The organism is Arthrobacter sp. 05L417, from assembly GCF_056397865.1.
In genome coordinates this window covers 1-47,680 of sequence record NZ_JBFTOG010000042.1, presented here as the reverse complement: position 1 = coordinate 47,680, position 47,680 = coordinate 1, and the positions used below count along the sequence as shown (strand labels likewise).

Sequence of the window (47,680 nt, the reverse complement as noted above, 5' to 3'; positions counted from 1 at the left end):
TCCACGGTCTCCGCGGAAGCCGGCGCGGCCGGGCCCTCGCAGTCCGGCCCGGAAGCGATCCCGACGCACTGGGTCTCCATGATCAAGCACACCCTGGCCCACCTCGGCCCGGCCGTCTCGGCCGACCGGATGCTCCAGGACTACGTCAACACCCTCTACCGCCCGGCAGCTGTCGCCGGCCGGCAAGCGGGAACGGCCTCCTTCAAGGAAGCGAAGGAGCTCGCGGCCTGGACCACCAAGGTCCGCAACGCCTGGCCGCAACTGATCGTGGAACACGTCGACTCCGTCGGCGTCTCCGAGGAGCCCCAGATCGGGGACACCCTCCAGGTCAACGCCTACATCGCCCTCCATGAACTCACGCCCGAGGACGTGTCGGTTGAAGTGGCGTATGGCAGGGCCCAGGACGGAGACGAGCTGGACGATGTCGCTCTGGTCGAGCTGACCGAAACAGAGGACCTCGGCAACGGGCGCCACCTGTTCACGGGGTCCATCCTGATCAACCGCTCCGGATCCTTCGGCTACACCGTCCGGGTCTTCCCGAAGCACCCCTCCCTGGCCTCGAAGGCCGAACTGGGTCTGATCGCCAACGCCTGACAGTGCGCGCCCCCGCTGCCGGATCGGGCAGCGGGGGCGCGTTCCACCCCGAGCTTCATCGCAACGCGCGGTGAGCAGATCCAAAGCCAACATCAAACACAAGGGAGTGACGATGGCTTCGAAGAAAGTCTTGGCGATTGTGCTGGCCGGCGGTGAGGGAAAACGACTCATGCCGCTTACCGGAGATCGGGCCAAACCAGCGGTCCCGTTCGCAGGGAGTTACCGGCTGATCGACTTCGCCCTGTCCAATCTAACCAATTCGGGCTATTGGCAGATTGTGGTCCTGACCCAGTACAAGTCCCACAGCCTGGACCGGCACATTTCAGAAACGTGGCGGATGTCCGCACAATTGGGCAACTATGTAGCGTCGGTGCCAGCTCAACAGCGCGTCAGCAAAAGCTGGTTCCTCGGCAGCGCCAATGCGATCTACCAGTCGCTCAACCTCATCGAGGACGCCCGTCCTGACATCGTCGTAGTAGTTGGTGCTGACCACGTCTACCGGATGGATTTCGAGCACATGGTGCGCAGCCATATCAGCTCCGGTGCAAAGGCCACTGTAGCGGGCGTGCGGCAACCTCTGGCCATGGCCGACCAGTTCGGCGTGATCGAGGTCGAGCAGGCCGCTAGTTCCGGTAATGCGAGCGACGGCACGGCCAAGAGGATCGCAGCATTTGTGGAAAAGCCGGCTTCGACGCGTGGACTTCCTGAAGACCCTTCCCAGTTCCTGGCATCGATGGGGAACTACGTTTTCGACGCCGATGCCTTGGTGGCGGCACTTGAGCACGACGCTACGCGGCAAGACACGAAGCACGACATGGGCGGTGACATCATCCCCTATTTCGTCTCCCGCGGCGAAGCGTTCGCCTATGACTTTTCAAGCAACGATGTCCCCGGGTCCACAGACCGTGACCGCAACTATTGGCGTGATGTCGGCACTATCGACTCATACTTCGAGGCACACCTCGACTTGATCTCGCCGGAACCGGTGTTCAATCTCTACAACTCCGATTGGCCCATCTACACACGGCAAAGCGCATCACCTCCGGCCAAGATGGTTCGCGGGGAAGGCGGTACCGTCGGCACGGCCCAGGACTCAATTGTTTCCAACGGCGTCATCGTATCGGGCGGTCTCGTGGAAAATTCGGTGCTTTCCAACGATGCGTTCATTTCCAGTGGTGCTCGCGTTATCGACTCGGTGCTGCTGGACAACGTCACCATCGGCGAAGGGGCGGTGGTCAAGCGGGCCATCCTGGACAAGAACATCAGGGTTCCAGCCGGCGCAACCATCGGCCTGGATCCGGACCTGGACCGACGGCGCGGCTACAACGTCACGGATTCCGGCATCACGGTCCTGAGCAAAGGTCAACACGTACCGCTCCCGGATGAACACGACCGGGAACTGGCTCGTGCGGTACTCCTGACTACCTGAAATCGCGGGAGTTGGACTTCACGGTCAGGACCAAGGGTTCCAGCTTGTCTGCCACGAGATTGGTGACTCCTTCCGGCGATCGTTCAAGGAAACCCCGGACGATCAGTGCGGATGACTCCCGGGCTACACGGCGATGCCTCTTCCAGAGGCCGACGCTGCAGATGACATTGAGGATGCCGCTCTCGTCCTCCAGATTGACGAAGGTGATCCCTTGCGCAGTCTGGGGGCGTTGGCGGTGGGTCACGACGCCGGCCACCTCAACACGCCTGCCGGACTCGACCTGGGAGAGTCGGTCTACCCGCAACACCCCTCTGGAATCCAGGGCTGCGCGGGCATGGCGCATCGGGTGGTCATCGGTGCTGATGCCCGTGGCCCACATGTCGTAGGCAACATTTTCCAGGGGCGAGAGCTCGGGCAGCAGCGGCGGCTGAACCGCGACGTGGGTCCCGGGCAATTGTCCTTCCCGCTCGAGCGCGGCATCGCCGGCCTGCCACAGTGCTTCGCGGCGGTTCATCCCCAGCGAATCGAGTGCGCCGGCTGAAGCGAGTGCCTCCAGCTGGTCCGCGCTGAGATTCGCGCGGCGGGACAGATCCGCCATGTCCCGGTAGGCGCCATGCTCCTCACGCTCGGCGACGATCCGCTTCGCCACCTCGGTCCCGATGGACGTGACGCCGTCGAGCCCCAACCGCACCGCGCGTGAGCCATCCCGCCGGTGCAGGTGGTCCTCGCGTGCTCGATCCTGCTGGAAGAGGCCGATCTCCGGCTGGTGGAAGTCCAAGCAGGAATCCATGCCGCCTACTTGGCCCGCTTCGGCCCTTGTAGCCTCGTCGAGCGCTTCGAGGGTCGCCTCTGCAAGGGAATGCAGTACATCCGGGCGCAACACCTGGACCCCGTGCCTGCGGGCATCCGCCACGAGGGTTTGCGGGGAGTAGAAGCCCATGGGTTGTGCCCGAAGCAGGGACGCGAGGAATGCGCCGGGATAGTGCAGCTTCAGCCACGAGCTTGCATAGACCAGCACCGCGAAGCTCAAGGAGTGGGATTCCGCGAAACCGAAGTTCGCAAAGGCTTGGATCTTGGCGTAGATGGCATCGGCGTCGTCTTTGCTGATCCCGTTGGCCGCCATCCCCGCATAGAGCTTGGCCTCGAGCGACTCGATCTTCTCCCGGCCCCGTTTGGAGCCCATCGCGCGGCGGAGCAGGTCCGCATCCTCGGCAGTGCACCCGCCCACGGCAACTGCCATCTGCATCAGCTGCTCCTGGAACAAGGGCACACCCAAGGTCCGCTTAAGCACTGGCTCCAGCAATGGATGAAGATACGTGATTTTTTCCGTGCCCGCACGGCGCCGGATGTACGGGTGGACAGCGCCGCCTTGGACGGGACCTGGGCGGATCAGCGCGATTTCGACCACCAGATCGTAGAATTCCCGCGGTTTCAGCCGCGGGAGCGTGCTGATCTGGGCCCGTGATTCCACTTGGAACACCCCGATCGAGTCTGCCCGGCAGAGCATGTCGTAGACAGCCGGTTCTTCCCGCGGAATGGTCTCGATTGTCCAACGCTCCCCGAAATGCTTGTCGATCAAATCAAATGAGTACTGCAGGGCGGCGAGCATTCCGAGGCCGAGGAGGTCGAATTTGACCAGGCCCATCCATTCGCAATCGTCCTTGTCCCATTGCAGGACCGTGCGGTTTTCCATCCGGGCACGCTCGATGGGTACCACCTCGCCGACAGGCCGCTCGGTGAGGACCATGCCGCCGGAGTGGATGCCCAGGTGCCGCGGGAAGCCCAGTATCTGATCAGCAAGGTCCAGGACCGGGGCCGGGATGTTGTTGGCCTTTCCTTCACTGAGATCGCCCCAGTGATCGAGCCGCTTGGACCAGGCGTCCTGCTGGCCCTGGCTGTAGCCGAGAGCTTTGGCTATGTCCCTGACGGCGTTCTTCGGCCTGTAACTGATGACATTCGCTACTTGGGCCGCGTTGAACCGTCCGTACTTGCCGTAGACGTATTGGATGACTTCTTCCCGCCGGTCCGAGTCGAAATCGACGTCGATGTCCGGTTCTTCCTCGCGGAGGCTGGAGAGGAAACGTTCAAACGGAAGGTTGTAGAAAATACTGTCGACGGCGGTGATCCCCAGCGCGTAGCAGACGGCCGAGTTCGCCGCGGAACCCCTGCCTTGGCAGAGGATGCCGCGGGAACGGGCAAACTGGACGATGTCGTGCACAATCAGGAAATAACCGGGGAAGTCCTTCGCCTCGATCACTGCGAGTTCCTGCTCGATCCGGCTACGGACCCGTTCGTCGGCGTCCGGGTATTTGTCCCTGATGCCTTCTTCAACCAGTTGCCGCAGCCAAGTGATAAGGCTGTGCCCTGCAGGAACATCGAGCTTGGGGAGCTTCGGGCGGGCGGCCCGTAACTGGAACGCTAGCTCGTCAGCGATCTGGACAGTCCGTTCGACCGCGCCGGGGTAGCGGGCGAACCGTGCTGCCATCTCAGAACCGCTCCGCAAATGGGCGCCGCTGCTTGCCGGCAGCCAACCGTCCAGTTCCTCCAGGCTGCGGCGTGCCCGGACAGCCGCCATGGCCGTTGCCAGCGGGTATCCCTCCGGGGACGCATAATGTACGGCGTTGCTGGCGATGAAAGGGATGCCTGCGCGCTCGGCAATACGGACCAGGGCGTCGTTGTGGCTGCTGTCGAGGGGATTCCCGTGATCGAAGAGTTCGACCACCACGTTTTCCCGCCCGAATCTCTCGATCAAGGCCTCCACTTCAAAGGCAGCGGCTTGCTCGCCGTCGCTCATGAGGGCCCTCCGGACGGAGCCTTTGCGGCATCCGGTCAGCACCAAGCAGTGGTCCCTCAGGGAATGCGCCAGCTCGTCGAGGTCGTAGATGGGGTGGCCCTTCTCGGCATCGGCCGCCAGATGTGCGGACGTCATCGCCCCTGCCAAGCGGTGGTAGCCCTCTTCCTGGCGTGCGAGGACGAGCAAATGGTCACCTTCGGGGTCGGCTTCCCCTTGCTGGGGTTTGCTGAGTCCGAGCGACAGCTCAGCGCCGAACACGGTCTTCAGCTCGTAGGCTTCGGCGGCCTCGGCCATTCGCACGATCCCGTAGAAGCCGTCGTGGTCGGTCAGTGCGAGGGCATGGAGGCCCAGCCGGACGGCCTCCTCAACAAGTTTTTCGGGTGATGAGGCGCCGTCCAGGAAGCTGTAGTGCGAATGCGCGTGTAGTTCGGCATAAGGCACGACGGCGGCACCCGCCCTGGACACGACCCTTGCGGGATCGAGGGGGACCGGACGGTAAGGTCCGCGTTTCCTTGACCATGCGGGGCTGTCACCGCCGTCTCCCTTGGCCTTGCCGATCTCCGGCACGCGCCGGTCTGAAAGCGTGCGTTCGAACTCCGACCACGGGATTGACGGGTTGTTCCAAGCCATCTTTAACTCCTGCCTAAAAGTTCGGTGTTCGACTCTGGCTATTCAGTCGTAGCGGGCCTCTGCCCACCAGTTCTGCTCGTCCAGGAGAAGGAGCCACGCCTCTCCGTTTCCGTCCACAAGCTGGAAGCGGTCCGCTTCAAGGCGATGGGAGGAGTCCCACCACCGCTGTTTCAGCGGCCAGGGTCCTGCCCACTGAATCACCAACCGTCGTCGTGCAGGGTCTCCGGTGGGACAGAACCACGTTGGCGGGGCAAGCAATCCGCCACGATGGTCCGTGCGGACTTTTTCCTTGTCCGCATCAAGCAACAGGACAGGGATGAGGGAAGCGAACACCGTGGCGGGCTGCGGGTCTGGAATCCTGCCGGGCCAGGGTCTGGAGGCCAAGGCGGCTGCTCCCGCGGGCAAGGCATCTCCCCAAGGAACCAAACGACGACGCTCGGCCAGCAGCCGGCCTCCGGAGATCGCGGGCACTACTACGGCTTCATGCCCCAGCATGCTTTGGATCCGGCTGAGTCCATGATGAATCTGCTCCTCGGCTCCGTCTCCAAAGAGCGCCCGCCCATGATGGGCGATGGAGTCCACCCGGATGGGGACGAACTCGACCCGCGTGACCGGTGACGACAGCCCGCCGCGGGCCATTCCGCCGTCGCTCATTCCACCGTTGACTGCTTTATTGCTGGTGTGGGCAGGGGGCTGTGACTGAAGCTGCCAACGCACCCTGTCCACGAGGTCGCTGGCCGTGAAATGGCGGGGATGGCCCCACGTCCGCTCGGAGCGGCTCCCTGCTTCGTCAGTGATGAGAACCCTCAGCTCCGTGCAGACCAAGCCCTCCGTCTGCACTCCGGCGACGAAAGCATCTGCCGTGGCGCGGAGCTGGAAGGCGAGTTGGTCAACCCGGTCCAGGCCGGGTTCGAATTCCGCCCGTTGATCCAGTTTCCGCGGGGGAGTGCGGGGGATCACTTTGCGGGGATCCTGGCCGCTTGCCAGGGCGTGCGCAATGATTCCGGCAGCCCCGAAACGTGCCCGGACATCTGCAGCGGGAAGATCGGCGAAATTCCCCAAAGTGAGGATGCCAAGGCGTTTGAGCAAGGAAGCAAGCTTCGGCTGGCCTAGTACTTCCACCGGAAATGGAGCCAGGAAATCCCGGGAAGAACCCGGCGGGAGCACAAGAACAGCAGAGAGTTCGCTGGTGCTCCGGGCTGCTTGCTCGGCGGCAAACACGGAATCGGCGATCCCCACCCGGGCCTCCACGGCGAGGCGGTCGGCCGATTCAAGCACTGCACCCGCGGCCGCTTCTTCTCCGCCGTAATACCGGGCAGCACCCTTGGCCCGGATAGCGCATAGGCCGGGGCGAAGCACTTCCACTCCAGGAGTCCGTTCCTCGAGCGACGAGACCGCAGGCTCGAATTCCCTCGCATCCCGCACAGGATCAACGGCACATACCACCAGTTCAGGACAACGGGTCTGTGCTTCCCTCAGCCGCAAGCCCCGGACCACTCCCTCTGCCCGGGCTTCCGCGGAGCAAGCAGCTATGACACCTTGGCCTATGACTGCCGCAGGCACATCAGGCGGGAGGGCATCTGCCAAGCGGGCGGCGACGAGGGGCCAATCCGGGAACCATGTCACCAACGCGCGGACCGGGGTTTCAAGCTGAAACAGCATCATGCTCCCATCCGATGGCGGGACAGATCTACCGGACCGCTGTCCGCAAGATCCACGGAGGCCCTGCGGGAACTTCCCCGCAGTGCGACTTCGAGCTCGAGCTCCTGCTTGGCGAGATGTCCATTACCCTGTCCGAGCCCCGCCCACTCATATCCATTCACTTGCAAGACAGCTTCACTCTGCGGCCATGGTCCCAGGACAAGGAGGACGGCACTCCGCTCCCGGAGCCTGGCTCCCAAGCGGGCAGCCTCGGCGGGTGCGACTTTTTCCGGAGCACGCGCAAGCACCACCGAGAGCACGTCCGCCATGGCGGCGATCACCGGCGTCCAACTGGCCCCGGGATCAGGCACCAGCACCAGCCGATCAAGCGCAACGCCGAAACCCGCTGCCGCCTCGACCCCGAAGTCAGGCAGCCCTGCTACTCCGCACCATGAGCCATTGCGTGACGGGCCGGCCAACAAGGCCATGGCCAGCGACATGGATCCCTGTATGGAGTACGCCGCTCCCGGCCGCAGTCCACCCGGGAGGAGCCTGCTGAGTGAGGGGAGCACGGGGAGCGAGCGTTCGCTTCCGCGCTTGCCCTGCATGAGGTGGATCCGCGCCTGCAAGTCATCGCGCAGCGAGGCCGGCGAAGCGGAAGACAGGCGAGAAGGCATGCTTCAATTTTCGAACATATATTCGAATGAGTCAATCGGAGCTGCTCGCCGGGTTTCCCTTCGCTGGTTCCCTCGACCACGTCACGCTCGACAATGAAACAGCCAGAATCGAGGCGAGGATCAACGCCGACGCCGGGGCGGCAACGGCCCAAGGGGCGCGCTCCACATAGTTGATGCCCTCAGCCAGGATGAGGCCCCACTCGGGCGACGGCTGATGGGGGCCGAGGCCCAGGAACCCCAGGGCAGCCAAGGCGAGCGCGATTCCCGGTATCCGGAGCATCGAATGCCTGAACACCGGGCCAAGGACCACTGGGAGGATATACCGCCAGAGGATGCGCGCCCGTCCTACGCCCAGGACCGGAAGGATCTTCACGTGGGGCTGGGCCCTTGCCTCCTGCGCCAAGGCCGCTGTGTGGGCGGCCAGGGGTGCCCAACTGACCAAGGCGACGGCTATCGCCGCGCCTTCGGCCGAGGGCCCGGTCATCACGGCAACGATCAGGCCGGCCAGGATAGGGGGAGCGGCGTTGGCTACTTCAAGGGGGCCGGTGGCCGCGAGCGGGAAGAGCCCGACGACGATCCCGATCACAAGGCAAGCCAGCACCACGAGCAAGGCCGTTCCCAGCGTGGACACGGCACCATGCCCCACCCGGGCAAGGAGGTCCCGTCCGCTGGCGTCGGCCCCGAAAGGCAGATCGAAGCCCGGGCCGGCAAGCCGTGGATGGTCCGAGGTGAACGGATCGCGAAACAAGCCCACGACGACGATGAGCAGCAAGGCCCCCGCTGCAACGAGCGGAACGGTGACATCCCGCCGTCGTGGTCTTCCCGGCGAGTCCGGAACCGGAACCGTCCCCGAGCGCAGCGCCGCTCCCAAGAGAAGGTATCGGGCAACCGCGCCGAGGGAACCTGCCCCGATCGCCAGCATGAGAAGGGCCAGAACTCCTGCCTGCAGCGCGGGTATGTCCTGGGCGCCCGCCGCGCCCAGGACCGCGCGGCCCAAGCCCGGAATCGCGAACACTTTCTCCACGGCAACCGCCCCGCCGGTAAGGCCAATGAGGACAAGTCCGATCTGGCTCATCACCGAGGGCAGGGCCCGGCGGAGCACCGCCGCGGTGAGCCGGGCGCGGGCTGCTCCGGCCATCGCCCACGTGGCCACCCATTTTTCGGCGAACGCCAGGCTGATGGCGTCGGAAAGAAGCCGCCCGATGAGCCCGCCGGCGGGCAGGCCGAGGGAGAGCGCCGGCAACACCGCGTGGTCCATGCCCTGCCAGCCATAGGGCGGAAACCAGCCCAGCCACACGGCACCGACCACAAGGAGCATCGCCGCCAGGAGGAACTCAGGAAGGGCGGTCATGGCCGCCGCCACGACGCCGGAACCCCGCCCGGGGTTCCCGGCCAGACCGCGGATCACGGAAGGAACGCACAGCGCGGTGGCCACCACGGCCGCAACGGCCACTGCGCAGGCCATCAAGGTGACGGAGACGCCGAGGGTTTCAACGGTGCCAGGGCCAACAGGCGTATTGGTGATCCAGGAATTTCCCATGTCCCCGCGCAAAAGGCCTCCGGCCCAGTCGAGGAAAATGTGTACCGGTCCTCGATCGAGTCCGAGTTCCGCGCGGATCAGGCCGAGCGTTTCATCAGTCGCTTCCCGGTCGGCGTACCGGGCCCGCAGGATGGTGTACTCCGGGCTTTGTCCCGAAAGCCACGGCAATAGCCCGATCAGCACAACTATGGCAAAGAGCGCCACGGCTCGGGAAGCCGCAGTTTTGATGAACGCAGGGCCCCGCATCAGCCGGCGATTCCTGTCTTGCTGGTGATCAGGGCGCGCTCGCGGGGATCACGTTCGACGTCGCGGATCCTGGCCGATTCGCCTTGGATGACGCGCTCGTGCAGCAGCGGCACGGCCGCATCCTTCGAGAGGATCAGTGCTTCGGCGGCGGCAATTGCCGCCCGGCGCTCCGGTCCTGCCGGGATGGCGGCGGCCTTGCTCAGTGCCGCGTCCACCTCCGGATCGCAGAACTGGGAGATGTTGAAGGAGCCTTTGCAGGAGAAGTCGCTGAACATGTAGGCGACGGGGTCGCCGGAGTCGAGGACCGTGGCGCGGGACAGGATGAAAGCATCGAACTTGCCGGCCAGGGCGTCTGCCTCGATGTGCTGGTACTCGCGGACTTCCTGCTCCACGATGAAGCCGGCGGCTTCGAGCTGCTGCTCAAGCTGCACCGCGACCTCCGGCAGCTCGGCCCGGTCAGTGAACGTGCCGAGTTTGATGCGGCGGCCACTGGCGGGTGCCGCTTCCGCACGATTCTTCAGTGTTTCGGTATATGAGGTGTTTTGCCGCTCCTTGGCGGCCCAGGGGAGAGCCGGGCCCAGGAGGCCTTCGGCGACGTCCGCGCGTCCCTCGTAGACCCGGTCAACAATGGTGGCCCGTTCGATCGAGGTGCGTGCCGCTGCCCGGAGAGCGGGATCCGCAAAAGGACCCGCCTTGGTGTTCAGGTAAAGGGTATTGGTGCGGGGCATGGGGACTTCGTGAATCAAGTCTGCCTTGATCTGGGCGACCTGGCCTACGGGAATGGCCTCCACGACGTCGGCGGTTCCGGTCCTCAGGGCGGCCGCGCGCGCCGTCCCGTCGGGAACGTATTGGACGTCGACGCCGTTGCTCGCCGCTTTTTCGCCCCAGTAGTCGGCGAAGCGGTTGAGGGTTGCCGAGCTGGTGCCATCGGCCGACGCAAGGACGTAGGGGCCCGTTCCGGCGTTGATGGGACTCACGACGCCGCCGGGCTTGTAGGCGGACGCGGCGAGGATGGAAAGCTGCGGGCTGGAAAGCCGCTGCGGAACCAGCGGATCGTCCGTTTGGGTGGTTACGACGACGGCGTTCCCGCCGTCCGTGCGGACGCTTAGCTGGACGCCGTCGAGGATCCGCGGCTTGGGCTTGGCATTGGCCGCCGCCGTCAACGATGCCGCCACTTGCTCCGCCGTCAGAAGCGTCCCGTCATGGAATTTCACGCCGGCACGGACTTCGAAGCGCCAGTTCTTGCCGTCAAGTTGCTTCCAGGCTGTTGAAAGCGATGGCTGGGCATCGCCGAGGGCATCAAGGACCACCAGTGTCTCGGCGGTTTTCCAGCGTGAGAGTTTGAAGGCGTCGTCGCTCAGGGGAGTGAGTCCTGAACGGGGTGGTTGCAACATGGCTACCTTGATTCGGGAGTCAGCACTGCTGGCCGGTGACGCGTTGCCTTGGGCGAAACAAGCGCTGAGGGAGGCGGCCATTGCGGAGGAGAGGAGTATCGCGGCAACTGCTTTTGGACGTGGAATCGCCATGGATTGGTGCCTTCTTTCGTGGGTGTGGGCGGATTTAGGCGGGTGGAGTCGTTACGGGCGCGGTGCTGGGAGTCGTGCTGGAAGAAAGCGGCGAATGAGTGCCGCGGCGGTAACGAGCTCTTTGGCTTCCACGGTCTGTGGTTTCGCGTACACAGCCGCGGTGGGTCCTTGTTCCACGATGCGTCCCCCCGAGAGGACCAGGGTTTGAGAGCACAGACGGGCGACGGCGGCCAGGTCGTGCGAGACAAACAGGAGCCCAAGCCCGTCCCGATGGACCAGCTGTTCAATGAGGGCCAAGACCGTGTTCCTGAGGGGAAGATCGAGCCCGCTGACGGGCTCGTCTGCCAGGAGGAAACTCGGCGCGGGAACCAAGGCGCGGGCAATAGCCACGCGTTGCTTTTGCCCGCCCGAGAGTTCCCTGGGCCTGCGCGTAAGCATGGCAGGGTCGAGATCGACCCGTTGCAGGGCATCCAGGATCATCCTGCGGTGGTCTCCGTCGATGCGCAGTTGCCTCAGGGGTTCCAGGAGAAGCCGCTCCACGTTCATGCCCGGATCAAGGCTCGCCGCCGGATTCTGCGGGATGTATTGCACCGCCCGGCGGTACCATCTCAAGGACGGGGCCGGACCGGGCACAACCGGGGCGTCGTTGAACGTGACGGTTCCGGCGTCAGGCTTCTCCAAAGCAAGCAAGATCCGCAGGAGGGTCGATTTTCCCGCGCCTGAGCCGCCCACCAGGCCGATGCTGTCTCCCGTTGCAATGCTGAGGGAAACGTCCTGCAATGCGGGCGTGGCTGAGCGTTGCTTCAGAAGCCCTCTGCCTGGGTAGCTAAGACCCAGGTTTTCGGCGCTCAAGACTGCATTCATGCTGTGGCTTCCCGGCGAAGGGAATCGAAGCCGACATGGGCGGCTTCCACCAGTTGCTTCGTGTAGGGGTGCCTGGGCCGCTCCACGAGCGACTGCATCGATCCCTCCTCGACGATCCGGCCGGAACTCAGGACAACGGCCTTGTGGCAGAAGGCCGCAGCCACGGCGAGGTCATGCGTAATGAACAACATCGCGCCGGCGGATTCGGAATGTGCAGATTCGAAATGTGCGGATTCCGAGTACAAGGACAAGGCATCGAGGACCTTGGACTGGCTGACCATGTCCAATGCGGTAGTGGGTTCATCCGCCACCAGGACGGAGCTGGGGCAGGCAAGGGCGAGTGCGACGCAGACCCGTTGCAGCTGACCGCCCGACAATTCGCCGCTGAAACTTTCCATGGTCCGCTGGGCTTCCCCTATTCCCACCGACGCGAGCAGCTCAAGTGCCCGTTGCCGTGCCATCGAGCCGGAAAGGCCGGCCTGCCGCAGCGGGATCTCCAACTGTTTGCCCAGGCGCACCAAGGGATTTAGCGCTGACATCGGGTCTTGATGGATTGCGGTGATCCCGACGCGCTGGCGTTGCCGATTGCACAACGCCACCTCCACTCCATTGATCCGCAACCGCCCGGAAGCACTCATCGCCGCTGGAAGCTGTCCCAGGAGGGCAGCCGCGGTCAGGGACTTGCCTGAACCCGAGGCTCCGAGAAGAGCCAGTCTTTGACCCGGGTCGATAGCGAAGCTGACTCCGTCGATCAAGGCGCGTCCGCGGAGGGACACCCTCAAGTCTTGAACCAGGAGGGCAGGGTGCATGGGGAACTTTCGGGTAGGAATGAGAATGAATCTTGATGCTATCAATACTCATTCTCATTAATCGAAATGTTGAGGCTTATTGAGCCCCCACGCTCTTGCCAAATAGCCACAGCCGGCGGTTAGGGTGGGGGCGTGGACTTTGAGCATGGCTATGCACACGACGGCTCCCTGCAGATGTATTACGAGGTTCATGGCCAACGTCGGCCGGACCGCACGCCCTTGCTATTGATCCATGGCGGCGGGTCCACGATCGAGTCGAACTTCCGGGAGCTCATTCCGCTGCTGGTCGAGACGCGGCAAGTCATTGCCGTCGAAGAAGAAGGCCATGGCCACACGGCGCCGATCGATCGTCCCCTTACTGCCGAAAACTCAGCCGCAGACGTCGCGGCGGTCCTTCGTCAGTTGGATGTGCCGTTGGCGGATGTGCTCGGCTTCAGCGCCGGCGGGCACACCGCGCTCGCATTGGCCATGGAATATCCTGCGCTCGTACGAAGGTTGATCATCGCTTCGTCCATGGCCGCACGCGACGCCATGGTGGATGGATTCTGGGATGGACTGCGAAACGCGACTGCCGCGGACATGCCCGAGGTCTACCGGGACGCCGACCGCAAGCTCAATCCGGACCCTCAACACCTTGAGAAACTCTTTGTCCTGGACAGCCAGCGAATGCTCACGTTTCCCGGATGGTCCGAGGAACAATTGGGCTCCATCACCGCTTCGACCCTCGTGTTGCTCGCCGACCGTGACGTGATCAAGCCCGAGCACGGAGTGCAAATGGTCCGGGCGATCCCGGGGAGCCGCTTGATGATCGTGCCGGGAAACCACGGGGACTACCTTGGGGAGCAAGCAGCCAGCGACGGCGATCTCCGGACGATGCGTGCGACCTTCCCCTTTCTCCTGCGCCACCTCGACGAAGCCTAAGGGGCAATCACCTTATTGCGGCGTGGAGAACTGCGGCATTTTCGGCCAGCCACGCTTGGCGGCGAAGAATCTTGTCACCGACGCCTTCATCCCACATCCGCTTCCACCCGCCGCCCTGGGTGAGCGCCCTCCGCCGCATCAAATGCCAGGAGCGCTCGGCGGCGTTCCGGGCGACGCCAACAACCTTGGCTCGATCAGCCGGACCTAGGCCATAGGCGTCCACCAGCACGGCGGCCCGGGAGGCGGCGTCGACCTCGCGCATCACGGGATCGCGGTCGCTGATGGGCATCCAGGCGCCCCACCAGAGGAGCAAGTTCGCGACTTCTTCCGCCCGGGTCGCGGGGCGCACCAAATCGAAGTCGATCAGCGCGACGGCGGTACCGTTCCGGAAGACGACATTCTCCGGAGTGATGTCCATGTGGGCGAGGAATGTCGCAGGTCCCGCAATCGAGCTCGGACACCCCTGGGGATCGGCAGCGTCGCCCGCGCGTGCCCAGTCCGGTACCCCAAGCGGCTGCACGGCGTCATCGTAGGCCCGCACCAAGCGCGCGACGCTGACGGCGCTCGATTCGTCGGCGACCCAACCGGGCCAGGGGCGGCCGGCGGTGTCACCGGGCACGAAACCCAGGGTGTCCCTGCCGCTTTCGTCAATGCCCAGGAAGCGGGGCGCCCCGTGGAATCCGGTCGATTGCAGGAAATCCAGGAGGCGGCGGACTCGCGGCGAAGCGTCGCTCACAGGGCGCCGCACGGTATCGCCCACCCGGACGAGCCCCTCCGTCACGTCTCCGCCGAGCAGTGGAACGGCAGGCTCCGGCTGCTCGGGCTCGACGTACGGACGGGTATCTGCAGTCATCGTCCGATGCTGCCACGGCGGAGTCGATGGCGCCAGCCGGTGCGGTCCGGGCAACAGCGCAGGCTCCAAGCGGTAGTGTCATCAGCGATGGAAGATCTGGGCGGCACGGTGCTGACAGCGGCTGGAGCCTTTGCGGCGACAAACCTCGATGACCTCCTGGTCCTGTCCGTTCTCTTCTTGTCAGCCAGGACGCGCCCGGTGCCAAGACTCTGGAGAATTTGGGTAGGCCAGTACATCGGCATCGGAATGCTGACCGGTGCGGCGGCCGCAGCGGCATTGGCGCTCACTCCCGTCCCGGTGGAGTGGGTGGGATTCCTCGGCCTGGTGCCGCTTGTCTTGGGCTGTTACGCCTTAATTAAGGTTGCCCGCCCGTCCGGAGATCCACCGAAGCCCCGCTCGTTGACGGTGCCCGTGGTTGTCGCGGTGACAGTGGCCAACGGCGGAGACAACATCTCGGTATACATTCCGCTGTTCCACTCGCTGGAACCGCCTGCTTCGGTGGTGACGGGGCTGACGTTCGCGGTGATGGTGGCGGTGTGGTGTGCCGCGGGCTACTGGCTGACCGCGCACCCGAAGGTGGGCGAGATCTGCCGCCGGGCCGGAAACTGGGTTATACCCGTGGTGTATGTCGCGCTTGGGGCCACAATCATTGTCCGCTCCGGAGTCATTTCGATGCTGTTCCAGCGCTGATCTGTACGCATGCAGCGTTCTCCCATCCGCAAGTGATATGACTGCGGGTGGGTTTCAACCGGAAGCGCGCAGGAGGATTGGCAGGGTATGTTCCGAGGTTGGTTTGTTGTAAGCGCTCTCGTGCTGCTTTTCGGGGCAGCGGCTGTGTTGGGGTTCGGAGCCATCCTCCGCGCCAAGAGTGTGGCGGCCCGGATTGACGCGGCCGCCGCGGGGATATTGGCCGCGGCCATGGCGGCGGTAGGGCTCGGATGGGCTCCGCTGGGTGTGGTCCCGCTGGGAGCGGCGATTGGCCTTGTCTTCCTCCTGTTCGCCGTCAGGATCGTGTACCAAGGGCCACGGACAGCGGGAACAGCCGGGACAGGGCGATGGTCGGCGATCTATGGCGCAGGCATGGCGGCTCTTTCGGGCTGGGTACTGCTCTCCGCGTCGAGTGGAGCCGGATCGGTGTCGGATCATCCGGGACACCAACTGGGAATCATCCTTGCCGACATCATGGGCGCGCTGCTCATGCTCTTCGCCGCAACGGGGTGGGTGTTGGGCACGTTCGCGATGCCGGTCGAGAGCAAATCGCACGCTGTGCCCCGATTGAAGGGTGTCCGCGAGGCGCTGATGGCGGCTGGACTTGCCGTCGCGCTGTACGCGATCTCATAAGCCCGTCGCCGCCCGGAGCGACCGGGCGGTGGATTTAGAATGGAGCCATGATCGATATTTCGGTCGAGAAGGTTGCCCTTCTCCTGATCATTGCCGTTTTGGTCCTCGGACCCACCAAGCTTCCGGAGTATGCGAGGAAGCTGGGGCGGCTTATCCGCGAATTGCGGCGCATGGCCTCCGGCGCGCAGGAAAAGCTCCGCCAGGAACTCGGTCCGGAATTCGAGGACATCGATTGGCGGAAAATGGATCCGCGCCAATACGATCCCCGCCGCATCATCCGTGAAGCCCTCCTCGAGGACGAACCGCTTCCGGAGCCTGCCATCTCGACCCAGGTGCAGCCTCCTGCCCGCCCGGTTGTGCGTTTGGCGGCCGGGCAGAAGGCCCCTTTCGACGACGAGTCCACCTGATCGGTCAGTCGAGCCGCGGTGTGCGCGGGGGAGCGGTGCGGCGCTCGCCTGTTGCTTCAAAGGCCGCAGCCAGGGCCAGCAGCGCGGTGTCGTCGTAGGCGCGGCCGGCAAACGTGAGCCCCACGGGCATGCCGGTATCGCTCATGGTTCCCATCGGCACGGTGACTGTCGGGATCCCGAGATGCCGCGGAACGAGGTTGCCGTTGGCCACCCATACGCCGTTGCGCCAGCCGAGATCGGCTGAGGATTTGTTGACGTCCATGTCGGCTGGTCCGACGTCGGCGGCGGCGGGGAAGATGACCGCATCCAGGCGGAGGCCGTCCATCCATTCCTCGAGGTCCACCCGCCGGGTCTCTTCGAGTCCGCGGAGGCCTTCTTCGAGGAGCGGGATGTCGGTGACGGAAGCAACCGCGTGCGTGCGGATGTGCGCCGGGTAGTCGGCGATATCGTCGTCGAATCCGTCATAGCGGTCGGGGAGCGCCCCTTCCGGGTGCGGGAAAATCGCGCTGCCTTCGACGTCGGCGAGGCTGTTGAGTGCCGGGTCCCCGTTGGCCGAGAGGAAGTCGTCCCACGCCCACGCCGAGAGGTCGACGATTTCCCGCCGGAGGAACTCCGGGCTGACCAATCCGCGGGTGGCGATGGTGGGCGCTCCCGGGCGGTCGCCTTCGTAGTTGGAAACCACGGGGAAGTCCACCAACACCACGTCGGCACCGGCGGATTCGAGGTCGCGCCGGGCCGCCTCCCACAGTTCCAGCACGGAAGCGCGCGTGTCGATTCGCTGGCCGGTGGGTCCGCCGATGCCAGGAGCCTCGCTGGTCCCGGCGTCGGGGTCCGCGTTGATGTACATGCGCGGCACCCCGAAGCGTTTGCCCTTCAAAGCCGAGCGCGCGCCGTCGACGTCGGATGGTGCCAGCGTCGGGTACGAGGCCGGACGGACCCGGGACGCGGCCGGGATCTCAACCCACGGCTGCGCGCGCCAGAAGTCGCCGCGGGTTTCGGCGTCGTCGGCAACAATGACATCCAGCAGTTCCAGGAGGTCGGCCATGGACCGCGTGTGGGGCACCACGACATCCATGGTGGGGACCAGCGGCCAGTTGCCGCGCACTGAAATGACTCCTCGCGAGGGCGTGTACGCGCACAAGGCATTGTTCGACGCCGGCGCGCGGCCACTGGACCAGGTCTCCTCGCCCAGGCCGAAGGCTCCGAAGCTCGCCGCGGTCGCGGTTCCCGAGCCGTTCGAGGAGCCGGAACCGAAAGCCGCGGTGAGGAAAGCGCCGTTGTAGGGGCTCTCGGCGCGTCCGTAGACCCCGCGCTGCATGCCGCCGTTGGCCATGGGCGGCATGTTGGTCAGTCCGATGAGCACGGCGCCTGCCGCGCGGAGGCGTTCGATGGTGAAGGCATCGCGTTGGGCGATGAGGTTTTCGAACGCGGGGGAGCCCGCGGCGGCCGTGAGCCCTTTGGCCAGGTAGCTGTCCTTGGCGGTGTACGGAATGCCGTCGAGGGGCCCGCGGGTGGCGCCGCTTGCCCGGCGCTCGTCGGAGGCCCGGGCATCTGCGAGAGCTTCGGGGTTCATGACAACAAGCGCGTTCAACGTGATGCCGTTGCGGTCGTAGGCGTCGATGCGGTCCAGATACGCCTGGGTGAGTTCCTCGCTGGTCACCTCACCGGCTTCCAGTGCTGCGCGCAACTGTGCAATTGAGGCCTCGACGACGTCGAAGCGGCTCATCGTGCAGCCTGCCCGTTGAGTGTGGGCTGCTGCTGCGTGATGCAGTGGATTCCCCCGCCCCGGGCGAGGATCGGCCGGGCATCCACGGTGACGACGCGGCGGCCCGGGTAGGCCTCGGCCAGGATTTCCGCGGCCAGGGCGTCGGCCCGCTCTTCGCCATAGCCGCAAGCAATGACCCCACCGTTGACCACAAGGTGGTTCACGTAGCTCCAATCGACGAAGCCTTCCTCGTCGCGGAGGGTCTCGGGCGCGGGAAGCAGCGTGATCTCGAACGGTTTGCCGGCGGCGTCCTCCTGGGTTTCGAAGAACCGCTGCAGGGAGCGGCTGACCTCGAAATCGGGGTGTTCGGGATTGGTCTGCGAGTGCAGCAGGACCCGGCCGGGGGAGGGAAGCGTGGCCACCATATCGATGTGGCCGCGCGTGCCGAGGTCCTCGTAGTCACGCGTGAGGCCCCGCGGTACCCACACGGTGTGGGTAGTGCCCAGCGTGCGTGAGAGTTCCGCTTCGACTCGTGCCTTGTCCGCGTGGGGGTTCCGGTGCGGATCCAGCTGGACGGTTTCGGTGACGAGGACGGTGCCTTCACCGTCGACGTGGATGGCGCCGCCTTCGTTGACCAGCAGCGAAGTGACCAGTTCCGCGCCGGACGCTTCGGCGATAAAGCGGGCCATGCCGGCGCTCTTCTGCCATTCGGACCAGGCCGGTGCGCCCCAGCCGTTGAAGATCCAGTCGACTGCGCCGAGCACGCCGGGGCGCTCGTCGTCGACGACGAACGTTGCTCCGACGTCGCGCATCCAGAATTCGTCGAGGGGCGCCTCAAACTGTTCGATTCCGGCGCCGAGCATGCGGCTGGCCCGGTCCCGTTCGCTGGGGTCGACCACCATGGTGACGGGCTCGAACTCGGACACCGCGTGGGCGACGGCGGTCCAGGCAGCGTACGCTTCTTCCGCCGAAGCGGCGTCGTCGCCCAAGGTCAGGCCGGTGCGGGGGAACGCCATCCAGGTGCGGTCGTGGGGGGCGGTTTCGGCTGGCATTCTCCAGGCCATGGAAGTCTCCTCTGTGTTGTGAGGTTGTAGCCGCGGGACCAGGGCGTCCTTGCCTTGGGTGCGGCTGATGGATCTTGTTGATCGCATGATCAATAAGAAGAAAACTACTTTAGACTGTTCTGTGATGTCAAGCACCATACAGAAACGCGCTGCCCGGAAGACGCCGGCCGAACGCGCGGCCGAAATAGCCGAGGCCGCCCGGGAAATAGCGCTTGAGCAAGGGCTTTCCGCCATTACGCTGCGCAATGTGGCAGCGCGGGTGGGCGTGGCCTCGGGGCTCGTCGCGCATTACGAACCCAATGCGGAGGCCCTCGTGGCGGGCACCTTTGCGACCATCGTGGCGGCGGAGACCGAGGAGGTCGCGGGCCTTCTGGAGAGGCTGCCGACTCCCTTGGAAAAACTCGGGATGCTCCTCGAAACGCTTATGGACGGCAGCCGGCTCGATGTCACTGCAATCTGGGTGGAGGCGTGGACCCTGGGGCGCAGGAACGAGGCCCTCGCAGCCTGCGTCCGTGAGCAGATGGATGCATGGCAGGCAGTGGTGCAGCGCGTCGTCGAGGCAGGGATCGAATCCCGTGAGTTCGACACGTTCGACGCTCCGTCGGTCGCCTGGCAGATCCTGGGCATGGTGGACGGCCTGAATGCCCAGGCGCTGGTGCGCTGGGACGGCGTCAGTGACCGCGGTACGCACCTGACCCGCGCGGTGGAAGGCATGGTAGGTGCGGCTCGCGGTTCGCTGTTGCCGGGCGGCGGCCAGCATATTGGGCCGATCTCAAGTTCGGATCCTTAGATCCCCAAGTAGTGTTCCAGCCGCTCGAACTCCGGTTGTGAAAGCTCGCTCGCGACGGCGGCGGCCCCCACCGCGCAGGCCGCCGCGAGGCTGCTTTCCTCATCAAGGCCCGATGCAAGTGCCAGCACCAGGGCCGCACAGAAGGCGTCGCCGGCCCCCACGCTGTTGACAACGCTCGTCTTGCTCGCGGGCGCATGGGCGGTCTTGACCCCTTGCCTGTACATCGACGCCCCGCCCGCACCGTAGGTAACGGCCACGCGTTTGGCGTTCCGGAGTTCGGGGATGAGCTCGTACTCGGACTCGTTGACGATCACCAGGTCGCACCGTTCCAAAAGTTCTGCCGGGAGTGCCTGTGCCGGGGCCGCATTGAGGGCGAAGAACCCGGTGGTGCGGCGCGCGGCTTCCAGCACGGCGTCGACGGCGATCTCCAGTTGCGCAAGCACGGGGCCGCCGTCGGAGAGCTCGGCGCGGTCCAGCGAGACCAGCGTGTTGGCTCCAGGTGCGACGGCGATCTGGTTTTCGCCGTCGCTGTCGATCACGATCAACGCCGTGCCCGTGGGCGCGGATACCTGTTCCACTGCCGCAATATCAACCCCTGCCCGGTCCAGGGCCTCCATGAGAAGCCGGCCGTCCGGGTCCTCGCCAACGGCGCCCACCATGCGGGCCCCACCTGCCAGCCTCGCAGCAGCCGCCGCTTGGTTGCCTCCTTTTCCGCCGGGCTGACGGGTAAGGGTGCCTCCGCCGATGGTTTCACCAGGGGAGGGCAGGCGGTGGACGCGGCACGTGAGATCGACGTTGAGGCTGCCAACGACTGTGAGCGTGGTGGGGATAGGCATGGGTTGTCCTTCGGGGATGGTGCGGGATGGCGGTGTTGGGTTTCCGGTCTAGTGCCAGAACCCGAGGTGGACCTCTGTTGCCTCGGGAAGCGGAACAGGGCCCGTTACGGTGACATTTCCGCCGCCGTGGGCAAGGACTTCGCGGCAGGGCAGGTCAAGGGTGGGCACACCCGACTGCTCGGTGACGATCGAGGCAAGGTCCTTCTCGGACAAGGCATAGACCACGCGTCCGATTCCTGCCCAGTAGATCGCGCCCGTGCACATGGCACACGGTTCGGTGCTGGTGTACAGGGTGCTGCCGGCCAATGCCCCGGCATCGAGCGTTTTGGCGCTCAGGCGGACCAGATTCGTCTCGGCATGCCCGGTGGGATCGTGTTCCGTGTTGACGGTGTTCATGGCTTCCACGATGGTTCCGTCCGGGGCCAACAGGAGTGCGCCGAACGGATGGTCGCCGCGATCCCGGGCTGCCCGCGCGAGGGAAACGGCGCGGTGCAGCAACTCGAGGTCGGCCTGGCTGGGCCCGGTGGGCGAAGAAGAAGTGTTCATCAAAAGCCCCTTTAGTTCGTCGCGGGCAAGGACAGGATCCGCTCCAGGAGGTGCGCCGCGGCGTCGCCCTTGACGGACAGCACAACCCGGGACGCCCGTTCCGGTACCTTCCGCGCGCTGGCGGCTCCGCCGTCGAGACGCTCACAGCGGGTCTGGCCATGAGCCGCACCCGTGCTCGTGTCCACGGAAATTCCGACGTGCGGGGCGTCGTCCAGCTCGAGGGCACCCACGGCGATTGCCGCTGCCAGCGGATCGTGGAGGGCGGCGCAATGCTCACCGAAAATGGTGTTGTAAAAGGCGAAGTACTGGACGAGCATGCCGGAGAGCGCGCTGGCCACCGGATGCCCGGCTGTCGCAAGGGCCGCACGATGGGCCTCATCGAAGCGGTGGTTCATGGTGACGTCCAAGGGAACCAAGGTCACCGGCCAATCGGCCTCCATCACCACGGCCGCCGCCTCTGCGTCATTGAAGATGTTGGCCTCGGCGACAGGGCTGATGTTGCCCGGCACAAACGCGGCCCCACCCATGATGGTGACATCGCGGACGAGTGCCGGGAGCTTCGGGTCCAGCTTCAGCGCGAGGGCCAGATTGGTGAGCGGACCGACGGCGATGACCCGCAACTCACCCGGGTGCTCATTAGCGAGCCGCACGAGCATCTCTGCGGCGGTCTCGGATTCGAATGTCAGTCCGGAGTCTTCCAAGGTGACCCCGCCGATGCCGTTCTCGCCGTGAACGTGCGGCGCTCCGCCGTCGAACGTTCCCACGAGGGGATCGTGGGCACCCACGGCAACCGGGATCCCGGCCCTGCCGGCTGCGTGCAGCAGGTTCAACGTGTTGACGGCCCCGGTTGCGGCGCTGACGTTGCCGCTGACCGTTCCGATCCCGGCCAGCTCCACCTCGGGGCTCGCCAGAAGATAGGCGATTGCGAGGGAATCGTCGATGCCGGTGTCGCAATCGAGATAGAACGGCTGCGGTGTGGTGGTGGTCATGGTGCTCCTTCGTGGATTTGGTGACGTGGGTTCGGGCTTAGGCATGGGCGACGACGACGGCGGGTGCCGCTGCGGCGCTCGCAGCGACAGGCCGGAGGACCAGGGAAGCAGCAAAGGCTGCGAGGGCGAAGCCCGCCGAGATCCACAGGGCAGTTTGGTAGCCGGCGATGGTTCCGGCGGCGACGGCGGGTGCGACGACGGCGATTCCCACGCTGGCTCCGATTCCAAAGCATGCCCCATTCAGGCCGGGCACGGAACCCGGCGCCGATTTGGGTGAATTCAACACGGCGATGCCGCTGACGGTGCTCTGGAACTGGCCGAGATAGAGGACTCCCATGATGATCAGCAGGGCGAAGACCATCCAGCGGTCCGCGGCAAAGATTGCGACCGCTACTGCTGCAACGACGATCAGCCCGCTGCTGATCCGCAGGGCCTTGAACCAGCCGATCCGCTGCGCGAACCAGCCGGAGAACACTGCAGTGAGCACGCCCACGAAGGCTGTGGGCGTCAGGTACAGGAGGGCTGACATGGAAGCGGACAGTCCGTATCCGGCTCGTGCGTCCTGGCTCAGGAGGATCACGGTGAAGTTCAACGCCGAGAAGATGCCGGCAAGTGTCAGCACCGTGCTCGCCAAGACCGGCCATACTTGGCGGGACCGCAATTGCTCGATCGCGATCAGCGGACGCGCCACCCGCTTTTCCACGGCCACGAAGGCCAGCCCGGCAATCAATGCGCCGGCGAGATAGCCGAGGGTCCAGGCATCGCCCCATCCGGAAGTGGAAGCCTGTCCGATCAGGTTGCTCAAGAGAACCAGGAACGTGCCCAAGGTACCCGCGCCCCACCAGTCCATGCGTCCCTCCCGTGTCCGGGCGGGCCTCTTCGGGACCACGACGGCGACCAGCACGATCGCCAGCACACCCACGCCGAGGACCAGGACAAAGAGGAACTGCCAGCCGATGGTGTCGGTGATGAATCCGCCCAGGAAGCCGTCGAGCCCGCCGATGCCGCCGTTGACAGCCGAAATGACGCCGACTGAAATGCCGAAGAGGCGTTTGCTGAAGCGCTCGGACAAGAGCAGGAAAGAAATGGTGAACGTGGCGCTCGTGGCACTCTGCAGGACCCTGCCCACGAGAAGAACGGTCAGGTTAGGCGCCAAAAGGCATAGGACCGTGCCGCACAACATGAGGGAGAGGACGATCAACAGGGTCCGGCGGCGTCCCAGGAAGTCGCTCCATCGGGAAAATGCCATACCCAGGACGGCGCCGGTCAGGAAGAACAGCGACTGGACCTTGGCCACGTTTTCCGTGGATTCCTGGAAATGGGCGGCCATGGCCGGCAGGGCCGCCGAGAACAGGCTGGCGTTGAGCTGGTAACTGAGGATCGAAAGGATGAGCGTGGCGATGAGGACAGGCACTCGGGCTGCTTTTCGCCGGACAGGGAGCCCTGCGGTGTTGGTGGCTTGGGTTGTCATGGACAAACTTCCTTGTTTGAAACAAAACGGCTTCGGGGGCGGCTCGATGCAGGTGTGGCGCAGAGCACAAGATGGCTTATATGTGAATCATACACGCTTGTTATACAAGCTCGGAATACCCATCGCGTAAACTCTCAATATCGACGAAGGGAGCCATCTTGGACCGCAGTGCTGAGGCCGTTCTTTCGGAGCCGTTGGATGCAACCGCCAACATCCCGCTCCGCGTTGCCGTTTACTCGCGCATCATGAACGCAATCAGGGCGGGGCACTTTCCCGTTTCGTCGCTATTGCCTTCGGAAACGGACCTGGGTTCTGCGATGAAGGTCAGCCGGACGGTGGTCCGTGAGGCGCTCATGCTCCTCGAGGAAGACGGATACGTACGGTCCCGCCGGGGCATTGGACGCTTTGTGGCTACCCGCCTGCCGCGGGTCGGCCTTGAACGGATCAGGCCCATGGAAGAGATTTTGGCCGAGGCCGGCTCCGCTATCCAGGTCAGCCGTACGCAGCACGTACTCCACCCGTCGTCGTCGGTGTTCACCGCAGAGCCCCTCGGAATCCGCGAAGAGGAGCCCTCCTGGTTCTTCGAGAGCGTCCTCAAACGGGATGGCTCACCTATTGCCTTGGTCCAAGAACATGTCGCAAGCAAGGGGGGTCTCATTGATCGTGACCCTGAAGCGGCACGGGCCATTGTGGACGACGCAGGGGGAGAGGCTACGCTCCTGGCTAACTTGATCACGGCTGTTGGGCCGGCCTTTGGTCCCGGCGAGACCGACATTGCTGCGGGCACCCCGGGCGTCGCGCGAGGCGAGCTGCTTGAGCTGGATGCCAAGGATCCGGTGCTGATTCTGACTCAGACCGTGGAGCACTCCGGCCAGGTTGTCTACTTGGCCAAGACGCTGGTCAACACGGGAGTAGTCCAGATCGGAATCATCCAGGGACCCTGATCGCAGGGCTGCCCATTTTCGCGTGGCAGCCCAAGTGGCTGGCAGTAGATGCCGTTTTGGGCGCTCAAAACGACACCTACTGCGAGTTGGTTGGGCGTGCGACTAGTTGGCCGTGGGACTAGTTGGCCGGGCGCACGGCTCGTCCCGCGGCCGCGATCACCAGCTTCTCCGGGAGTAGCTTGACGGCTACCCGGGCAACAAAGGAGTTGAGTCGACCATCCACAACGCTCGGCTTGTTCCCGCGAATCGCGGACATGGCGGTGTCCACGACTTGTCCCGGGGTCCGCATGGATCCAGCGGCCGCTGCCTCGCCGGCGACTTCAAAGAAGGGCGTGTCCGTAGCCCCCGGGCACACGGCCAGGACTTTCACGCCCGTTCCTTGCGTCTCTGCCCACAGCGCTTGGGTGAACGAGAGTACGAAGGCCTTTGTGGCCCCGTAGACGGCCATGTGGGGTATCGGCTGGAATGCGGCCGTACTCGCGATGTTGATGATGGTCCCCGCGCCGCGCTCAACCATACCGGGCAGGTAGCGCGTGGTGGTACCGACCAAGGTGGAGCAGTTCAACTGGATCTGTTCTGCATAGCGATCGGCGTCTGCGTCGAGAACTTGTCCGTGTGTTCCGAATCCCGCGTTGTTGACCAGGATGTCCACTGTGAGTCCCAGGGAATCGGTGGTGAGCTGGAGTTCCTTTGCGGAGTCCGGCAGGCTCAAGTCCATGGCCAGGACGGTCACTTCGGTGCCGAGCCCGCGAAGTTCATCCGCAAGCGCGTCAAGTTTGTCCTGGCTGCGCGCAACCAGGATCAAGCGTGCGCCCTCTGCGGCCAGCCTTCGGGCAAAGACTGAGCCAATGCCGGTAGACGCTCCAGTGATGAGGGCTGTTTTGGCTGAAATATTCATTTCTACTCCTAATAAACTGACTGCTAATAAACTGACTGTGCGGTTTGTTTTTTGGCTACGCGTCGAAGTCTTTGGCTCTTGGTTTGCTGCGCTACTCGCTGGAAATGAACTGCTGCTCGAGGAGCTGCAGTAGCAGGGTCGCGCGTCGCTCGAAGGCATCGAGATCTTTGGGGTCAAGGGCGTCGGTGACCGACTTCAACCCATCGAATGCGGCCACGATAACCGTTGCCGCGTCGCCGGGATCGCCTGAAAACGTCAAGACGCCGCTTGCGCGGCCCCGTTGAAGAATGCCGGCGACGAGATCTACCCATGCGGCCAGCGGGGAGGCTCCGCCGGGGTGCTCCTTCGTGGATGCCAGTTGATTCGCCAAATGCACCACGCCCCACGCGGATGTGTCGCTCAGGACTGTCCTGACCATGAACTCCCCAAGATGGCGCAACTCCTCCAGAGGGTTGTTCTTGCTGAGAATTTCCTCGTGGACGCGGCGCAGCCAACGTGCCTTTTGCTCGTCGACGACGGCCTGGGCCAACATTGCCTTCGAGGAGAAATGGAAGTAGATGGCCCCCTTCGTGAGCCCGACTTCGCGGATGATGTCGTCCATCCGGGTCTGCTCGAAACCCTTGCGCGCAAAAACATCCGCGGCAACCCGAAGGATCTCACTACGCGTGGCTGCGCCCTTGGGCGTGCTGCCGGTATCGCCTATCTCCATATAGCCAAACTACAAACCGACCAGTAGGTATGTCAATTTGGGGCCGGTTCACTCCCTCCGATAGCTCCATGGGCCCGGCTTGCCGATAGGATTTGGGCGTTTAATGGGGGCGCAACAGCAGCGATCGTTGCTCCAGCAGATCCTGGGAGGAGTGGGGGACCCAATGCGCGATGAAGCGCTCTTCGAGGCTTCCGTCAATCGGGAGCTCGTTCATAAGCGCTCCGTTTCGGAAGTCTTCTTGACTGACTTTGTTCAATCAAGTTCCAGGCGGTTCGTTGCGGGGGCGCAATGGCCGCGATGGCATGTCTTTTATGGATCGCCGGACGGTTCCCCGGATTCGGCCCTCATGGCCGAGACGTTGAGGCAGGCAGTGATCTTTTTGTCCCACTTGTGCGGAGTGCCCCTCACGCACAAGTTCCTCATGCCGCACATGAGCATCTCGGTGGAACCCGCGGTCTTGGATCCCCTGGTGCCCGCGCAGGTTGCTGTCGAGCTTGACGTGAAGGATATGAAGCTCAGCGGAGGGCAGCTGTCGGCCCTGACTGTGTCTGCGCGGTTCGTCGTTGATGGCACTCCCATCGGGGAAGGTGCGGCGGCTGCCCGCATTGTGAATCCTGCCACGTACGAGCGATTTCGCGGCGCGGTCCCCCCTGTGCTTCCCGGGGCCGGCGAAGACTTGCTGGCATGTGCCGACGTCGGGCATGCCACCCAGCGGAACGTGATGCTCGGGCAAAGTTCGCGCCCGTCCGTCTGGCCGCTGCGGGTTGATCCAACCCACCCCATCTTCTTTGACCATCCCCTGGACCATGTCCCGGGAATGCTTCTGGTTGAAGCCGCGAGGCAAGCTGTGCGCGCAGCGTCTTCCCGCCCGGATGCCGATTTTGCCCTGTTTGAGGCGGAATTCATGAAGTTGGTCGAGTTCAGCTATCCCGTGGATGTTGCTGTGACACAGCTCGAACCACATAATGCCCTCGGTGTGATGAGGGTCCGGTTGTTGCACCAGGAAGACATCCTCATGTCCTTGTTGGCTCGGGTCAAAAGTCCGCGCTAGTTCACGGGGTCACTGAGCCCTGCGGGTGAATCGGCGCGATCGCGGGCATCATGAAACGCCACATGTCGTCGATCCGCTTGAGAACGTCGCGCCGTTCGGTCAGCACGTTGGAAACCATCTGGACGCCCGTGAAAGACGCAACCAAATACCGTGCGAAATCCGCGGCATCAACTTCGGGCCGCACGTCACCTTCCAGTTGAGCCTGGCGCGTCAGCATCTCCATGGTCGTGACCCAGTCCTGGTAGGGACCTTTGACGTCTCCATTGAACGCCGAAGCTTCAAATGTCAGCCGGATTCCAGCCCTGACAATGGGCTCGTCGAGTAGCTGTTGCCCGAATGTCCGGCACATGGCGATCATGGTCTCCAGTGCGGGCAGCCCCGCGGCGGCGATCTTCTCTCCCGCGACACGCACGATGTTGTGCTGTTCGGCGATGACCGCAAGCGCCAGGTCTTCCTTCGACTTGAAATGGAAGTACAGCGCGCCTTTGGTGACCGAGGCGCGGTCAGTGACGTCGCTCAGGCTTGCATTTCCGTAGCCGACCTCTTCAAAGATCGACGCTGCTCCCTCAATTACTGCTGTTCGGGTGGCTTTGGCACGTTGTTGCATGATCAGCGTGGAGACCTCTCCGGTTTCTGCGTCCGGGATACTTGAGTACATGAATCTGACGAACCCTGAGGATCGGTTGAGGGCCATGCCAACACGTGTTGACCGTGTGCCCCGGGTTCTGGTCCTGGGTTCGTCAGGCTTCATTGGAAGCCGGGTTGCAGCCTCACTCGCCGGATCCGGAGAGGCGCACGTTGTGGCACTCTCACGAAAACCGGTTGCAAGACTACGAAACAATAACGCTACCATTGCGACCGCCGACATTTCCGTGCCGGGGAGCCTGATCCCCTTCTTGTCCGATACGGATGTCGTCATCCACGCAGCATCATATGTGGGCTCCGACCCTCGTCTTGCCCATGCGATCAACGAGATCGGCACGCGCAACGTCATTGAGCAGTGCCGGCAAGCCGGAGTTGACCGGCTGATCTATGTCAGCACCTGCAGTGTTTACGGAAGCGGCCCGCACCGCGGCCTCCTTGAAACCGAGGCCGGCTATCACCCGGCCTCGGTGGCCAGCGCCAGCCGTGCGGCGGCTGAACAGCTGGTTCTCGGCTATGGCGCCGAGGTTGTTCGTCCCAACCTCGTGTTCGGCGCGGGAGACCGCTGGTTTGTTCCGGGGCTGCTCAAGCTGCTGGAAGTGGCGGGGGGATGGCCGGGCGATGGTTCGGCGCTGCTTTCGCTCATTGGTGTGGAGGCGCTGGGAGGACTGGTTTCCGGGCTTGCCCTGGCTCCTCGGCAACCCGGACGGGCCTTCCATGCCGCATATCCGGAACCCGTTCGGGTGTCATTCCTTCTGCAGAGTGTTGCCCGGATATTCGATATGGAGTACCCGAAGTTTCTGGGGGATGATGAACGTGCCGGCTCTGCACTGCGCGCCGCAGGATTCAGCGGCCACCAGATTGACTTGGTGACGAAGGATCACTGGTACTCCTCTGAGCATCTCTGGCGGATATCCGGGCGCGAACCCGAAACGTTCAGCAGTGCTCTTGCTGAATTTTCTTCCGCCTACCTGGTTTCCCGCGAGATCGATCGATCATAAACCGGTTGAACGGTTTGTTTAATGGCCTTCCAGTCTCTAGACTTCAGTCCAGTGGCTCGTTGTGTTTGCGGCAACAAGTTGAAGGGCAGTAATGGGGGGAGGTGCGGCCGAGCAATCGACCGCACCTCATCTGTCCTAACGCGCCTCACCTAACGGGGAGCCGACGGCGTTCGATTTCCTATCTCACATCGTTGTGGTTTAGTATTGACGAGTTGCTCCGGCGGGGATGAAAGTCGCGGCGGGCAAAGTTCGGGGCTGTGGCGCAGCTGGTAGCGCACCTGCATGGCATGCAGGGGGTCAGGGGTTCGAGTCCCCTCAGCTCCACCAAAGGGGTCTATTCGAACATGGACGTGATCCGTGTTTCGCTAGGCTCAGAATTATTGAAATTGAAAGGGTCACCCATTTCGGGTGGCCCTTTCGTTTTCCCCGGGGTTCTCCGTTGCTATTGCCGGCTGTCCGTGGAACTTGCCGGCACCCTTCAACCCGCCGGCAAGCAGCTCAGGAAGCGCTGGACAGACGGAAACCCGAAACTATTAAATAGCTGGTCCGTAAAATGCAGTGGCCCGGAACCTTTTGGTTCCGGGCCGCTGCTCGTTTTTGCCGGGTTCCATTGCTTGGTGCCCGGATCCAGCAAGCAGGAGTACTCGAGTGCGATGCAGGTACGGCGGCGAACGTTGCAGGTGTCGTCGCTTGGAAATGATAGGTGGGGGCTACTCGTGTGAGGGGAGCCGATCTTTCATAGCCTGAAGTTCCCTTTGGTTGGCAATTTCCGACGTCGAGCCAGCCAGACCAAGAACTTGTGGAAGAAGCGGGTGTCGATGTGCCCTGCAACATGCTTGTGATAAAAGTGCGCTGCCCTTTTGTATCGAAAAGTGTGGCAACAATTGCCCCAGGAGATAGCGGGCAAACTCTCCATGCGACGATGGTGTGGCCGTGAGCCCCTCGGAAGAAGCTGCAACAGGTGACGTTGGATTCGGGCTTCGTACGTCTTTCATCAAAGATCCTTTGTTCGACCGTTCCCAACGTGACGGTAGGCGTTATGCCGGAGCCGTGTCCGGAGTGTTTTGGGCTCGCCGCTACTACCGTCTTTTGTGGCTCGTCGATGCCATAGTCGTTTTTTCCGTGGCCGCTTTCGCGCAGGTTGCCCGATTTGGATTCGAAAATGCCTTTGTTATTATTGGCGGCTTTCGTGTGGGATATTTTCCGATTTCGCTAGCGCTCGCCAGCGCCTGGATGGTCGCGTTGGGTGTCTACCGCAGCCGGGACAAGCAAGTCGTTGGAATCGGCCCGGACGAGTACAAACGCGTCTTTAGCGCGACCATAGTCCTCCTTGGGCTGCTCAACATGGCGTGCGTTGTCTTCGAGATAGAGATTGCGCGCGGCTACATTGCACTCGTGTTTCCGCTGGGGTGCCTAGGACTGATGACGTCCCGGTGGTCGTTGAGGCGGTGGCTGACGCGCCAGCGCGTTCATGGACATTACCTCTCGAGAGTCTTGGTCCTGGGCGCCTCCGAAGAAGTCCGATACGTCATCAACCAGATTGAGAAGAAGTCCGGACCGATCTATAAAGTAGTCGGCGTCGCGCTGCAGGGCCCGCAGCAGCCGCCAAACCTGATGGTCAACGGAAAGGCCGTGCCCGTCGTCGGCGACATCTATTCGGTCGTGCACGCGGTCGCGGCGACCGATGCCGATGCAGTCATCATTGCCGGGCAGGTTGAAGGCGGCAGTACATACATTCAGGAGCTCGGCTGGCAGTTGGAGGAAAGTTCAACCGAGCTGATCCTGACGACAGGACTGACAAATGTGGCCGGCCCCAGGATTCATTCGCGTCCTGTGGAGGGGCTGCCGCTCATGCACGTTGAGCTCCCGCAATATGCCGGTGCCAAGCATGCGATGAAACGGGTGCTCGACATCATTCTCTCGGCCGCCGCCTTGGTGGTGTTGTTGCCCGTTTTTGCGGTGCTCGCCGTTCTGATCCGGCGGGACAGCCCGGGGCCCGTAATTTTCCGGCAGGAGCGCATTGGGCGAAGAGGACAAACCTTCGTCATGTTCAAATTCCGTTCCATGGTGGAGACCGCGGAGCAGGACCTGGCCCAGTTGCTTGACCAGAATGAGGGTGCCGGGTTGCTATTCAAGATGGAACACGACCCTCGGGTAACCCGGGTCGGTAAATGGATGAGGCATTATTCCCTCGATGAGCTCCCGCAGTTCTGGAATGTGTTTCTCGGGGACATGAGTCTCGTTGGTCCCAGGCCACCCCTCCAACGGGAAGTCGATGGCTACGAGAGACACGTCCACCGCCGGCTTTACATCAAGCCCGGGCTGACCGGAATGTGGCAAATCAATGGCCGCTCGGAGCTTAACTGGCAGGACAGCGTCCGGCTGGACCTGTATTACGTCGAGAACTGGTCGATCGTCGGAGACATCATCATTCTTTGGCGGACGGCGCGGGCGATGATCCGGCCCGTGGGCGCATATTAGGCCACACCAAAGACGGCGGGACCTTTGAACGCTTGAGGATCAGGGCAGGGCCGAGTTCCTGCTGAGTGGTCATTCGGGCCCGGACGAGTGGCGGATGAGGTCAATTCAAGTGACAAGTACTCGCGCTCCGCGGGGCGGACGTCCATAGGCTGAATCCAATGTTCGATCTGGCTTTTGGTCTCGGTCTCAACTGGAGGGGACGCTCTAACCATGAAATACGTGGATGCGGGGAACCATGAGAATCATGCGACCGCGTAGCGCCCGGAACACAGCCCAAGTGACCGTCGTCGTACCTTGCTATAACTACGCACAATACTTGCCCGCCGTCACCGCTTCAGTATTGTCCCAGGCCGGCGTCGATGCACAAGTAATAGTTGTTGACGACGCGTCCACCGATAATTCGGCCCAAGTGGCCCGCGATTTGGCGCTACGCGATCCCCGGATAACTGTGGTGGTCCACGAACGGAACATGGGTCATATAGCCACGTATAACGACGGTTTGTCGCGCGTGGTCACCGAGTATGTCGCACTTCTTTCGGCAGACGATTTGCTGGCCCCCGGGGCCCTGTCCCGTGCCACTGACTTGATGCATTCCAACCCGCGGGTGGGAATGGTTTACGGGAGGCCGCTGGAATTCTCCAATGAGCATCAACTGCCCCGGGCCGCCAGCTCGAGGTGGCAGTCGTGGACCGTTTGGGCGGGTCACGAATGGATCAATTGGGCTTGTCGGCGGGGGAGGTGCTTCATCTTGTCCCCTGAGGTGGTCATGCGCACCGAGGTCCTGCAACAAGTGGGCTTTTACAATGGATTGCTGCCCCATTCCGGAGATTTGGAATACTGGCTCCGTACCGCGGCCCATTGGGATGTCGGCAGGATCAACGGGCCGATCCAGGCGTTCTACCGGGTCCATGGCGCCAATATGCATTTGACCTCGTTTGCCACCATGGTGGTTGATCTACGGCATCGGCTTGAGGCGTTCCGGGTTCTGCTGACGTCGGAGGTCTTGCGCGGGTTACCCCAAGCGGACAGGCTCCTGGACCGAGCCCGGCGCGCACTGCGCCGTGAAGCGCTTATCCTCGCGGCTCGCACGCTCGACTCAGGTGGTTCCACCTCGGACGCCTCGGCCCTGCAGGATTTCGCGTTGCGAGTCTGGCCGGGACAACCGGCGTCGTTCCGGATCCGTGGGGTGCGCTGGCGTTTGGTGCGAGCCGATGAGGGCAAACCGCCGCTGCCCTGGCAGCGGACTGTCGAAATTTTCCGCACCCAGGCGGACCGCTTGCGTTGGCGTGCTTGGCGAATGGTGGGGATTTCATGAGCGCACTCGGCGAAGGGACCGGATCGCTGGCCAGCAGGCTGCGCAGGGGCACTCTCTGGGGTGCACTCAATGTTGGTCTTTCCCGCGTCCTTCAATTCATCACCACGCTCGTGGTCGCCCGTCTTATTGCGCCGGAACATTTCGGCGCCTTGGCGGTGGCACTCGTCGTGCAGGTAATTGCCGTGAATATCGCAGAGCTTGGAGCCACGGCTGCCCTCGGCCGCGGTGATCGCGATCCGGACGAGATCGCTCCGACTGTTTTTACCATTTCGCTGGTCACGAGCGTCCTGCTGACTGCGCTCGTGATCCTGCTTGCACCCTTGCTTGCTGCCGCACTGGGGGATCCCGGTGCAGCCCCGGTCGTCCAGGTAATGGGGCTGACGGTATTGCTCTCTGGAATGGCGTCCGTTCCTACTGCACTGATATGGCGCGACTTCCTGCAAAAGCGCAGGATCCTGGTTGACGTACTGAACACCGTCGTTGCCCTGGTTCTGGTCATTCCGATGGCGCTGTGGGGCTGGGGTGCGATGGCTTTGGCACTTTCACGGGTGGGAGGGCAACTGACAGCAACCATCGGTTACTGGATCATCAGCCCAAAGCGCTACTTCCCCGGTTTCAATATCGTGGAAGCCAAGGGGATTCTTCGGCTCGGGCTTCCACTGGCCATGGCCAATCTGGTCGTTTTTGTCACCCTGAACCTCGACTACATGATCATCGGCCCGGAGTTGGGACCCGTGCAGCTAGGGTTGTATCTACTGGCCTTCAACTTGGCGAGTATGCCCAGCAGCGTGATTACCGCCGTGATCCGGACGGTTGCCGTGCCGACTTTCGGCAGGCTGAATGCAAATGGAACTCTCGGCGCCGCGGCGTTGAAGGTCACGGCCGGAATTGCGTACATCGGCTTCCCGGTCTCGGCCCTCCTGGCGGGGCTCGGCGCACCCCTCATTGTCACCTTCTACGGCGACAAATGGAGTGCAGCAGCCGCCGCGATGGTCAGTTTGGGAATCTTCGGTGCCGCGAGGATCCTCTCGGAGATGTTCGCTGATCTGTGTGTGGGCGCGGGCAAGACCGTTGGCCTGTTCTGGGTCCAGGTCATTTGGCTCGTTGCCCTTGTTCCGGCGATGCTCATCGGCGTGCGTCTGGGGGGAATTGCGGGTGCCGGGTTCGCCCACGTCGTCGTGACCTGGTTCGTCGTCATTCCCGTTTATCTCGTGCTGGTGGCGAAATCCACCGGTGCAAGGATCCTGTCCCTCTTGCGTATTTGTTTCCCCGCTGCGGCTGCGGCGGTTGTTTGCGGCGTCCTGGCCTGGCTGGTAGCCGCCCAGATCCCGGTTGCCCTTCTCGCGGTTCTGGCCGGAGCGTTCGCTGGCCTCGTCGTCTATGCCCTTTTCACCTTTCGTCGGGCGCGGGCGTTGCTCAGTGACATCAAACAAGCAGCCGCAGGCGAGGCCACCCTCAGGAATCCCGTATTGGCCGGCACTGACCGCACAGGGAACAGGAGTTGACCGTGCCCTCCCGCATAGACGCCACCCAGTTGATCTCGCACCTCAGGAATGAGGGGTGGTCTGGTTTCGCCCGGCGTGGAAGCCGCCGGCTCTTTCAAGCTTTGGGTGAACGGCTCTCCTGGGCAGAGTTCGATTTTCCCTTGCGTCAAGAGGACATTGCGGACTCGGGCAATCTGGGTTTGCCGGCGCCGCGGCAGATCCTGAAGGAGCAACTGCACATCGGCTGGGTATGCACGCCACCCGCTGCCGGATCCGGCGGGCACACGACGCTGTTCCGGATGGTCCAGGGCCTGGAAGAGCGTGGCCATCGCTGCACCTTGTTCCTCTACGACCGGTACGCGGACGATGTGGCGCGACATGAGGAAGTCGTGCGCCGCAACTGGCCCGGGATGCGGGCAGAGGTTCGAAGCGCCACGCAGGGCATGGCGGACGTGGACGCGGTAGTTGCTAGCTCATGGGCAACCGCGCACGTCGTGGCGTCCCGCGTGACCAGCCCGGCCCATCGCTTTTACTTCATTCAGGACTACGAGCCCTTTTTCTACCCGCGTGGCACCTTCTATGCGTTGGCCGAGGACACCTACCGATTCGGTTTTAAGAACATCGCGCTGGGGAACATGATCGCCGGGGTGATGGAAAACGAGGTCGGGACGCCCCCGGACGCGATTGTTCCGTTCGGCTGCGACAACGATATCTATCGGGTTCTTCCCGAACGTCCCGTATCGCGCCGTGGGGTGGTCTTCTACGCCAAGAAGAGCGTGGACCGCAGAGGCTATTTGCTCGCGAAGCTGGCGCTTGAGCGCTTCCACCAGACACACCCGGAACAAGAGATCCACGTTTACGGTGACAACGTATCGGGTTGGTCCATCCCTGTCATGAACCACGGAAACTTGACGCCAACACAGCTGAACGAGCTCTACAACCGGACTATCGCTGGCCTGGCCATATCCTTTACGAACATTTCGTTGGTTCCGGAAGAATTGATGTCTGCAGGCAATATCCCGGTGCTCAACGAATCTGCGTATTCCCGTGCCGTCTTGTCCACGGATGATGCCGTTTGGGGGCGTCCCACCCCGTGGGGGATGGCGGACGCGCTCTCGACGGCGGTGGAGGCCGCCGACGTCGAGGGCAGGGCTGCGCGGGTGGCCACAAGGGAGCGCCAGGACTGGGAAGAAACCAAGAAGCAGGTGGCTTCCATTATCGAGACAGCATGTGCCGAGGTTCTCACCGGGGATCGTGCCTCGTGACCGCAAGCCAGGAAATGTCCGGGACAAAGAGCCAAAGGAGGGCCAAGCGGTCATCCCGGAGCCCTTTGGTGTTCCCGAAGCCTCCTGCTGTCACCATGCTCGATTTCGACCCTCAGACGTCCAAGGCTGGCCGCACGCCCCTCTTCCTAAGGATTGTCGCGTTCAGCATCTTTTTCTTTCCCTCGAGCATGGTCCTGGCGCCGGTAGGCGCAGCAGGGACAATGCCCCTGATACTCGCTCTGTTTCTTTTTGCGCTGTGGTTTTGCTCTGTTCTCTTTGGCTTGCACGACCCTTTCACATTCCGGCATCCAGGCAGGATCGGGCTCGCCCTCCTGCTATTGGGGACTTGCGCTTCCTACGTTGCGCTCTACCTGGGCTTGACCGGCGGCAGCTCAATAGCGTCGCGGGCGGCTTCGGATCGATGGGTGATTTTGCTTGTTGCAAGCGCCGGAATCGTCCTTGTCACGGCGGAGGTTGTCCGGACCATGGGCGACGTCCTGTTGCTCGTCCGGGCGATACTGGCGGGGGCCCTCTTTTGCTGCATAGTGGCTGCGGTCCAGTTCATTTTCCACATCAATCCGATGGATTGGTTCCAACTGGCGATGCCTGGGTTTACCGACAACGGAGCAGGCACGACATTTCAAGTCCGCGGCACGCTGGTCCGCGTTTCGGGTAGCACCTTTCACTCCATCGAACTGGCCGTCGTGTCCGGAATGCTGCTTCCGCTCTCAATCTGGCGGGGCCTATTTGATCCGGTGGGCCGAAAATGGCTGCATTGGACCGGAACCGGCCTCCTGGTGTTTGCGATCGCCGCAACGATCTCAAGGGCAGGCGTTATTGCACTGCTGGTCGGGATGATTGCGTTCATTCCGTTCCTCCCAGCGCTGGCCCGACGCTGGGCATTCGTCCTAGTCCCCGTTGCCGCAGCGGGTCTCTTCCTCGCGGTGCCGGGCCTTATCGCAACGATCGCAGGTTCTTTCACCACCGCTGAAAACGACCCGTCAATTTCCACGCGCACCAACAACTATCCGCGCGTTATCGAAATGGTTGGCCAGAACCCGATACTCGGCCTGGGCCCCGGCAACTACATACCGGATAACGCCTTGCACATTCTGGATAATCAATACCTGAATTCCGCGGTCACCCTGGGCCTGGTGGGCCTGGTCGCCATTATCGCCTACTTGGTTTTGCCGGGAGCCATTACGGTGAGCGTCGCCCGCCGAGCACGCTCCCAGGCACTGAAATGCCTTGCCGGTGCAGTGGCAGCCGGCGGCCTGGTGGCAGCCGTGTGCTCGCTGACGTTCGATTCTTTGTCATTCCCGGTCTTCGCGCTGACTTACCCGCTGTTCATCGGTCTGGCCGGCGCCGTCTGGATAATGGTCAAACGCGAGATCGAATTGCCCGGACCTCACGATGGGAATGACCCACCGTTTCGGAAGACACCAGTTTCGGTACATTCCACCCCGAAAGGAAGACGATGGATCCCCTAGGAGTACTCAAGACACTCTGGCACTACAAGTCTGTTGCTTTGCCTGTCCTTTTCATTACGCTCATTGCGTCAATCTACGTTTTCCAGCTCGCGCCCCGCACCTACGAATCCACGATGACGTATGCCCTGATCAACCCCAATATCCCGACCGAAGCCGACAAAATAAAGAATCCGGCGCTCAAAGACCTCAATTCAAGCAATCCGTATTTGCGTTCATCGGATCCCACCCTGGTTGTGCAGGTCCTGATCACGCGCCTCAAGGACAGTTCCACAGCTGACGGACTCACCGCCGAGGGGCTAAGCAAAGATTATGATGTCACCCGGGATGCGGTTGGCGGACAGAACTCATTCCTTGTTGACATCACAGGGGTCAGCTCGACGCCGGACCGCTCGCTGGCTACGACGCGGCGCCTGGGGGAACTGCTGACGCAGAACCTTCGCACTATTCAGAAAATCGACGGCGCTGACGACACCTATCTCTTCTCTTCGCTGGTGGTCGCATCCCCGGACAAAGCGACTGAGCAGTTTTCAAGCCGGCTGCGCTCGCTGATCGCCGTCCTCGTGGGCGGTGCAGTCCTGATGTTCGGAGCCGTCTCCGTGGCCCGGGGTCGCGGAATCGCACGCCAGCGGAAGGCCGCCTTGCGTGCCGCTGCGGCGTCGGGCGCAGGAGGCAGGCCGGAGCGCGATTCATTGTCACTGGACGCAGGATCCACGGCGGAGGAGTGGCTGAGTCCCGAACTCGCCGTCTTCCCCACAGGCCGCGGCCGCCGTCGGGATTCAGGGACCCACAGTCGGGAGACCCAGGAAGTTCTTGAGGCTGAGTCCGTGGGCGAACCGTCCCGATGACGGATCGTGCGAACAGCGGGGATAGCCGTACTCCGGCGGCTACCCTCGCCCCCGGATAGTAGGGCTCGGCGGATTTCAACGCTCGGCCCGGACGCTACAAGGCGGCCCGAAGAGTTTCGACTACGAACTTCTGCTGCGCGATGGTTATGTGCGGGTGCAAAGGCAAGGACAGGATTTCGCCTGCCGCGCGCTCCGCCACCGGAAAGGTTCCCGGCCCGAGACCCAGGTGGGCGAAGGCCCCGCTCAGATGCAGGGGCGTTGGGTAGTGGATTCCCGCTCCGATTCCCGTGCCGTTCAGGCTGGCAAGGATGCGATCCCGGTCTGCCACCCGGATGACGTACAGATGCCATACATCGTCATTGCCTCCAGCACTGATAGGCGCGGCGGCTCCCGGAACATCGTCGAGCATTTCGCTATATCTCGCTGCGGCCTCCCGGCGGGAATCATTCCACGCAGACAGGCGCCGAAGCTTGGCATTGAGGATCACTGCCTGGATCGTGTCCAGCCGTGAATTGAAGCCAACCACGTCGTGGACGTATTTCGTCGCGCTGCCGTGCGAGGCAAGCATCCGGACGCCGCGGGCTATTTCAGGGTCGTTGGTCGTCACCGCGCCGGCATCGCCTGCGGCGCCAAGATTCTTACCGGGGTAGAAGCTCGTCCCGGCGGCCGCCCCCAGGGAGCCCGCCGAACTCCCGTGCCGGGTTGCACCCTGGGCTTGTGCTGCGTCCTCGATGATCACTGCTCCACAGGACTCCGCGACCGCGCGCAGCTGCTCGACGGGCGCCGTCTGGCCGAATAGGTGGACCGGAACGATGGCCCGCGTGCGGTCCCCGACCGCCTCCGCCACCAGCGCGGGATCGATGAGCAGGTGGACCGGATCCACATCGACGAACACGGGAACGGCTCCGATCCGGACCACGGCTTCCGCTGTGGCAATGAAGGTATTGACCGGCAGGACCACTTCGCAGCCGGGGCCAACTCCTGTTGCCCGCAGGGCCAGTTCCAGGGCGTCGGTGCCATTGGCAACACCTATGCAGTGCTTCACGCCTAGCCACGCGGCGTAGGCTTCTTCAAACTGCCCGACGGCGGCCCCGCCTATGAACGCCGTGGTCGCGAACACGTCCTCCAAGCCGCTGAGGACCTCGCTCTCGACTTCGGCGTGCTGTGCCGCGAGGTCAACCAGGGGTATGTTCGTCGCCAAGGATGGGTCCATCAGCTGTACCTTCCGTCAGAGGTCTATGCGGGTTGTTCTTGTTGGCTGTCATTGACGGGCAGGCGAATCGGGGCAGCGGGTACGCCTACCCAGGTCTCACCGGGAGGGAGGTCCTGCAGCAGTACGGCCCCCATTCCCAGGGTTGCTTCTTCGCCCACGCGCACTCCTTGGCGGACGCTGGAGTTCATGCCCAGGTAGGCGGCACGTCCAATATGTACACCGCCGCCCAGGGTCACGCCTGCGGCAAGGGTGGCGAAGTCCTCCACTACGTCGTCGTGGGTCAGCGTTACCTGCGGCATGGCGACCACATGCCTCCCCACGGTGACATCGGCGGTCAGCACGACATTGCTCAGCAGGATACTTCCGCGTCCGACCGTGCAGCCGGGTGGCACCCGCACTCCCGGGTCCAGGACCGTCGCGAAGCGCTCGCCCGTGATGCCCTGATATGCCAGGCGCTGCACTATCTGCTGCCGCGCGGTTCCAGAGCCGGCACAGACCAGGAACTGGGTGTAGTTGTACAGGGCGGCATCCGCGATGGTGCCCAGGACGGTTACGCCGCCAACGAGCCTGCCTTGGATGGTGGAGGAGTCATCGAGGAAGCCGACCACGCGGTACTGATCCGAGCCCCGGATGACGGCCAGCACTTCCCGGGCCAATCCACTGGCAGCGATCAGCATCAGCTCCTGCACGGTTCACCGTCCCCCGGTCACCGCGGCGCGCACGGAGTGTATGACCCTTGCCTGTTCAGACTCGGTCATCTGATGGAAAACCGGAAGGATGAGCGTATTGTCCGTGAGGCGTTCGGTCACCGGTAGCAGAGCCTCTCCTGTGTCCCGTCCGCGATACGCGGGCTGGCGATGGGCCGCCATGATTCCCCGACGGGCCGATATTTCATCCCGGGCCAGATGTTCGAGCACGCCTTCACGGTCGGTGGCGGATCCGGGGAGGACCTCCAACCAGAAGGACTGGAAATTGCTGGTACCCCAGGCCGGGTCCCGTACCACGCGCATTCCCTCGACATCCGCAAATTGCTTGCTGTACTCGGAGGCAATATCCCGGCGTCTGCGGACTATCTGCGGCAACTTGTCCAGCTGAACCAAGCCGACGGCGGCCTGCAGGTCAGTCATGCGGTAGTTGAAACCGGGCTCCCCATACTCCTCGGCGGGTGCCAGCACGGAGGCGTGCCGGGCGCTCGCGGAGACGCTCATAGAGTGCTCGCGCAGCCGGCGGGCACGATCGGCCCAGTCCTGGTGCGGCGTGGTCAACATGCCCCCCTCGCCGGTTGTGAGGATTTTCCGGGGGTGGAAGGACCACGCGGTCACGTCAGCGCCCGCTCCCACCGGCCGGCCCCGATAGCTCGATCCTGCGCCGCAAGCAGCATCCTCGATGACGACAATCCCGAGCGGGTCGCACAGCCGACGGATGGAATCCAGATCAACCGGGACTCCGCCCTGGTCCACGGCAATGACAGCCCTGGTACGGTCCGTCAACGCGGCGCGCACCGTTTCGGCTGTGAGGTTTCCGGTGGCCAGGTCCACGTCGGCAAAGACCGGCCGCGCGCCTACATAGGTGGCCGCATTCGCTGTGGCGATGAAGGAGAACGACGGAACGACGACGTCGTCGCCCGGGCCGATGGAGGCAACTACCAAGGCCAGATGCAACGCCGTCGTGCAATTCGAGGTGGCGACCGCGAAAGGAGCATGTTGGCTGCGGGCGAAGGCCGATTCGAATTCGGCGACCCGAGGACCTTGCGCGACCCAGCCGGACTCGATCGTTGCGCTGACGGCGGCCACTTCCTCTGCCCCGAACCACGGCTGCATGACATTGATGCGGGTCATGAGGATACCCCGGCGGTTCGCGTGGCGGCGATTTCCGCTCGAAGGGGTTGCCACCAGTGCACCAACTGCCGAAGCCCATCGTCGAGGGAGACTTCGGCCGCAAAGCCCAAGTCCGAGTGGGCCGCGGAAATATCAGCCAGCCTGCGGCTTACACCGTTGACCGCCCGTTCCGGTCCATGTTCCACGGCAAGCTCGGAGTCCATGGCGCGCAACAGGGACTGTGCGAGTTGCAAAAGGCTTGTCTCCGTTCCGCTGGCGACGTTGTAGACCCCTTCCCTCAGTTCGCTGGCGGCCGCGAGCAGATTGGCCCGCGCGATGTCGCCGGTAAAGACAAAGTCCATCGTCTGTCGGCCGTCCCCGAAAATCAGCGGTGGTCGGCCGTCAGCAATTCGCTCCATCCATCGCACCAGGACTTCGGTGTAGAGCCCGTGGACATCCATTCGCGGACCGTAGACGTTGAAGTAGCGCAGTATCACGTAGTCCAGTCCGTCCATGGCGCGGAAGCTGCGCAACATGCCCTCGTTGAAGGATTTGGCGGCCCCGTAGAAGGTGTCGTTGTTGTGGTGGTGATGCCGCTCATTGGTGGGGAAGGTTTCCGCCAAGCCGTAGACAGAGGCGCTGGAGGCGGCAATCACCTTGTCGACCTTTTGCGCAACGGCGGCTTCCAAAACGTTGAACGTCCCGTTGACCAGGACATCCAGGGCCAGCCGGGGCTCTTCCGCGCACTGGGTGATCCTGATGGCGGCCTGGTGGAAGACGATGTCCTTGCCCCTGGTCAAATCGTGGACGAGGTCCCGGTCACGCAAATCGCCTTCGACCAAAGTGACGCGGCCGCTGAGCAGCGCATCGCTCAGGTTGTCCCGGCGCCCGCGCACCAGATTGTCCAGTACGTCGATGCGGGCCGCGCCGGCGTCGAGGAGTTGGTCCACAATGGTGGAGCCGATGGTCCCGGCACCGCCCGTGACGAGAATCTGTGCTCCGGCCAAATTGCTCACGCCGTCTCCTCAAGCTGCAGTTCGGCACCGTCAACCAGGGCGGTGCGACCATCCTCGGCCAGGCTTCGCGAAGCGGCCTCAAGGACCGACAAGACGCGCAAGCCCGCCGATCCGTCGGTGCGCGAGAGCCTTCCTTCACGGATGCTGGCCGCGTACTCGCTGACCATTTGGCCGAGCGGTTCATGTTCCGGCAAAGCAGGGGACCAGGTGTCTCCGAGCCGGTACGAGATCGTCGCGGCCGTCCGGTTGGCGCCGTCGGAGGGTTGATGCTGGAGATTGACGCCCCGGTCGTAGAGGCTCAGCCGCTGCTGTGGGTTCAAGTCGTCCCAGACCAGGGTCCGCTTCGATCCGCCAATCACCATCTGGCGGATCTTGGTTGGGCTGAGCCAGTTGACGTGGACGTGCGCCAAGCCTCCGGCTGCCAGCGGGAAGCTCAAATGACCTACACAAGCCCGGCCGGCACCGAGCGGGTCTGCGCCGTGTGCCGACACATGGGCGGGCTGCAGTCCTCCCGGAAGGATGAAGTCCAGGATCGAGAGGTCGTGCGGAGCGAGATCCCAGAAGACGTCGACATCAGGCTGGACCAGGCCAAGGTTGATACGGACGGAATCGATGAAGAGAATGTCGCCCAACGCCCCGTCAGCGATGAGTTCCCGGATCTTCAGAACAGCCGGCGTGTAGCAGTACGTGTGGTCTGCCATCAGCACCAACCCCTTTTGCCGGGCGAGTTCCACCATCTCCTCACCTTTTTCACGACTATCCGCAAGCGGCTTCTCGACCAGCACGTGCTTCCCGGCCAGCATTGCCGCCAGGGCAATCCGGTGGTGGGTTCGTGCGGGTGTCGCAATGGCGACGGCTTCAAGATCGGGCCAGGCCAGCAGCTCATCCAGATCCGTCACCACGGGCACGTTGCCCACTTGCTCGGCGACGTCCATGGCCCGGCCGGCATCGAGATCGCAGATGGCCGCAAGATCCCAGTCCGCGCTGATTTTGAAATTACGGGCCAAATTCGGCCCCCAGTAGCCTGCCCCGATCAGCGCAACTCGCAGCTTCCTGCTTGTCATGGTGATTGCTTCCCTTCATCCTGAGAACCGGGATCGAACCTTTACATGAATGCTCGTCTCAGCCTATTTGCGGGCTAGAAGGCCAGGCACGAGTGGCTGGTACCCGCATTCGCGACGGCCCGCTACTCACCCCACACCCGGAAGCTCGTGCTCGGTTCGATCAGCACTCGACTTCGGCCCGATGTCACTTCCATCGGCAAGAAAGGGTGTCTTCAGCACCTTGATCGGTGGTATCTTTTGGGACGAACTCCGTAGCTGATGGTCTCCGTTTCGGGCTCCTTGCAAGAGTGGCCTGTGAAATTTCCGATGTATTAACGGGAGCCGATGGCGATGACGAAGCCCAACATTTCCGCCCGAACGAGTGTCCTGTTGGCTGCTTTCCTGGCCCTCTCAGCCTCGGTGGCGAGCTCCACTGTGCCGACCGTTGTGCCGCTGCCGGCCGGAGTGACCGTCCGCGCGGTTGACGGGGGCCCGCAGTACTACGGAAAGTTTCCCAACGCCCTGCCGGCCACGCCAAACTACTTTCCTGTGGGCATTTGGTTCGAAAGCGTCCTCGATCCTACCGATGTTCCCTTGGACAGGGCAGCGGGCATTAATTTGTACGTCGAGTTGACCGCCGACTCGAATGTTCAGTACATCAGGGACGCCGGGTCCTATGCGATCCCGTCCTGGACATCGCCGCTTGCCTCCGGGTTCTTGCTCTCGGACGAGTCGGATATGTGGGCCGGGCCCGGCTCTGCCAGCTGGACCGGAAATTACCCCGGTGCCGGGACGGTTTGCGCTCCCGCCGAAAGCAAATGCGGATTCACGGTGCAGGGAACCCTGCTCAACAAAGCCCCGGCCAACACCATGATCTACGCGAATTATGGCAAAGGCGTGACGTTCTGGGAGTCGGCCACTGAAGCCGGGCAATTCGTCAATACCTACCAGCAGGTGGTTTCTGCCGACAATTACTGGTTCACCGATCCCAACATCTGTGCTCCGACTGAAGGCGGGGTGATGCTGGCGACACCCCGTGCTTTGACCGACTCCGAGTGCCGCAAAGCCTCAAATTACGGCTGGACCGTGGAACGCACCCGTGCCTTCGTCAGCCCAAAGGGAAACGTACCTGTCTGGGCCTTCGTTGAGTTGGGACACCCCTTCACGGAAGCCAGTGCTCCAACCATCACGGCACCGGAAATCAGGGCCGCAGTGTGGAGCAGCATCATCCATGGTGCACGCGGGATCACGTATTTCAACCACAGTTTTGGTGGGAGTTGTATCTCTCAACACGTCTTGCGGGATGCATGCGGCGCCGCGATCCGGGCGACGGTGACAGCCGTCAACCAGCAGATCGCAGAGTTGGCCCCGGTGCTTAATTCGCCGTTCGTGGATGGCGTGGCAACCGCGGGGGGCAACATCGATACCGCAGTAAAGGCCTACAACGGCAGTTTCTACATCATTGCCGGGTCCACCCAGACAGGAGCGCAATCTGTCGCCTTGAACCTCAAATGCGGCGGCGGAACCAGCGCAACGGTACTCGGCGAAAACCGCTCCCTGGCCATGGCTAACGGCTCTTTCACCGACACTTTTGCCGACGGTAACGCGGTACATATTTACCGGGTGGAAGGCGGCAACGCATGCGGGGTCTCCGGCAAATAGCCGGCGCCGACTGGCGGCGTAATAGCGGGCGCCGACTAGCGGTGCGAAAGGCACGCGGTGCTGTGTTGGCCCAACTGGCTTAGCGCCGGCTGCTCTCGTCCCGTTCCCATGTAGTCGCGGTTGCGGGCCCCTTCCGAAGCCGGGCGGCGACGGCAAAGCCCGCGTAGACGGCGGCGTCGAAGGCCGTGAGGGGACCGCGAACCGAACCCAGGAGTTCCCGGAGGCTTTGGCTCGTGCCGCCACCGCCCTCGGCCGGCTGGAAATTGAGCAGATGCACGTTGCTCCGGTAGTTCCGTCGCAGGACCGTGACGAGGGCGCGGGCGTCCTTAGGGGTGTGGACCTTGATGGGACGGCAGGTGATAATTTCCTTTTCGTTGGCGCCAAAGTGCCGGTCAACGAACACATCATCGGCCTGCACCGGCGGAAACTTGCCAAACCGGGCGCGGGCCTCGCGGGTCAGGGCAAAGGCCCCCGCGCCCCATAGGCCGCTCCTGGTTGACGCCATACGGCCCCGTGCACGATAGAAGGCCTGAACGAGGCCGGTGGCACCGCCGGTGTCGTATTGCGACGCCGGTCGTGCCGCCAGGAGGTCGCCTTGCCCAAGGCGCCTGAAAAGCTGCTCGATGGCCACGGGGTTGATCTCCACGTCCGCGTCGAGATAGAGCCGTGGCCAGGCCGTGGCCAACGCATCGCCGGTGTCCATGGCGATGGTTTTCGATGGTTCGTCGACCTCAACTACCTGGACACCGCTGAACCGGCCGGCTATTTCGGCGGTGTTGTCAGTGCAGCCGTTGCACACCACGAAGATCTCCACGGCGCCAGTGGCCGCGAGCGGCTTCAGGCTGGTGAGCGTGCGGGCAATGACCGCCGCTTCGTTATGCGCCGGGATGATGATCGAGCCGGCGGGGAAGTCCCTGAGGCGACCGCCGTCGTCGTGGTTTGCTTGTGGAGCGGGCACGGCATGGGGCAGTTGCTCCCAGCTGCGTTTGTTCAGGAGGGCTCGAAGCGCCGGCCGGTGGTCGCGCTGGTATGCCCGTAGTGCCTCGGAGAGCACCGCCGCACCGCGGAATGCGGCAGCGGTTGCAGGCGGGTGGTGTTTTTCCGCGTAGCGGGTCCGGTTCACCGCCATCAAGGCGGTGAGCGCCGCCGAACTGCCGGAGCCGCCCCTGCGATGCCGCATTTTGGCGGCGGGTTCAAACCATGCGTCCGTCCCTGCCTCCCGGGCCCGCCGGAAGAAGTCGGTCTCTTCGAGGTAGAGGAAGAACCGCTCATCCCAGGGCCCGAGTTCGGTCGCGAGGCCTGCGTCGATCAGCAACGCCGCGCCCGTGGCCCATTCCACTGGGTGCGCATGCTCGTAGCTGACTTGGTCATAGTCGATTTCCGAGAGCCAGGCAGGCCGGCCTGGTAGCCGACAGCCCAGCGCGGCGTCCGCCCAGGCGCGCGGGAGGGTTGGTTCCCTGCGCAGGGACGGATATGTTGAGCCGTCTTCGTCCAGAAGAGCGGGAACCACGATCCCGGCCCCGGAGAGGCGTTGCCGCCGGATCATCGCGGCGACGGAGCCGCGTTCGATGACCAGATCCGGATTGGCCACCAGCAAGTACTGGACGTCGCCGCAGAACTGTTGCGCGGCGTTGATGCCGCCGGAGTAGCCCAGGTTGCCGCCGGTGGCGAACGATATGACGTCGCCGTACCTGGAGAGCGCGTCCAGCGTACCGTCCGAGGAGCCGTTGTCCGCGACGATCACCCGGAGCCACTGCTCGGCCGCCTCGGATCGCAGGCTTTCGATCAGGGGTCCGACGTCGTCGGCGTTGTTGTAGGTGACTACCAGGACGGCGACATCCGCGGCTTGCCCGGCGATCGCAAAGGTCCGGTTGCCTGCGGGGGGCGGGGCGGGAGTGGCCGGCGCGGGTCCATCGCCCGGACCGCTCGATGCGTCCCCGGGCACTTCCTCCAGGCCGGAACTTTTCGACCGGAGCGACGCGTAGGCCGCGGGGCCGTCGAGCAGGTAGCGGCGGGCCAGTCGTCGTGGTTCCAGCGCGAGCCGCCAGGCCCATTCGAGGCCGTGGGAGCTCACCCATTCGGGGGCCCGCTGGATGCGGCCGGCCAGGAAGTCCACCACAGCGCCGAAGGCCAACAGGACCCGGGCTTCCGTGAGCGCCCCGTATTCGGCAATCCACAGCTCTTGCCTTGGTTTTCCGAGTCCGACGACGAGGATGTCCACCTTGGCCGCGGCGATGGCTGCCGCCAGACAGGTTGAAGCCGCGGGATCTGTGAGCTCGTCGCGCCCCGGGGACCAGAAGCCTGCCACCACAAGGCCCGGCCGTTCGCGGGAGAACCTCGACTTGAGCGATTCGTGCGCGGACTCCGCACCGCCCAGGAAGCCGACCCGGAGCTGAAGGTCTGTTGCAGCATCCAGGAGCGGCCCGATCAGGTCGCTGCCGGCCAGTCGCGGCCAACTGCGCCCGGTCAGTCGCTGCGCTTCGGACACCAAGGGGGCGCCATCGAGCAGCGTGAGCCAATCGACAACCGGGGAACCGTCCACCCATGAGCGACCGTTTGCCAGGACGGAAGCCCATCTGCTCCCGATGCCGAAGTGGTTGATGTGGTCCAGGTTGGCCGAGGCAATAGCCAGGGGCGGCAACTCCCTCGAAGTCGCCCGCGCGGAAATCAGGCCGATGGCCTCCGGGAAGCCCAGAAGGTCGACCACGGCGCCGCCAAGGAGTACCCGTCCCGATGGCGCATTTGCGGAGTTGCCCGCGTGGCGTTCTGGAACGGTGTGTTCACGAATGCGGGTCCGGGAAACACGAGGTTCAGCAACAACGTGATCCGTGCGGCCGTGAAGCGCCGGCATGGTTCCGGCCACGGCCCGGGCTCCGGTGGCTGGCGGAATCAAGAGCTTGGCGGCCATCATTTTGAGGCCTTGAGCTGTTTTCACGCGGAGTTATCCCTTCTTACCGGCTTACGGGTTCCGGCTACGGTGCTGTGAAGACGGCGTCGACCCAGTAGTTGGTGTTGTTGTAGCTGTTGGTGGGGAAGGCGGCGTTGCCGTAGTTGTAGACGCCGTTGGGTCCGTCGGTTCCGCTGGCGAGGCCGTGGAGGGGTGTGTTGTCGGCGGCGCTGCTGAAGTAGCC

General features: G+C 63.5%; 39 protein-coding genes, 1 tRNA gene and 2 pseudogenes. 18 read left to right on the top strand and 24 right to left on the bottom strand.

Going from position 1 to position 47,680, the window contains the following annotated elements; translation table 11 throughout:
- Together AC1DJW_RS22765 and glgC are read left to right on the top strand one after the other, a co-directional pair.
- Positions 1–594: pseudogene (locus tag AC1DJW_RS22765) on the top strand (DUF3417 domain-containing protein); the annotation flags it as partial.
- A 106-nt stretch (positions 595–700) separates the two neighbouring features.
- A pseudogene (glgC, locus tag AC1DJW_RS22760) lies at positions 701–2,020 on the top strand (glucose-1-phosphate adenylyltransferase); the annotation flags it as partial.
- On the opposite strand, the gene AC1DJW_RS22755 reads toward glgC, so the two are convergent.
- From AC1DJW_RS22755 to AC1DJW_RS22725, 7 genes are read right to left on the bottom strand one after another with little or no spacing between them, the layout of a single operon-like run.
- The gene (locus AC1DJW_RS22755) at positions 2,016–5,447 is read right to left on the bottom strand and encodes an error-prone DNA polymerase (RefSeq protein ID WP_459342815.1); all 3,432 of its coding nucleotides are present in this window, start codon (positions 5,445–5,447) and stop codon (positions 2,016–2,018) included. The pseudogene glgC and the gene AC1DJW_RS22755 sit on opposite strands and share 5 nt — an antisense overlap.
- Before the next feature lie 42 nt (positions 5,448–5,489).
- The gene (locus AC1DJW_RS22750) at positions 5,490–7,112 is read right to left on the bottom strand and encodes a DNA polymerase Y family protein (protein ID WP_476902576.1); all 1,623 of its coding nucleotides are present in this window, start codon (positions 7,110–7,112) and stop codon (positions 5,490–5,492) included.
- Positions 7,109–7,765: a hypothetical protein gene (locus tag AC1DJW_RS22745; RefSeq protein WP_284755437.1), complete on the bottom strand. Its 657-nt coding sequence runs from the start codon at positions 7,763–7,765 to the stop codon at positions 7,109–7,111. Before AC1DJW_RS22745 ends, AC1DJW_RS22750 begins: the two co-directional genes overlap by 4 nt.
- 31 nt (positions 7,766–7,796) lie before the next feature.
- A complete protein-coding gene (locus tag AC1DJW_RS22740) occupies positions 7,797–9,551 on the bottom strand; it encodes an ABC transporter permease subunit (protein ID WP_476902575.1) in 1,755 nt (584 codons plus the stop codon).
- The gene (locus AC1DJW_RS22735) at positions 9,551–11,077 is read right to left on the bottom strand and encodes an ABC transporter substrate-binding protein (RefSeq protein WP_476902574.1); all 1,527 of its coding nucleotides are present in this window, start codon (positions 11,075–11,077) and stop codon (positions 9,551–9,553) included. The genes AC1DJW_RS22740 and AC1DJW_RS22735 overlap by 1 nt, the downstream gene beginning before the upstream one ends.
- A gap of 51 nt (positions 11,078–11,128) precedes the next feature.
- Positions 11,129–11,941 (bottom strand): ABC transporter ATP-binding protein, encoded by an 813-nt coding sequence (locus AC1DJW_RS22730; protein WP_476902573.1) that lies wholly within the window; start codon positions 11,939–11,941, stop codon positions 11,129–11,131.
- Positions 11,938–12,750: an ATP-binding cassette domain-containing protein gene (locus tag AC1DJW_RS22725; RefSeq protein WP_476902572.1), complete on the bottom strand. Its 813-nt coding sequence runs from the start codon at positions 12,748–12,750 to the stop codon at positions 11,938–11,940. The genes AC1DJW_RS22730 and AC1DJW_RS22725 overlap by 4 nt, the downstream gene beginning before the upstream one ends.
- A 132-nt stretch (positions 12,751–12,882) precedes the next feature.
- On the opposite strand from AC1DJW_RS22725, the gene AC1DJW_RS22720 reads away from it, so the two are divergent.
- Positions 12,883–13,671: an alpha/beta fold hydrolase gene (locus tag AC1DJW_RS22720; protein ID WP_476902571.1), complete on the top strand. Its 789-nt coding sequence runs from the start codon at positions 12,883–12,885 to the stop codon at positions 13,669–13,671.
- Positions 13,672–13,678: 7 nt separating this feature from the next.
- Here AC1DJW_RS22720 and AC1DJW_RS22715 read toward each other — a convergent pair whose 3' ends face one another.
- Positions 13,679–14,524, bottom strand: coding sequence for a phosphotransferase (locus AC1DJW_RS22715; protein ID WP_284755427.1), 846 nt, complete (start codon positions 14,522–14,524; stop codon positions 13,679–13,681).
- 87 nt (positions 14,525–14,611) lie between these two features.
- Here AC1DJW_RS22715 and AC1DJW_RS22710 point away from each other — a divergent pair, with 87 nt between their 5' ends.
- The 3 genes from AC1DJW_RS22710 (at position 14,612) to AC1DJW_RS22700 (ending at position 16,272) form a co-directional block, all read left to right on the top strand.
- On the top strand, positions 14,612–15,214 hold the full coding sequence (locus tag AC1DJW_RS22710; protein ID WP_476902570.1) for a cadmium resistance transporter: 603 nt from the start codon (positions 14,612–14,614) through the stop codon (positions 15,212–15,214).
- A gap of 87 nt (positions 15,215–15,301) precedes the next feature.
- Positions 15,302–15,865 carry a hypothetical protein gene (locus tag AC1DJW_RS22705; RefSeq protein WP_284755422.1) on the top strand — a complete coding sequence of 188 codons (564 nt, stop codon included), beginning with the start codon at positions 15,302–15,304 and terminating at the stop codon, positions 15,863–15,865.
- 47 nt (positions 15,866–15,912) lie between these two features.
- The gene (locus AC1DJW_RS22700) at positions 15,913–16,272 is read left to right on the top strand and encodes a sec-independent translocase (protein ID WP_284755420.1); all 360 of its coding nucleotides are present in this window, start codon (positions 15,913–15,915) and stop codon (positions 16,270–16,272) included.
- 4 nt (positions 16,273–16,276) lie between these two features.
- On the opposite strand, the gene AC1DJW_RS22695 is transcribed toward AC1DJW_RS22700, so the two are convergent.
- Both AC1DJW_RS22695 and AC1DJW_RS22690 read right to left on the bottom strand, forming a co-directional pair.
- Positions 16,277–17,998, bottom strand: a complete 1,722-nt coding sequence (locus AC1DJW_RS22695) for an amidase (RefSeq protein ID WP_476902569.1) — start codon at positions 17,996–17,998, stop codon at positions 16,277–16,279.
- Positions 17,995–19,041: an agmatine deiminase family protein gene (locus AC1DJW_RS22690; RefSeq protein ID WP_476902568.1), complete on the bottom strand. Its 1,047-nt coding sequence runs from the start codon at positions 19,039–19,041 to the stop codon at positions 17,995–17,997. The genes AC1DJW_RS22695 and AC1DJW_RS22690 overlap by 4 nt, the downstream gene beginning before the upstream one ends.
- Positions 19,042–19,165: 124 nt before the next feature.
- Here AC1DJW_RS22690 and AC1DJW_RS22685 point away from each other — a divergent pair, with 124 nt between their 5' ends.
- The gene (locus AC1DJW_RS22685; RefSeq protein ID WP_476902567.1) at positions 19,166–19,831 is read left to right on the top strand and encodes a TetR/AcrR family transcriptional regulator; all 666 of its coding nucleotides are present in this window, start codon (positions 19,166–19,168) and stop codon (positions 19,829–19,831) included.
- Here the strand turns inward: AC1DJW_RS22685 and AC1DJW_RS22680 are convergent.
- Genes AC1DJW_RS22680 through AC1DJW_RS22665 form a run of 4 tightly spaced genes read right to left on the bottom strand, consistent with a single transcriptional unit; the run spans position 19,828 to position 23,673 of the window.
- On the bottom strand, positions 19,828–20,667 hold the full coding sequence (locus AC1DJW_RS22680; protein WP_476902566.1) for a PfkB family carbohydrate kinase: 840 nt from the start codon (positions 20,665–20,667) through the stop codon (positions 19,828–19,830). The two genes, AC1DJW_RS22685 and AC1DJW_RS22680, sit on opposite strands and share 4 nt — an antisense overlap.
- A gap of 48 nt (positions 20,668–20,715) precedes the next feature.
- Entirely contained in the window at positions 20,716–21,213 is a 498-nt protein-coding gene (locus tag AC1DJW_RS22675; protein WP_284755414.1) for a nucleoside deaminase, read from the bottom strand.
- An 11-nt stretch (positions 21,214–21,224) separates the two neighbouring features.
- Positions 21,225–22,202, bottom strand: a complete 978-nt coding sequence (locus AC1DJW_RS22670; protein ID WP_476902565.1) for a nucleoside hydrolase — start codon at positions 22,200–22,202, stop codon at positions 21,225–21,227.
- A gap of 37 nt (positions 22,203–22,239) precedes the next feature.
- Positions 22,240–23,673, bottom strand: coding sequence for an MFS transporter (locus AC1DJW_RS22665; RefSeq protein WP_476902564.1), 1,434 nt, complete (start codon positions 23,671–23,673; stop codon positions 22,240–22,242).
- A gap of 158 nt (positions 23,674–23,831) precedes the next feature.
- Here AC1DJW_RS22665 and AC1DJW_RS22660 point away from each other — a divergent pair, with 158 nt between their 5' ends.
- Entirely contained in the window at positions 23,832–24,617 is a 786-nt protein-coding gene (locus AC1DJW_RS22660) for a GntR family transcriptional regulator (RefSeq protein WP_390277767.1), read from the top strand.
- A gap of 118 nt (positions 24,618–24,735) precedes the next feature.
- Here AC1DJW_RS22660 and AC1DJW_RS22655 read toward each other — a convergent pair whose 3' ends face one another.
- Together AC1DJW_RS22655 and AC1DJW_RS22650 are read right to left on the bottom strand one after the other, a co-directional pair.
- Positions 24,736–25,515, bottom strand: coding sequence for an SDR family NAD(P)-dependent oxidoreductase (locus tag AC1DJW_RS22655; RefSeq protein ID WP_284755407.1), 780 nt, complete (start codon positions 25,513–25,515; stop codon positions 24,736–24,738).
- 91 nt (positions 25,516–25,606) lie between these two features.
- Positions 25,607–26,224, bottom strand: coding sequence for a TetR family transcriptional regulator (locus tag AC1DJW_RS22650; RefSeq protein ID WP_390277762.1), 618 nt, complete (start codon positions 26,222–26,224; stop codon positions 25,607–25,609).
- A 238-nt stretch (positions 26,225–26,462) separates the two neighbouring features.
- Between AC1DJW_RS22650 and AC1DJW_RS22645 the strand changes: the two genes are divergently transcribed.
- Positions 26,463–27,275, top strand: a complete 813-nt coding sequence (locus AC1DJW_RS22645) for a ScbA/BarX family gamma-butyrolactone biosynthesis protein (protein WP_459342828.1) — start codon at positions 26,463–26,465, stop codon at positions 27,273–27,275.
- 1 nt (position 27,276) lies between these two features.
- Here AC1DJW_RS22645 and AC1DJW_RS22640 read toward each other — a convergent pair whose 3' ends face one another.
- Positions 27,277–27,933 carry a ScbR family autoregulator-binding transcription factor gene (locus AC1DJW_RS22640; RefSeq protein ID WP_284755402.1) on the bottom strand — a complete coding sequence of 219 codons (657 nt, stop codon included), beginning with the start codon at positions 27,931–27,933 and terminating at the stop codon, positions 27,277–27,279.
- On the opposite strand from AC1DJW_RS22640, the gene AC1DJW_RS22635 reads away from it, so the two are divergent.
- From AC1DJW_RS22635 to AC1DJW_RS22600, 8 genes are all read left to right on the top strand, one after another.
- Positions 27,881–28,918, top strand: a complete 1,038-nt coding sequence (locus tag AC1DJW_RS22635) for an NAD-dependent epimerase/dehydratase family protein (RefSeq protein WP_476902563.1) — start codon at positions 27,881–27,883, stop codon at positions 28,916–28,918. The genes AC1DJW_RS22640 and AC1DJW_RS22635 overlap by 53 nt on opposite strands.
- 251 nt (positions 28,919–29,169) lie before the next feature.
- A tRNA-Ala gene (locus tag AC1DJW_RS22630) sits at positions 29,170–29,245 on the top strand.
- A 606-nt stretch (positions 29,246–29,851) separates the two neighbouring features.
- Positions 29,852–31,399 carry a sugar transferase gene (locus AC1DJW_RS22625; RefSeq protein WP_390277755.1) on the top strand — a complete coding sequence of 516 codons (1,548 nt, stop codon included), beginning with the start codon at positions 29,852–29,854 and terminating at the stop codon, positions 31,397–31,399.
- Between the two features lie 244 nt (positions 31,400–31,643).
- On the top strand, positions 31,644–32,714 hold the full coding sequence (locus tag AC1DJW_RS22620; protein ID WP_476902562.1) for a glycosyltransferase family 2 protein: 1,071 nt from the start codon (positions 31,644–31,646) through the stop codon (positions 32,712–32,714).
- The gene (locus tag AC1DJW_RS22615; RefSeq protein WP_284755395.1) at positions 32,711–34,219 is read left to right on the top strand and encodes a lipopolysaccharide biosynthesis protein; all 1,509 of its coding nucleotides are present in this window, start codon (positions 32,711–32,713) and stop codon (positions 34,217–34,219) included. Before AC1DJW_RS22620 ends, AC1DJW_RS22615 begins: the two co-directional genes overlap by 4 nt.
- Before the next feature lie 2 nt (positions 34,220–34,221).
- Positions 34,222–35,463 carry a rhamnosyltransferase WsaF family glycosyltransferase gene (locus AC1DJW_RS22610; protein ID WP_390277750.1) on the top strand — a complete coding sequence of 414 codons (1,242 nt, stop codon included), beginning with the start codon at positions 34,222–34,224 and terminating at the stop codon, positions 35,461–35,463.
- 425 nt (positions 35,464–35,888) lie between these two features.
- Positions 35,889–36,953, top strand: a complete 1,065-nt coding sequence (locus AC1DJW_RS22605; RefSeq protein WP_390277747.1) for an O-antigen ligase family protein — start codon at positions 35,889–35,891, stop codon at positions 36,951–36,953.
- Positions 36,941–37,798 (top strand): YveK family protein, encoded by an 858-nt coding sequence (locus tag AC1DJW_RS22600; protein ID WP_476902561.1) that lies wholly within the window; start codon positions 36,941–36,943, stop codon positions 37,796–37,798. The genes AC1DJW_RS22605 and AC1DJW_RS22600 overlap by 13 nt, the downstream gene beginning before the upstream one ends.
- A gap of 94 nt (positions 37,799–37,892) precedes the next feature.
- Here the strand turns inward: AC1DJW_RS22600 and AC1DJW_RS22595 are convergent, their stop codons facing one another.
- The 5 genes from AC1DJW_RS22595 to AC1DJW_RS22575 are packed head-to-tail and all read right to left on the bottom strand — an operon-like array spanning position 37,893 to position 42,908.
- A complete protein-coding gene (locus tag AC1DJW_RS22595; RefSeq protein ID WP_476902560.1) occupies positions 37,893–39,011 on the bottom strand; it encodes a DegT/DnrJ/EryC1/StrS family aminotransferase in 1,119 nt (372 codons plus the stop codon).
- A gap of 23 nt (positions 39,012–39,034) precedes the next feature.
- Complete coding sequence (locus AC1DJW_RS22590; RefSeq protein WP_390277743.1) at positions 39,035–39,700, bottom strand: acetyltransferase; 666 nt, start codon at positions 39,698–39,700, stop codon at positions 39,035–39,037.
- Between the two features lie 3 nt (positions 39,701–39,703).
- The gene (locus tag AC1DJW_RS22585; protein WP_390277741.1) at positions 39,704–40,849 is read right to left on the bottom strand and encodes a DegT/DnrJ/EryC1/StrS family aminotransferase; all 1,146 of its coding nucleotides are present in this window, start codon (positions 40,847–40,849) and stop codon (positions 39,704–39,706) included.
- Complete coding sequence (locus AC1DJW_RS22580; protein ID WP_390277739.1) at positions 40,846–41,844, bottom strand: NAD-dependent epimerase/dehydratase family protein; 999 nt, start codon at positions 41,842–41,844, stop codon at positions 40,846–40,848. Before AC1DJW_RS22580 ends, AC1DJW_RS22585 begins: the two co-directional genes overlap by 4 nt.
- A complete protein-coding gene (locus tag AC1DJW_RS22575) occupies positions 41,841–42,908 on the bottom strand; it encodes a Gfo/Idh/MocA family protein (protein ID WP_284755384.1) in 1,068 nt (355 codons plus the stop codon). Before AC1DJW_RS22575 ends, AC1DJW_RS22580 begins: the two co-directional genes overlap by 4 nt.
- 330 nt (positions 42,909–43,238) lie before the next feature.
- Between AC1DJW_RS22575 and AC1DJW_RS22570 the strand changes: the two genes are divergently transcribed.
- Positions 43,239–44,549, top strand: coding sequence for a hypothetical protein (locus AC1DJW_RS22570; RefSeq protein ID WP_476902559.1), 1,311 nt, complete (start codon positions 43,239–43,241; stop codon positions 44,547–44,549).
- Positions 44,550–44,628: 79 nt separating this feature from the next.
- On the opposite strand, the gene AC1DJW_RS22565 is transcribed toward AC1DJW_RS22570, so the two are convergent.
- Together AC1DJW_RS22565 and AC1DJW_RS22560 are read right to left on the bottom strand one after the other, a co-directional pair.
- The gene (locus tag AC1DJW_RS22565) at positions 44,629–47,484 is read right to left on the bottom strand and encodes a WecB/TagA/CpsF family glycosyltransferase (RefSeq protein WP_476902558.1); all 2,856 of its coding nucleotides are present in this window, start codon (positions 47,482–47,484) and stop codon (positions 44,629–44,631) included.
- Positions 47,485–47,521: 37 nt separating this feature from the next.
- The coding region (locus AC1DJW_RS22560) for a DUF4082 domain-containing protein (protein ID WP_476902577.1) at positions 47,522–47,680 on the bottom strand (159 nt) is incomplete at its 5' end.

Coding starts and splice junctions, on each gene's coding strand:
- AC1DJW_RS22705 (WP_284755422.1), top strand. CDS start 15,302: ATGTTCCGAGGTTGGTTTGTTGTAAGCGCTCTCGTGCTGCTTTTCGGG.
- AC1DJW_RS22570 (WP_476902559.1), top strand. CDS start 43,239: ATGACGAAGCCCAACATTTCCGCCCGAACGAGTGTCCTGTTGGCTGCT.
- AC1DJW_RS22725 (WP_476902572.1), bottom strand. CDS start 12,750: ATGCACCCTGCCCTCCTGGTTCAAGACTTGAGGGTGTCCCTCCGCGGA.
- AC1DJW_RS22635 (WP_476902563.1), top strand. CDS start 27,881: ATGATCAGCGTGGAGACCTCTCCGGTTTCTGCGTCCGGGATACTTGAG.
- AC1DJW_RS22690 (WP_476902568.1), bottom strand. CDS start 19,041: ATGGCCTGGAGAATGCCAGCCGAAACCGCCCCCCACGACCGCACCTGG.
- AC1DJW_RS22755 (WP_459342815.1), bottom strand. CDS start 5,447: ATGGCTTGGAACAACCCGTCAATCCCGTGGTCGGAGTTCGAACGCACG.
- AC1DJW_RS22665 (WP_476902564.1), bottom strand. CDS start 23,673: ATGACAACCCAAGCCACCAACACCGCAGGGCTCCCTGTCCGGCGAAAA.
- AC1DJW_RS22745 (WP_284755437.1), bottom strand. CDS start 7,765: ATGCCTTCTCGCCTGTCTTCCGCTTCGCCGGCCTCGCTGCGCGATGAC.
- AC1DJW_RS22670 (WP_476902565.1), bottom strand. CDS start 22,202: ATGACCACCACCACACCGCAGCCGTTCTATCTCGATTGCGACACCGGC.
- AC1DJW_RS22675 (WP_284755414.1), bottom strand. CDS start 21,213: ATGAACACTTCTTCTTCGCCCACCGGGCCCAGCCAGGCCGACCTCGAG.
- AC1DJW_RS22750 (WP_476902576.1), bottom strand. CDS start 7,112: ATGATGCTGTTTCAGCTTGAAACCCCGGTCCGCGCGTTGGTGACATGG.
- AC1DJW_RS22715 (WP_284755427.1), bottom strand. CDS start 14,524: ATGACTGCAGATACCCGTCCGTACGTCGAGCCCGAGCAGCCGGAGCCT.
- AC1DJW_RS22685 (WP_476902567.1), top strand. CDS start 19,166: ATGTCAAGCACCATACAGAAACGCGCTGCCCGGAAGACGCCGGCCGAA.
- AC1DJW_RS22575 (WP_284755384.1), bottom strand. CDS start 42,908: ATGACAAGCAGGAAGCTGCGAGTTGCGCTGATCGGGGCAGGCTACTGG.
- AC1DJW_RS22615 (WP_284755395.1), top strand. CDS start 32,711: ATGAGCGCACTCGGCGAAGGGACCGGATCGCTGGCCAGCAGGCTGCGC.
- AC1DJW_RS22620 (WP_476902562.1), top strand. CDS start 31,644: ATGCGACCGCGTAGCGCCCGGAACACAGCCCAAGTGACCGTCGTCGTA.
- AC1DJW_RS22600 (WP_476902561.1), top strand. CDS start 36,941: ATGGATCCCCTAGGAGTACTCAAGACACTCTGGCACTACAAGTCTGTT.
- AC1DJW_RS22585 (WP_390277741.1), bottom strand. CDS start 40,849: ATGACCCGCATCAATGTCATGCAGCCGTGGTTCGGGGCAGAGGAAGTG.
- AC1DJW_RS22695 (WP_476902569.1), bottom strand. CDS start 17,998: ATGAGCCGCTTCGACGTCGTCGAGGCCTCAATTGCACAGTTGCGCGCA.
- AC1DJW_RS22735 (WP_476902574.1), bottom strand. CDS start 11,077: ATGGCGATTCCACGTCCAAAAGCAGTTGCCGCGATACTCCTCTCCTCC.
- AC1DJW_RS22650 (WP_390277762.1), bottom strand. CDS start 26,224: ATGGAGATAGGCGATACCGGCAGCACGCCCAAGGGCGCAGCCACGCGT.
- AC1DJW_RS22700 (WP_284755420.1), top strand. CDS start 15,913: ATGATCGATATTTCGGTCGAGAAGGTTGCCCTTCTCCTGATCATTGCC.
- AC1DJW_RS22710 (WP_476902570.1), top strand. CDS start 14,612: ATGGAAGATCTGGGCGGCACGGTGCTGACAGCGGCTGGAGCCTTTGCG.
- AC1DJW_RS22595 (WP_476902560.1), bottom strand. CDS start 39,011: ATGGACCCATCCTTGGCGACGAACATACCCCTGGTTGACCTCGCGGCA.
- AC1DJW_RS22640 (WP_284755402.1), bottom strand. CDS start 27,933: ATGTACTCAAGTATCCCGGACGCAGAAACCGGAGAGGTCTCCACGCTG.
- AC1DJW_RS22655 (WP_284755407.1), bottom strand. CDS start 25,515: ATGAATATTTCAGCCAAAACAGCCCTCATCACTGGAGCGTCTACCGGC.
- AC1DJW_RS22740 (WP_476902575.1), bottom strand. CDS start 9,551: ATGCGGGGCCCTGCGTTCATCAAAACTGCGGCTTCCCGAGCCGTGGCG.
- AC1DJW_RS22730 (WP_476902573.1), bottom strand. CDS start 11,941: ATGAATGCAGTCTTGAGCGCCGAAAACCTGGGTCTTAGCTACCCAGGC.
- AC1DJW_RS22680 (WP_476902566.1), bottom strand. CDS start 20,667: ATGCCTATCCCCACCACGCTCACAGTCGTTGGCAGCCTCAACGTCGAT.